The organism is Pasteuria penetrans (genome assembly GCF_900538055.1).
Taxonomy (GTDB): Bacteria; Bacillota; Bacilli; order Thermoactinomycetales; family Thermoactinomycetaceae; genus Pasteuria; species Pasteuria penetrans.
This window is the reverse complement of sequence record NZ_UZAC03000001.1, coordinates 1,268,768-1,326,438: the sequence shown is the minus strand read 5'-3', so window position 1 is coordinate 1,326,438 and position 57,671 is coordinate 1,268,768. Positions and strand designations below refer to the sequence as shown.

Sequence of the window (57,671 nt, the reverse complement as noted above, 5' to 3'; positions counted from 1 at the left end):
TCGTGGTGATCAATTACGGGCCTTTGTTAATATCATGTACGGTTGTGATAAACTTTGCACCTATTGCATTGTGCCTTATACGCGAGGGAAGGAGCGCAGCCGGCCGCCGGGGGCAATCCTGGAAGAGGTGCGGCAGTTGGCTGCCTCCGGGTATTGTGAGGTAACGTTGTTGGGGCAGAATGTGAATGCCTATGGTAAGGATCTATCCGATTCCCCTTACCCATTCGACCGTTTGTTGGACGATCTGCGATCTGTTCCCATTCCAAGGGTTCGTTTCACGACGAGTCACCCACGGGATTGTAATGATGCGCTTATCGATGTGCTTGCCAAACGGGGGAATCTGGTGGAGCATTTCCATCTACCGGTACAATCCGGTGATGATAGGATCCTCAAAAGAATGGGTCGTATCTATAATCGGGTGCAGTATCTTGATTTTGTACGGCGTTTGCGGGTGGCGATTCCGGATATTGCATTGACGACCGATATCATTGTAGGTTTTCCTGGGGAAACGGAGGAGCAGTTTGCGCGTACGTTGTCCCTGCTAGAGGAGGTACGTTTTGATTCTGTTTTTTCCTTCGTTTATTCGCCGCGTGTGGGGACACCGGCCGCTAGTATGCCAGATGATATCTCGCAGACTGCCAAGGCGGAACGTCTACGACGTTTGCATAAGATACAGAATGACATCAGTCGGGATTGCAATTTGGCTCTAGTGGGTCAGGTCCTGGAGGTACTGGTAGAAGGTACGAGCAAGAAGCGTAGGGATCGCCTCACGGGGAGGACTCGTACGAATAAATTGATTCATTTTGAAGGGCCACAGGAGTGGATTGGGAAGTTGCTCTACGTGCAGGTTACGGAGGCGAATTCCTTTTCCTTGCGTGGGATAGTACAGGGAGGGAATTCCCGGTCCATCCCCGCCAGTGTGGTGGGTTGAAATTACCGTGTGTGGGTTTTGTGGAGCCCTCTAGTTTCGCGGGGGACGAACGGATGAGAATCGATGGACCTTTTCTGCATGAGCGGGGGTTCTTTATGGAATATCGTCGGCAAAAATCTTTCTTTGCGAATGTGATATAGGGTCTGGAATGCCTATGTTTCCTGACGTTCGTATGGATTGTTTGCGGAAACGATGCTTCTTCGTCCCAGGAGCCTGGAACGCTAGGCAGATGTCCTGCATACACTCTTAGGGAACGACACTAGGAGGGGGGAGCACGTTGTCGCGTACCGAACGAGCACCAACTTACCGACAAATCATCACACGTGCTGTGGTGGGTAAGGGTCATAAATTTTCTCAATTGGCACATACCTTCCGCCCGCCTGAGAAAATGCACACGATCCTTGGCGCCTGGGTTATCAATCACAGGTATGATTGTCAGCGGCGTGGGGATATGGCAGATGTAGTGGGGAGTTACGATCTCAACATTTGGTACTCCACCGGTGGGAATACGGAAACTGCAGTTTTGAACGAGAGAGTGGATTATAAAGAGAGCATTCCCTTGACTTTTATGGACAACAATGTTCATGAATCCACTATTAGAGTTACAGTTACCGTGGCGCAGGCCCCTAACTGCATAGAAGCAGCCTTCACACCGCATCGGGAGGCCGTACAAGTTCGAGTGGAGAAGGAGTTGTTGGTGGAGCTGATTGGTGAAACAAAAATGTGTGTCGCGGTTCATCCCCTATCCTATGCAGAGGCTGATGACAAGGAACATCATGGCATGGATGACTCACTGGAGACGAGATCCTTTGAGGATCTTGATCCTGATCTCCTTTTGGATGACCTTGATAACAACTGAGATGTGGCGATTCTTCTCCCTCCATATAGGGAATGAATGCGGAAATGGGCTTGTTGTGGGGGTTGTCTAAAAAGGACCGGTTGCGAGGGGGCGTTGTATGGGAACCCTCACTCTTTCCGGCGAGGCACCTTGGTTGGACGAGGAAGTTTTGACAGATCAAATCCTCATTCGTGGTCGATTGCCAGAATCGATTCAATTAGGGATTCCAAAAGGTAATGTGTTATGGCGTACCCTCAACGCACCAGAGCGTTCTACTATGGCACGACCCGAAGTCCAACAAGAGGAGTGGTTGCGGCTCCATGGCGTGGCCACTGCGCCGGAGATGCGGCTGCTGCGCGTATATTGGGTGGGTGTGTTCCAAACCAAAGTACTACGCATATACCGTTCCGTACACGCACCAGCTTGGTTGGCTAAACCACGATCTGTGCAGCGGCCGGAGTTTCGGCGTGTTCCTGACCATGAAACGGATAGGGAATTGCAACGTGTGCGAACACTAGCTGTGCGTTCTCTCTATGCATTGGGACTGGATTATGGTGTGGTACGCTGTGGCGTGGGTACAGGTCGCCGGATTGTGGTTTTGCATGTGCTTTCAAGTCCGCGCTGCCATCGTGATTTGGCACGGATGTTTGCACGGGCTTTGTCGGGATACTATCGGTGGTTGGGGGAAGCTCCCTGGGTTCATCATAGGCTTTCCTTGGGAGCGGATCCGGAATTTGTAATGCAGTCCCCACAGGGACGTTTGTTGGTGGCTTCACATTATTTTCCTATGCAAGGTCGAATCGGTTGTGATGCCATTCGAGTGGGAACGGGTAGGAATAACAAACCGATTGTCGAACTCCGTCCACCCCCACAGGCTACACCCCATGCCCTTTTTTTGGAGTTACGACGTAGTTTGTTGCAGGCTAATCGGCGTATGCAGGGTATTGCCGCGCGCTGGCTAGCTGGTGCTATGCCCCATGCTGGATTGTCGTTGGGGGGGCATGTGCATTTTGGGGGGTTGAAGCCTACGTTTCCCATCCTACGGGCATTGGATAATTATTTGGCTCTTCCGTTGGTACTGGCAGAGGATGAACGTGGTTGTACCCGCCGTCCCAAGTACGGTTTCCTAGGAGATTTTCGTGAGAAAAATCATGGGGGTTTTGAATATCGAACGTTACCCAGCTGGCTGATTTCGCCCATTTTGACAAAGGGTGTGCTAGCGGTTGCCGCGCTTGTGATTCGTTGCGCTCACCTTCTCTCCCTGGAACCCCTGCGCGATCCCGAGATTCAACGCGCCTATTATACCGGCGATAAGAGTCCACTGCGTATGTGGTTGCCAAAGTTATGGGGGGATCTGCAAATTTTGCCAGGTTATGCGCGGCATGCTAAGGATGTGGAGGCCCTCTACGATTTCTTGGATGCAGGGATCTCTTGGGATGAAAAGAGGGATTTTCGTTATGCCTGGCAATTGTCAGTTCCCAAACATGGTGTTGTTGAGCGATAAATCCACGGGATGATTTATGGAATAGTCTGATATATGTGAAGGGGGCATTTTATGGTGGTTGTGTGGGTTTGCCCCTGTTCTTCCATCTGTATCCATTTTCGTGTGTTCGGATAGCCAAAAAACGCTCTGATTATGCCAGAGTGTTTTTTGGCGTTGGCGGGGGTTCCCCGGAATGGGTTAAAGAGGGTGGGGGAGGGCTTAATCTTCCATTGTGTACTCAAATTTGTCCTCCAATTCTTTGAATTCCTTCATGTGTGTGTTCAGTAGGCTTTGTAAGTGGTGTAGTCTTTATCAGTGGCCTGTCGAAACCGGTTGGTTGGGAGGTTACTGAGGTTCCGAACCACCTAATACTGTTGAAGGTAGCAATATCCCGATGGTGAGCAGTTAGGAAAAGATGGGGTTAGATGAATCCCCGTCAGGTGAGGATTAGGGGGCTCAACGGGGGTGAACCGTTTGGTGACGCATCGAAAAGGACAGTTCATGTCGAAACCGAAGTGTGGCTTGATACGTCGGGAGAGGTCACGGAGGACGACCTACCTTTGCTTGGTTCGGGGTGATTCCTATATGAATATTTTTTATAAATAATTTATTCATTATAAAAATATTAATTATTTATATAAAATATTTATTATATTTAAATAATATAAAACCATGCTCTATGTACTCTTTCCCCACCACTTCCTCTTCCCAGTGGACAGATATATCCACTTGACAGGTATATCCACTATTGTTTACGATTTGAGCGTGAGTTTTGAAGTAATCTGGATATTGGGATGTGGGGGAAGGTATGGAATAGTGACAGGGTGTCCGGTCGGGAATGCGGGCCCTGGCCCTTGGCCGAACTTCAGATTTGGAATATCGTCGGGTGGGCTTTTCCTCAATTTTAGATTGTAAGGATCAGTTGGGTGAGGGTCTACTTTTCCCCTATAATTAGTTTGTTTCTTCAGTTCATTGTACACGGGCCCATGCCAAAGAACATCTGTCTCTATTAATTTATAAAATAATATATGAGTTTTTCCTATTACGTATTAGAAATTGCAGTATTCCCTTGAAGGCACCTTGGTGCAGGCAGTTGTTGTTCAGAGTTTTGATAGCTCGTATAGGGGGTTGTATGGGTGATATCCCTTTTTCGGTTGTAATCTCCCCCTGATTGACTTTCTTGGGTTCCCCATCCTTCGGAAATCATATCATCGTAATGAATTATAACCATTGACATACATAATAAAAGTTAAAATTACACAATAATTTAAAAATTATAATAAAACATAAAAAATTACTGTAAATGGCAATTATGTAAAAAAATGGAAGCCATACCCATACTCAGGGTAGGTTGGTTTTCCTGAAAATAAATGTAAGAATATTATTTTTTTAGTGTGAAGATAGGGGATACATGGCAGGGATAGCGAATTCTCCCAGTCCCCATGCGGACACAGAGTGATTATCCATCCCACTAAGTTTCTTTGCCTGCTCTAAGTTGAAATTTTTATACACGGAATCAATCACCCTTTGGAATGAATCAAGGGTAGGATAACAGCTCACTCCATTCGTATAACGTCTGGCCTCCCTGTGATTTCTCTCTAAGGAACCCGTTGTACGATTTTGAACAGCATCCGCTAGGTCGTAATCGAGATACGTTGTCACATCATCAAAGGAAGCCCATAGACCTTCAACGAGCTTGGGCAACTTGGATTGATAGTCATCACTAAAGCGTATCAAGCCATGAAGGGCTTCTTTTTTGTCAAGAACATGAAAAATGTCTTGATAAATCCGGCTTCGGATGGGTTCCCACTTCACTCCTTTTTTTCTCGGTCTATCCTTTCTGAAGGCCTGGTAAAGATTCACCATTTTGTGGAATTGACACCCTTGAAAACCTGCTTCGGGATATACTTGGCTTAGCGCCTTTCTGATTCCCTTATGACCATCAGCAATAAAAAGGGTATCAGGACCCATCCGTAAACCACGGTCGTAAACATTTTGGAGGGCTTCATACCAAGTTTCAGCTGTTTCGGGGGGATTTACCAAACTTGATAAAACCTCATCTGTTTTTATCCCTGATGTATTTTTCCTACTCGCTTTTATGACATAGACAGCTACTTTCCCGAATCCACGAACGGGTTTGTAGTAAGCATCCACCTTTACGGTCCTAATTTCATGCGGGTTTCTTATGGGTTCCTCATTGAATCCTCTATTCTCTTCCTTTAGATGTCCCATAAGTAATCTTGACACAGTGGAGCGTGAGATTTTTGATCGCAGAATATCATTCGACAATTCGGATATTTTTTTTATGGACATACCGGCCTTACGTAAGGAGGAAAGAATATCTATACACGACTTCGTATATTTTTTGTAGGGTTTAGTAACCGCAGATCGGAAATGCCCTTTCCTTGGCTGGGGGTCATAGTAAACCACAATTCCTTTGCTGGTGCGTTTTTTACGTTTTTTATAACCATTTCGGTCTACTTTTGGGAAATCGGGACCCCTTTGGTGTTTCTCCCGGCCACCTAAAATTTGTTTTTTAAACTGATAATTGGCTATAAAAGTATAAGCCCTCCCCATGGGACCAGGAGCCCATTCAGAATCTTCCTCGATCTCTTCCACTACATGGGGGATGGATTCCTGAAGCGATAATCCTTTCTGTTCGTAATGTTGTATACGTTCTTCTATCCTTTTTTCCATTCTGTCTACATCCAAGTCAATTGGAATCATAAAACCAACCTTTCCTATATTAAGTTTTTCATTTCAGAAACCAAGCGGTTGTCCTCTATACATTTCCCCACTCTTGTCTTGTATTTCCCTTTTTTATCTCACCTAACCCTGTTGATCATCATGCATATCGCGGAGGATCCAGAAGGGATCATGGAACAGAGTTTTTGAGTAGAGGATCGACTGTTTCCCAAGGGCAATAGCGGGAATTGCGTATGTAAAAGTGAGAAGGACTATAGGGTCGCATAGGGCTACATAAGGGCAACGACAGTCATAGAAGAACCCCCCTTCCCCACAAGGGAGAGGGATAAAAGAAGGCCATGCAGCAGCGCCATTCTGGAGCCCCCACGATGGAGAAGCCAGGCGCCATTACACAATGGGCCAGGCCAACACAAACAACAATGGTGAGTTGGAGGGAGGAGGGGTAGGGGCGCGAAAACCCCCTGGCCTAGGCCAGGGGGCAAGGGGAAAAGAACAAAAACACAAGGGAATCAAAACAAAAGATCAAGGGACTAAAGGCAAAAACAGAGACCAAAAACAGGGGGAGGGAGAGCTTTAGGTTCTACTGAGATTCCCGTTTCGTGTAGGAGGGACGTTTTGCTGACCTATGGATTCCTCCAGAGGGAACCCCCTGATTAAAATAAAATTATTCTGAAGATATATCTAACCACGATTCCGAGAAAAAGCACCCCTATAACGCCTTTTGTGCTATTTACAATATGATTTAACAATAAATTTCTATCTATTTATTAAAAACATAAAAACAATTGTTAATCGAAAAGACGCAAATAGGGAATTTTTAGGGACCACAGACTACCCGCTCTTGAATCTTACAGCGGAAAGTGGGATATGACCGTTGTATGTCTATGGGATTTCGTAGGTTATTTTCTTCTATTAGTGTGGGGGTTCTTATATCAGGACTCATCATACCCCATGAGCAGGGAAGTGCTATGGATTCTGTGGATGATTTTTCTTCCAATATAGGCAGATCATCCTCAGAAGGACAAGGATCTGGTAATTCATCCTGTAAGAAAGTTGATTGGGAGGGTCTCTTTGAAGAGAAGGAGATATCTCCTGAACAATTGCCGGGTTACGATGAAAATTTTCACAATATTGTATTAGATAGATCCCTGAAGGCAATTCGGGAGTTAGGTGTGTATTCTTACCTGAATGAAAGGAATATCGAAGTTAGTGATAAAATAGAGTATCAAGATATAAAATTTTATAGAACTTTTTTTAAAAATCAAGAGGGTATTCCAAAGGAACTCAAGGAAAAGTTAGACCTTTCTCCCGTGTTCTCCGCTTCTTACTTGCTTCGACATAAGTATACGGGTGAACGTATGGGTTATATGATAAGGCCTTGGATCAAGGATGATAGGGCCATACCGGTAGTGGCTGTGATCCCATCTGAGGGGAAGAAATCCTTTTATATCTTTCGCGAGGGCAGGACGGAGGTGTTTCATCTTGATAGTCATGGGGACATATGGAATGACAAAGGGGAGTTGATCCCGGATAGTTATGTTGATTCAGAATTGACTGGGCAAGTTAGAGGGAGGCGGGGTATCTGGGATAGATTATTTTCTGTTTGTTCCCATTGTAATGCTCTTGTGGGTGCATCCTGTGCTATTCCCGGTGAAAGTAGTTGTGCAGGGGTGTGTATTAAATTTGCTGCAAGGGGGCGTATACCCTGGGTAATGGCTATCCTAGGGACTGGCTGTCTCGGTGTTTGTTCTTATGCGTTCTTCCTTGGGTGTGGGGAAGCACAGTATCAGATCTGTACCAGAACGGGTATTTGTGGTTAATGGGAATTTTTGGCATCATCCCGTTGGGGGTGTGAATTTCTGAACAGGGTTTTTGGGGGGATTTCCCCCCCATTTTGGGTGCTCCCTCCATAAAAATTAAAAATTTTATGGAATAGCGGGTAGGATTATAGATTGATGGAACACAATACTCATACCGCCTTACTGGCTCCTATTTGTGATAAAAAAATGGAGAACGATCTCTCCTCTTCTGTCTCCGTTATCACCAGAAACGGCAAGAAAGAACGGACCAGAAGACAGCATGAATCATAGGGATTGGGAAGAAAATCAGAAAATAGTATGGAATCATGTGTTTCTGCGATTTAGATCGAAAATTTGGTAAAGTAAGAATCGCCCTTTTTCCAATCCCTATAGGATTCATAATAAAAATGGACGAGAGGAGACCAGAGGACAGAAACGAATTTTCTATCTATAACAAATTAGTAAAATAATTATTATTAAAAAATACAGGAAAAGGGCACCCAAAGAGGCAAAAAAGTAGGACTAAAAATCCCCCCAGAAAATGCATACACCCGTTCGGATGCTGCCAGGGCTGTGTGTGAGGGAAGGGGCATCATTTCGAATGATTAGATTCTGGGTACAGAATTATGCAATCTGAAAGCAGATAGAGTCTGGCGTTATGGTGAAGGTAAGGTCTATCACCCCAAGATCGATCGTTCACTGGATCCGCTGGGGAATATTGACTCGGGCAATGGTAATGTGTGAGACTATTATGTATGGTTCTAGAGGGCTTAGTCGCAAGGTTGGGTTTGTACTCATAGTGGTGATGAACCTCTTGTTCATAAGAGGCGTAGTGAATTGTAGGGTTGTACCGGATAACATCAGAATTATGAATAATTGTCAAGGGGCGATGTTGATGGGACAATAGGAGCTGCATAATGCGAGGGTAGTACGTGTGGAGCTGTGGGAGGATCGGCAAAATGTTGGTTCCATTGTAATGGGGGTGTTGGAAATTCATGGTTTCTCTCTCTTCTTACTTTACATAATATTGCCTAGATTGTTATTATTATTCCCGATTGCAGCGTGGATGGGAGTGTATGCCTTTTCCCATGGTGTATCTATTATCACTTTCTGTGCATTTTCCTTTATTTTTTTGTTTCCAGTTCTTTGCATTATAAATCCTAGATTCTTTCTACACTGTATGTCTCATAATACAAGGGCAGAAGGGCAAGGAATGAAGAACAAGGGCAATGTTGGTGGATTTCGGATTGTTATATTCCTGGTAACTATGATAATTTCATTCCTGTTGGTATTTTTTAGAGATAATTTAACATCTATCCCATTTCCGCTTACTATATTTTTTATTGTCTTATATATTTCCCTCTGCATTTTTTGTTCCCTTCCCTGGATTCCATGGTTACGGGAATCGTGGAACGGACGCGAGGGGTTGATGTTATGTTTGAACTACTGGGATAGGGAGTGGAAAAAATATTTTTATTTAAATAAAAAATATAACATTTTAAGAAATATTATATTTTTGTTATGTATCATGTTATATATTGTTTCTACTTCGCTTTTTTATTACTACACGATGATGGAGAAATGGGAAGTCGGGATGATTTTTTTTGTTGGCATTTTTGGTATTTTGGCGTTCTTTGTACATTGGTTTGGGTGTAGTTTCTCCCCTCAACATCCATGGAACACTAAGTATTGGTACCGTTCTTTATTGACAATAGGGTTGGGGATTCCATTGCTCCATGGATTCATGGTTTGGATTTACTTACCTTTGCTGCAGCCCTTATTAAGGGCGAGTGCGCCTTATCTGTTTCTATCCATCCATGGTTCTTCCCTATCCGTTCATGATTTCATTTTGATATTATTTTTAGCAATAATTACGTCGCCTATTCAGGTTTCTATTCGTTTTTTGGAAGAGATGATTCGGATTATGGAAAAGAGGGTACTTATGTGAGGGATTCCCCAGTGGATGGAACGTGATGTTGATTCGTATCGGTTGCATCCCCAATTTGGTCCTGTTTTCCTTTTTTCTCCCAAATATTCATAATCCCAATTTTGCTTGCTAATAATTGATAAAATACTATAATATACAAGAAAATCCTTGTTAAAATAACAAAACCAAAGGGTCCACCCCCATACCGGTAGCCCATTTGAATCATACTAATCGGGCATGGGGGTGACGGGAATATGGGTCAGCGAATTCGGTTGGGAGTAGGATGCATTATAGCGTTATTGCTTTCCTTGTGGGTGGTACCCAGAATGGATGGGGGTTGGTCCAAGGAGGTGATCATCCAGGATTCCCCTATTGACGAACCGGAAGCATTCAAAGAAGCGATTGCTAAAAAACAACTGTACTATCAAGGGGATCGATCGCGGCGTTGGGTGGCACTCACCTTTGACGATGGCCCCGATGAGTACTATACCAAACGGGTCCTTGATATCTTGCGTCGTGAGGGGGTAAAGGCTACCTTTTTTGTAGTTGGTGAACTCATGCAACGCAATCCCCGTCTTTTGCAGCGGATGGTGCGGGAGGGGCATGTGATCGGAAACCACACATGGAGTCACCCCTATTTGCCCTATATTTCGAGGGCCGAGGCCCAAAAGGAAATCTACCGTACTCAGTGGATCATCCAGAATCTTGTAGGCAAACGGCCAAGGTTGATTCGTCCCCCTTTTGGTTCCATGAACAAACGTTTGGTACGCATGCTTTCCGATCATGGGTTCACCGTGGTACACTGGAGCGTGGATACACGGGATTGGTCCGGTCGTTCTGCAAGTTCCATCATCGAGACGATCCAGCAGGGGGTTCACCCGGGGGCCATCATCCTCCAGCATTCAGCAGGTGGAGAGCAACGTCTTCATGGTACATTGGAGGCATTGCCCAAAATCATTCGTTTTCTCAGGCGCTCCGGATATAAAATGGTAACGGTAGATCAACTTTTGCGCATGAAGGCCTACCGATAGAGGAAGGGCACGATTATAATCCTATGCTTTCCAGAAAACAGTGGCTGTTGCTAGGACGAGTTAGCATCCGCTCCCTTTTTGTCATTTTGGGTTCCCTATTGGTGGCCTGTTCCCTACAGTTTTTTATGATCCCCAATCGCATCATCGATGGGGGTGTGACCGGTGTTTCTATTTTGGCGGCTTACCGTACGGCCTTACCCCTCGGTTTTTTCCTTGTAGTTTTCAGTCTTCCATTCTTCGTTTATGGTTACCGGCAAATTGGAAAAACCTTCGCTTTTCTTACGTTGTTGGGTGTAACCAGTTTGGCGTTGGGAACGATCTTTTTGTCCCACATGGGACCAGCGACACGTGACCTCCTCAATGCAGCGGTATTTGGCGGGATCCTTCAGGGTATCGGGGTGGGTCTCGTTCTGCGGTATGGTGGTTCGTTGGATGGGGTCGAGATTTTGGGGATTACGATATCGCGCCATCTCCCCTTTTCCATTGGGCAGATCGTTATGTTTGTCAACTTTTTTATTTTGTGCGCGGCGGGATTTTTCTTTGGCTGGGATCACGCTATGTACTCCCTGATATGCTATTTCATTGCCTTCAAAACCATGGACATTGTGGTGGAGGGTTTGGATGAAACCAAGTCTGTTTGGATTATCAGTGATCATAGTGCCCACATTGCCCAAGTCATTCTCCAGCGTTTGGGGCGGGGTGTTACCTATCTCTATGGTGAGGGTGGTTATACCAGAGAAGGGAAAATGGTAATCTTTTGTATTGTTACCCGCCTTGAGCAGGCCAAGCTCAAAACGATTATCGCCGAGGTGGATCCAAATGCCTTCCTTGCTATCGGTACGATTCATGATGTACAGGGAGGACGTTTCAAAAAAGAGGCTATTCATTGAAGAATTGATGTGAATTTCGGAATGTTTCTTTCATACATACAAACATACAAGAAGGAAAGATGTGGGATGATGAGGGGGGGTTTTTATTTTAGATATTATTTCTCCTATACCACAGCCAGATGCCTGTATCATCGGTTTCGATCCTGGTATTGCACGCCTGGGGTATGGAATTGTATATAAACAGGGTTGTCGCTTTCGGTCCCTAACCCACGGCTGTCTTACGACCGCAAAGGGGCTGGCGTTACCCGAACGATTACTTTCCCTCTCGCAGGGGGTTCAGAAACTGTTGACTCGGTATCGTCTGCAGGGTGTGACCGTGGAGCGTCTTTTCTTTCAGCGTAATGTGACGACCGCTTTTCATGTGGGACAAGTTTGGGGGGTGCTTTCCCTGCATTGCGCGCAGGTTTCCCTACCCGTACGGATTGTTACCCCTTCGCAGGTGAAGATGGCAGTGACAGGTTATGGAAGGGCCGATAAGAAGCAGGTTCAACATATGGTTACTCGTCTTCTGGGTCTTCCCGGTATTCCCCAACCCGATGATACGGCGGATGCTTTAGCCGTGGCGATTTGCGGTCTCCAGGTATGGGATGAGGGGGGCCGATGATTGATTTTCTACGTGGTGTGGTATTCCATGTAACCACACGGGGTGTGGTTGTGGAGACCGGTGGCGGGATCGGTTACGAGATTCTCTTGGTTGGTGGATCTTCGCCCCGTTTGGAAGAGGAAATAATTTTGTATATCCATGAGATGGTACGTGATGAGGTACGTACATGGTATGGATTTCCCACACGTTTGTTACGTGATTGTTTTCGTCAATTGTTGCAGGCGCACGGTGTAGGACCCAAGGCCGCCTGTTTGATATTGGAGAGGAGTACAGTTTCCCAGTTGGCCCAGGCAATTCACGACGGGGATCATGCTTTCTTTGAAAGGGTACCAGGAATTGGTCGTAAAACAGCACAGCGAATCATTTTGGAATTACAAGATCGTAGGTCTGTTTTTACGGAGATAGGGGTATCATCCGAATCCCCTGGGGGTATTTCACCTGAGGGCATTCCACGACAGATGATGGGGGAGGAAGTCATTGCCGCTCTCCAATCCCTTGGCTACAATAAGAGGGAGGCAACGGGGGCTGTCCAGTCCACATCCCTACCTGTCAGTATGTCGGATGAGGGTAGATCGTGGTTGCGGAGGGCTTTGCAATTATTGGGTAGCAAGTAGAATGCAGGGTGTCGAGGGGCAAGGAATAGGGGGGAGGGGCTGTTGCATTCGCAGGTTGAAGGAGAATTGTCTCCGTCATCGCATGAAAACACCGATTCGATAGAGCGTAGTCTACGTCCTCGGACATTGGCGGCGTACATTGGACAAACGCAAGTGAAGGAAAATTTAGAAATTTATATCGCCGCAGCCCGAAAACGGGGAGAGGCCTTGGACCATGTGCTTTTGCATGGTCCTCCTGGATTGGGGAAAACTACGTTGGCGAGGATCATTGCACAGGAGTTGGGTGTGCAGATCAATGTTACATCAGGGCCTGCCATGGATCGGCCAGGGGATCTAGCAGCTATGCTGACGAACCTACAAAACCATGATGTGCTTTTTATTGATGAAATTCATCGTCTTCCCCGGACGTCGACAGAGGTTCTGTATCCAGCTATGGAGGACTTTGCTCTTGATATCGTCCTCGGTAAGGGACCGGGGGCGAGATCTGTACGATTGGATCTCCCATCCTTTACCCTCGTTGGGGCCACAACACGGATGGGATCGTTAACCTCCCCCTTTCGCGACCGTTTTGGTATCGTCCATCGTTTGGAGCCGTATACCCTGACTGATTTGGGGACCATCCTCCATCGTAGTGCAGCTCTTCTCGAGGTTTCTGTGGAATCCTCCGGTGTGGATTTGATTGCCAAAAGGTCAAGGGGTACACCACGGATCGCCAACCGCTTGTTGCGGCGTGTGCGTGATTTTGTGCAGGTACAAGGGCATGCTATGTTGGACGGGGGGGTTGCAGAACAGGCTCTGAACCAGATGCAAGTAGATCCATTGGGTTTGGATACGGTAGATCGGCGCTTGTTGTTGTTACTCCGTGATCGATTTTCCTGTGGGCCAGTAGGTGTGGCTACCGTGGCAGCGGCCATGGGGGAAGAGATCGGAACATTGGAAGAAGTCTATGAACCTTATTTATTGCAAATAGGTCTTCTGGAAAGAACGTTGCGTGGGCGTCGTCTGACGGGTAAGGGGTTGCGTTATCTTGAGGGGGCGGACGATGGTGATCCCTACCCTTCCTAAGGGAATATGCAATTGCTAAGTTATGGATCGTAGGGCATACAGTGGGTTGGTATCGATAGGGTCCATTGATCAGATTCCCATGTGTTTGCCTATGCCAGAGGACAATGGTAGTTGTGTGTCGGTTCATTTGTGTGCATGAAAGCAATTGGGCGAAGGGGGATTAGGGGCGCCTGGGGAAACCCCGATACGTTCCTCCGGGCCCGTTGGGCTCCGGCTTGGGTACGAAGGAAGCTTGGAATGGGTGTTGGGGAACACTGGGGATTTGTACTGCGAGGGGTTTGAGGGGATTCCTTCCGGGTGTCCTTTGTGGTGGTACGGGTAGTAGGCGAGGTAGGTGGTGGGGTGTCCCCCTCTCTTTACATAATACGATGTCCCTATTGGGTTTGATATGAGTCAACTGATGCAGAACTCAGACATTTTTTGTGCAATTCGGGAGTGTAGCCCCCGCTTCCGGATTGCGTGCGATACGGGAATGAATTTTTCTTTTGTGTTCCTGAGGGATGAGGACGGGTTTTTGTCGTCCTGCACATGGGTCTATCCAACGGACAAAGGTGCGTGGGGATTGTGGGTCTGCGGTTCCTGGTTCTGAAGGTGGTTGGCTTTGCGTGGGCTATTTGTGGATGGCAAGTGGATCAACTTTCATTGCCCCTTACATTTTTTTTCAGACCGTGTGTGGGATTGATCGCGGATTTTCATTGGTTGCGTGGGTGGTGTTGTTGATCCCCTGTGGCCTCCCTTATGAATCGGTGGGGGGTTCGCGCGCCAACGTATCACCCTTTTTGGGAAGTTTTCTATCGGTTTGGGTGATGTGATGGTGGCCTTACCTGTTCCACTGAAGGTATGGCTTGTTGCCAGCCAATTTCCTTGATATAGTAGGAGGTAGGTTTCTTGTTTATTCAGTTTGTGTATTCTGCAACTGTTGTGTTGCCAAGATGTCCGATGGGGTTTTCCAATAACAACGTTACGTGATGCTTATGAAGCTCTCTTGTTTATGCTTGCAAGTACCTCAATTGCTGCAAAAACTTTGTCATCCTCATCATTACGATGTATTCTGCCGCTGACCAATACCAATATGTTCCATCTCTATTTGCACCCTGGTATGGGTGTGGTTGTTGGGGGATTGTGTTCCCTTGTGGTCTGAAAAGGTTTTCATATTGTGACGGGATAGCGTAGGTTTCCAGATTTTGTTGCTGTTGTGTCACAGATTCGGGGAAAGGGGATATTGGTTTGTATATCGGCATGGAATTTATCCGGTGTTTGTAATAGGGGTTCTGGTCGTGTTCATTCCGCGTTGTTTGTTGGGGGTAGGGAAATATTGGGATTATATCTGATGTGAGCTATTGTGTTTTTTGCTAGGGTTTACGTGGGAGATTCATGGATTGTTGCGCGGGGGTGATTTTTCCTTTTTCGGAGGAATTTTCTGTCATCGTGTGGTTTTAGTATACAGGAGGTGTGTATTCCCTTGGATGGAATGAATTCAGTATTCTATTTGCTTTTTATGATGGTCATTTTGTTTGGTTCCATATATTTTATGCAGCGTTCCCAAAGGAAGCAGAGGCAGGAAAAGTTGTTGATGCTTAAGAATTTAAAAAAAGGTGATAAGGTTATTACCATTGGGGGTATGCATGGCATAGTGGTTGCTATTGATGAGGACGAAGACGAGGTTGCCTTACGATCAGGGGATATAAGGTTGGTTTTTGAGCGCTCCGCTATCAACGCGGTGGTCAAGCCCAAGGGGGCCAAGGGTCTATCGACCGCCGAATCCTCAGCTGGGGATAGGAAGGGAGAGAAGGGGGAGAGTTCCCCTGATGTACAAGGGGACTAGTTTTTTTATTCCCGTAGTGGGATGCGGGTTGTTCTCCTTCCTGTTTTTGGCCTACCACGGCCAGATACTTGAACCTTGGTTCCGTGGCTAGTGTGGAGCAGGATCGGGCACACCCGTTTCTGTATATTGATTCCCAATTCGCATCCTGTTTCCTTGGCTCTGTGACTGTTTTCTTCGCATGGTTTTCATTCTAAATAGGGTGTAGGCCCCGGAGGAATTCCTTTTTAGATTCTCCTTGTGCCGTTTGATGACCCATCTCAGGGTCTATTTTTTATGAGTATATTTGTTTTTAATAATGATAAATAATCCTCCTTCAATTTCAATAAAAAATAAAATTCGACTTTATGTCGGTTTCCTTGATGTGCGCAAAAGGCTATGAGATAGGAACCAGCTCCTATGATTCCTCGGCGATTTCGGGAGCTCAACAAAAAATAACCGATCGTACTAAATTTTCAGGTGCACTCTTCCAGAAAGAGGTGCCTTTCAACCCCAAAGTACTTACGTCTGAAATATTTACACAGACTGTTTTATACTTATTAATAATATAAACATTTTCTAAATATGTCATTTGATTTAGAAAAATATTCTAATGAGTCTGATACTTTTTTCAGCAGGGGCACCAAGGATAAGATCACCAATAACTACATAGGTTTTAATATATAATAATATTTAAATAAAAAATAAAATTCGACTTTATGTCGGTTTCTTTAGTGTGCGCAAAAGGGGCGAGATAGGAACCGGTTCCTATGATTCCACGGTGATTTCGGTGGTTCAACAAAAAATAACCGATCGCACGAAATTTTCAGGTGCAATCCCCCAGAAAGGGGTACCTTTCCCCCCAAAAGAACTTACGCTGGAAATACCCATAACAATATAAACATTTCCTGAACACATCATTTAATCTACAAAAATATTTTAATAAGTTTGATACCTTTTTTCGCGGTAGCACCAAACAGTAATAACACAAATATTGCCCTGGTACACGATCGTTACAAAAGGGTTTCATCGATACTATGGGACGATCCGACTCCGTGCACTGGGTTTCTTCCGTTGTCTTTGGCTTTTTTTATTACGCCTGGGTCGTTGCCAAGGCGTTTGTGTGGTGCTATGTCGAGTAGACACGGTATTTCGAACCAAGCCTCTCACGTCGAGTAAGGCTGGCATCTCAGTCAACCCTTTCACAGAACCACACGTACTATTCTCGCATTATGTGGCTCCTATGGTCCCATAGAATTTTGCCCATTTAGAACCCCAGTCTGGTGTTACGTTCTCCGTACCTTCCTCTGCCGTGTCCTACCGGGTTTCGATCCAATGTTGCCTGGTCCAACTTGCGATCATCTCCTTATCTCAGATTGTGCGTCCAGTTAGACCCATCGGGTCTAACCCACGATCATTTCTTCGCTTCGGATTGTATGTCCTGTGCACCGCATGCCGCTAGGACAGTAGATAGGTCGTCTTCCTTAGCTTGGCCCCGGGGTAGAGATCTTTACCCTATGGTTTCGACATAAATTGCTCGTTTCGATGCGTCCTCGGCCGGTTCGCTCGCGCTCACCTTCTCAACACTCACCGGACGGAGTCATGCTCCGCCTTTTCCCTAGCCGCTCACGACCTATGCTCTTACCATGAGCCGCGCTAGAGCGGTTTGGAACCTATACCCATCGATCGGTTCGAAAGGGCCTGCTCCTTTATCCTTTCTGCACCTAGCTTGGTGCACGACCTTTCAAGTTCGAGGATATCGATGGTGATAACAAACCGGGATTCACAGACGAGACTCGTACTTTCGTCTATGATGAAAATGTGGGGGTTCAGGGGGGGATATTTATGCTATCATTCGGGTGGGTGTAATTTTCCTCCCCAAGATCGTGATGTCGTGGGATTGGGAGGGAGAAAAGGGTTTTTGATTCCCATCTTCCCCCTCCATTGTGTTCATAAGGTAGTTTTCTTGATCTATAGGGGTTACGTTGCTCCCATAGGGGGGGGAAGATGGAGAAAGTATGGGCGTCCTTGCAGCAGGGTAAGGTGGAACCTGTTTATTTTTTTTATGGCACAGAGGCCTTTTTGTTGCGTAAGACGGTAGAATGGATTATGCGCGTTCTCTCCCAGGGTGGGTCTGTAGATCGAACGGTTTTCGATCTGGAGGAGGAGCCCTTGCAGGCGGCTATACAGGGAGTGTCCACCCCCTCTTTGTTATCAGAACGGCGACTAGTATGGGCCAAACGGGCCCATTGTTTTACTTCCGCCCGTGTCAAGAGGGGTAGTCCGGATCATAAGGTGGAGGCATTAGAGGCCTATTGGAACCATTGCATTCCGGGGAATGTGTTCATTTGCAGTGTTCTTTCCGACGCTTTGGATAAGAGAAAGAAAATAGTGAAAAAGCTCCTTAGTAGTGTTTGTGTGGCTCGTTTTGTCCCCTTTGAAGGGGAAAAGATGCGACGTTGGCTACGAAAACAATTCCGGCAACGCGGGGTAGAAATAGAACCTGGGGCCCTGGATGTTTTGCTACTCCGTGCAGGTTCGGCTATGGAACTCCTGTGTCAGGAATGTCAGAAACTGGTGACCTTTTCCAGGGGGATAGGGCGGGGGATTACCGTTTCCGACGTAGAACTCCTCGTACCTCTTGCATTGTCGGATCAAGTTTTTCAGTTTATGGATCATCTAGTGGGGGGACGGGAAGGCGATGCGTGGAAAACATGGCGATTTATGCGTCAACAGGGGGTAGACGTATTTTTCCTGTTGGCACTTTGGGTACGCCAGGTTCGTTTGCTCCTTCTTGCCAAGCGATTGGGCCAGGTTGCTGTGTTGGCCAGGGAGGCTCGTCTTCCCTTTCATGTTGCTAAACAGACCATTACACATGCGAGGGCGCTTTCAATGGATCAGTTGCATCGGTGGTTGCGGGAAGCCCTGATGACGGAAGAATCGATTAAAACGGGGCGTTTACCGCAAGAAATGGCGATTGAGCGTGCCCTATTGTACGTGGTATTTTCTAGATGAAAATACCCTGAGAAAACGGGGATGGTGATTTAGAATGTATGGTCTACCTCATCAGCACGGTCCTGTTCCCGGGAAATTGAGTCGTTGGTACGGTTTGCAACTCTTGGGGTTTCATGTTGTCGGTGGTGGCCTCGTTCTCATCTTGTGGTTGGGTTGGACTGCACGTGAGGTGTGCAGTTTCTTAGCAGTTCTTTTCCTTCTGGTGGGGTTTCTTCGCCTATGGATTCGCGAACCCTTATGCGTTTACGTACCGGGTTTACGTGATTTGTATCGGTATGAGCGGCAAAGGATGGGGGACGCCTTTCCTCTTTATTACCAGAGTGGGGGGTGGATTTTTCTTTTTCTGGGTTTTTTGTTCGGCTTGCAGGCCTGGTTCCGATCCTCTTCTTCCCCATGGTTGAGAGAAATGCCCGTCGGTTATTGGATTTGTATTGTTGTGTTGGTCCCCATGATTGGAATTGTACATCATCAAATTCATCAACGTTGGGTTCGGCAATGGTCCGTAGAACGTTGGTCCGGGTATAGTCGTGATCGCCAATTATTTTTGAAGATACTGACTTTCCTATTAGTAGGTATTATGCTGGGTGGGGCTATTTCGTACCGATGGTTGGTTCATCTTCAAGTGCGATAATCCGGGATGTTTCTGTGTATGGTAGGGGGGATTTGTTTCTGAAACGGTAGAGAGGGATGCAGGATGTTTGGATTCAGTTTGCTCCCTCAGGGGGATGGATTGGTGCAGATTAGTAGGTATTATGCTGGGTGGGGCTATTTCGTACCGATGGTTGGTTCATCTTCAAGTGCGATAATCCGGGATGTTTCTGTGTATGGTAGGGGGGATTTGTTTCTGAAACGGTAGAGAGGGATGCAGGATGTTTGGATTCAGTTTGCTCCTTCAGGGGGATGGATTGGTGCAGAAAAAACAACCCCGGATGGGGGGTTGCTCTTTTTCAAGGTTTGGATTCCATAGACGGACATTTTTTTACGGAGTTCTGTTGTAATTTACGATAGCTCCTATACAGGGCTAATCTCCAAGGGACAAGCATGCCAAACGCAAGTAGGAACGCCATGCCTCCTGTTTGTGCCCAGCTGAGATACTCCTCCATCCACTCACGGAATAACAGGCGTGCGAGAATGATGAGGATGATGACGGTAAAGGAGGCGGGGGAGGATCGCATACGAACGATGCCCTTATCGTTGATTGTTAGGGATGATGTGAGAATGAGTAGGGGGGCTAACACAAGGCATCCGGTAAGGAGTACGATGAGTCCCCACTGCCACGGCACTTTGAACAGGGGACAGAGGAACATGATCGCCCCTGTGCTCATACCCAGCGGTGGAATCAGTAGGGAACGAGTAGTTACAGGTCGTTTTCTTTCCAGGAACCTCAAATAGAGGATCCCGAGGGCGGCTATAATTCCTAGGGTGGGCACGACCCAGTTCCAGGGTATCATAGAGAACCACTGCATGATCTGTTCCATGACTCGGTACACCCTCCTCCGATCAAGGATTCATCCCCCCGCATTTTATCTCATGTGGGTAAAGGGGTGCAACCGATGTGGGTTGTTGGGGGATGCTTTTCCGTGGGATTTGGGTGGGGATGGGGCTCATTTGCTATGATCTGTTTGAATCTGCTAGAATTGTGAACCAGGATGTAGAACATGTTTTTGGATCGTTCGGCGATCACCCACGGGAGATTTCTGCTGTTTTTTATCGGGGCCTAGGGAATTGTGGACGGGGGGATTGTCTATCATGGCACTCGAGGTGGGGTTGTCCTATGCGAAATCATCAAATAAGCCGACGCGTGCTATAGAAGAAATCGATACGATGTTGATGTTTGTCAAGCCGGATCGAAAGCTGAACTTATATGATTATGTAAGTTTCATTCGTCCCGCCGGTCTTAGCTGGTTTCATAATACAGATACGTTTTTTCTCTGCATACAGGATTGTGAGGCTTTATCTGTAGTTCCCGATCGGGAGCTGGTTCGGGAGTATGCCTATGGATTGGCCGGTGTGTATTTGGCACTTGGGGTGAATCGTGAGGAAAATTTTTTCATGTTCTTAGAGTCCGATGTTCCTGAAGCCATGGAGATAGCGGGTGTTTTGGAATGTTTGATCCAAAAGGGGGACTGGAAATCCCTGCGTACATTGGGGAGGGGGTCAGGATCCCCGGGTTCCGTGTCCAGTAGTGTCATTCCCTTTCCCCGTTATCCCGTTCTTCAGGCTGCGCAATGTCTTGCCTACCCAATGGATGCCATGATATTGCCGAGATCCGAGGTAGCGTTGTCCGAGTGGACATCAGCATTGGGGGAACGTTTCCACGGTTTACATACGGGGGAGTCCGTTTTTAGGATACCGGAAATTCTACACCCCGTGGAGTTGGAACCTCTGCGTGCCCTTGATGATCCGCATCGGGCGATGGGGGATACGGGGCCGGGGGGTTGTATTTACCTGCTGGATCCTCTAGCGTCTACGGCGAGGAAGTTTCGCAAGCTAGCGTTAGAAAGTGGTGGCATTGTTTATGATCCACGTGAAAAGCCCGTGATCAGTAATTTGTTGACACTCTGTCGTTGGGCTACAGGTTTTTCCTATCCTTACATGACAGGTAGACTGTTCTCCGGTATGGACCATGATGATTTTAAGAAGGCGGCGAAGGAGATGGCCTATATTCTATTGCGTCCTGTGCAACGTAACTACAAGGAAGCGGTTACAAAGGGGGCAATTGCCGCTGAATTGAGGAAGGGCGCGCAGAAGGCTCGCTCGTTTGCTGGCCTGACTTGTCAGAAAATGCGTGAGGTGTTAGGCAGGGGATAGTCCATGGAGGGGGTTCTATTGGCGGGTTAGGGAAGGGTGAGTTTGTCGTGTCAGCAATCGTGATAACAGGTATTCAGGCGAGTGGTAGTTTGCATTTAGGGAATTATCTCGGTGCCATCCGCCCTATGCTAGAATGGCAATCCCGTTCTGCTACGATTTTTTTCTTTGTTGCCGATCTCCATGCGTTGACGACGGTGCGGGATCCCGCGGTTCTACGGAGATCTGTGTTAGAGGTGGTCCGCTTGTACCTTGCGGCGGGCTTGGATCCACAGAAGGTAACGATTTTCGTCCAATCGGCTGTTCCTGCCCATAGTGAAGCCGCTTGGCTTTTGCAGTGTGTAGCGCCCATGGGTGAATTGCGGCGTATGACGCAATTCAAACAGAAGCAGGGTACTGCGTACGAAGGCTCTGTTAAAGTAGGTTTGTATACATATCCTGTGTTACAAGCAGCGGATGTTTTACTGTACCAGGCGGATTTTGTTCCGGTGGGTGAGGACCAGCTGCAACATCTAGAGCTGATGCGTACGCTGGCGAACAAATTCCACCATTGGTACGGGGAGGGTATTTTCAAGATACCGAAGTCTTTGGTACATCCGCAGGCGGCGCGTGTGATGTCCCTGGATAATCCGCGGCAGAAGATGAGCAAAAGCGGAGACCCCTCGGGTTGTTTGTATTTGTTGGACTCCCCTGACAAGGTGGCTCGAAAGATTAAGAAGGCGGTTACGGATATGGAGGGTACGGTTCGTTATGATGTGGCTAACAAGCCAGGGATCAGTAACCTGCTAATGATTCATCATCTGTTGAGTGGAGTTTCCATGGATGATCTGGAGAGGTTGTATGCGGACAAGGGATATGGAGTTTTCAAGGGGGAATTGGTTGAGGTTGTTTGTGGGGCTCTCGAACCGATTCGTGAATCCTATGCTGATCTGATAGAGGGGGATGATGTGGTTCGCTACCTACAACGGGGTAGTGCAAAGGCTCGTGAGGTGGCTGGGCAAACTCTGCACCGTATGCAGAGGTCGATGGGAATCGAATCCTTTGGTTCGGTATTACATGAGGGGGATTAGGGAGGGAGAATGGGCATTTTTATAGGGCTGTTATGATATGGTTGGTTTGTTCATCGTCGAAATAAAGGTGTCGGAACCTATCCCTAAAACGAAGCCAAGCTATCCGCTGTCCTGGTGGTATCGGATCGCAACCTGTTAAGGGGTGATATCAGGGCGCAGGAAGTACTGAATGCATAGTTCCAGGTCGAGCGTAATGGTGGAACATATGGGATCGAATAAGGTGTTTATTGCTTAATTCTGAGCTAAGGCAAAACCCATACAAGATGGGAAAAGGTCGGAAATCCCGAAGCCGGATGGGGGAAGAGACCCCTTGGAGTGCTCACAATTAGGGGATAGCCCATACGATAGCCAAGAATCAATGACTCGAACCCCTGCGCTTTGTCCCCGATTCCTTCGGATGTCGCCCGGGAAATCTTCCTCGGATGTGGTAGATCGGCATGGAAAACGATGTTGGAAATACGTTGTTGGAAATACGTTTGGTGGATCGATCTTGATGGCGGGGTAATTCTTTGACAATATACTATATGACTTGTTCATAAGGACATGGAAGCATTGTGGTGGCATAGACCAAGGGATACTCCTTGCTCCGTTTCCTATGGGACAATCAAAAGAGATGAGGAACCAAGGGACCAACCGCAAGGGGGCGTCCTAGGCCCCTACTGACCCCACTGGTTCCTGCACTACTATAGAAGAATTGCAACAGTGGATGGCCCGTTCTCCTGGGGGCTTTTCAGGGATTTTTTGAAGGTCTATCCTATCCAATAGGAGGTTCCTCTTGAGCCCTAATTATCAAAATATAGTTATTTTTTATAAATATGAAGGTTGAAATCAACTTTGAATACTGTTTTTTATTTATACATAATTTTTTGTTTTGTTATTATGTACTTCTGTATCCCTGAAAATGATTCGGTACAGGTAGGGACAGGCAACCGAATCCTATGTATATCATTTCATGTAATTATAAAAAATATGGAATAGAGAGTGGTACTACCAATGATCTGTTCTATACACCCCGCCTTATCTGCTCCCCCTTGTGAAGGAAAATCCAGAAGATATCCTCGTCGGACGTGTGCAGACCCTATGAGGGAAAGGGTCATCAGTGATGGAATCGTTCGTATGATCAAGAAACAGATGAGTGGATGACTTTCCCAATTTGGGTTGCTTCGATTATCAGCAAAGCAATGTAGATGGCCAGCCAACTTTATGAATGCAAACAGGAATTGGAACGGGATCTTTATTTTGATGATTAGAATTTAGAGGGAACCCCCTTTGGGTAGGGTAAATCCTTCAGAAAATACCTGAAGAGACCCCCGGGGAAATGTATGCACGTGATGGAACGCAATCGTGGGGATGGCCCGTAGGACGGCGGAGTACACACGGGAACCTCTGAAATTCGAGTAAGAAGAGGGGCCAAACGGGGAGGAGATAAGGGGAGGTGGGGTTTCGGGAACCCACCCTCCCCCCCGGGTCAATGTCTGGAAAGACTGATTGGGTACCTCATGTAAGGACATGCCCAATCATTCGGGTTTAAGAGGTTCCCCTTTGGATCCGGAAATATCCCCTAAAAGGCTCATTCAGGAATTCACACCCATAGTAGGATTCTGCCGGTCCAGTTCTTGCGGCTCCACTGGTCTTGTTGGTTTCTGTGTTTCCACTGATTCCTGTGGTTTTATAGGTCCCTCCGTTTTTTGTATCCCTACTGGTCCTTCGGGTCTCTGTGTTTCTGGTGTTCCTACCGATTTTGGTGGTCCCATGGATCCTGCTGCTGGTCCCTGTGCCCTCGGCATCTTTGCCGATCCCAGTGGTCCCACTGATTTTGCTGGGCTCTGTGTTCCTAATGTTTTCACTGTTCTTGTTAGTCCTGTAGGACCTGTTAGTCCTGTAGGACTTGTTGGTCCTGTGGGACTCGTTGGACTTGTTGGTCCCGTTGGACTTGTAGGCCCTGTAGGCCCTGTAGGACTTGTAGGACTTGTAGGCCCTGTAGGACTTGTAGGACTTGTAGGCCCTGTAGGACTTGTAGGACTTGTAGGCCCTGTAGGACTTGTAGGACTTGTAGGACTTGTAGGCCCTGTAGGACTTGTAGGACTTGTAGGCCCTGTAGGACTTGTAGGACTTGTAGGCCCTGTAGGACTTGTTGGTCCTGTTGGTCCTGTTGGCCCCGTTGGTCTTGTTGGTCCCGTCGGACATATTATTTTTATTGGTTTTGTTGGTTTTACCGGACCTGTTGATCCTCTCGAACTTGTTGTCTTTTTTGGCCCTGTTGGTTTTGGCGGATTTGTTGGTTTGGTAGAAAATCGTGGTGGATTATAATTCATGATCACGGTGTTGTATCACCCCATTGATGATTATTAGAAAGGAAATCTTGTGATGTTTCTCTTTAATTTTTATTTTATAAATAAAAATGTTTTGGTATATTAGTTATTTTTAACGTATTAACATAATATGACAAAAGTTTTTATTTTGCCACAATATTTTATAATATATAATATATTTTTTATATATACTTATGATTTCATAATTATATATAGAATAAAAAGGCAAAATTCATTAGGAATACTTGTAGGGACATATTTTTATGAAGCTTTATGTTTTTCCCTATCACTCTGTTTCCGAAGATGCTGGTTGTATCGTACAAACATTACGTAATTTTGATAATTCCTTATAATGCCGTAGCTTTGGTATGGACTTCGATTGTACAATCCTCTCCTACTGAGGGATGCGAACAGTTTTTTTCTTCATCATAAAAAAATAGGATCCCTCTAGGCCTTTCCGATTTCGTGTCCATCAGGGTCTGAAGATCCGGTATAGTGGAATGTTATTATTTACTAATTATTTTATTATAAAATATGATATGAAGTAGGACATTCTCCCCACGAAATTGTACGATCACGCCGTTTTGCAATGTCGTGGGGAACCAGATACCCAGCCGTCCTGCAGCTTGCTCTATTGGTATACCGAATTTTTCAAATATTGTAAATAATGCAGGGAATCGTTCCTCATTTTTGCGGAGGGAAAATGAGGGGGGTTGTTCATATCCTTCATATGTAGGCAAAAAAACCTGTGCCTAGAAGGGCACAGGTTTTTTCTATTATGCGATGATTATATTTTTATACACTAACCAGATTTGGACAACTGATCTACACGACGCGCTAATTGCGATTTATAACGTGCTGCTTTGTTGGAGTGAATGATTCTCTTTTTTGCCGCTTTGTCGATCCTACTCACGCTCTCGTGCAACAATTCCTTGGAGGCCTGGACATCTCCAGATTCAATGGCAAGTATGCACTTTTTTATAGCGGTGCGCATGGCTGAACGTTTGGAAACATTACGTTTTCTACGTATTTCTGACGTGCGAACCCTCTTTGTAGCTGATTTTGTATTGGCCATTCTTTCCCCACCTTCCTTTCTCTTTCCCATCTTCCCCGCTTACAATCCAATGCCTATTGTACCCCGTTGTGAAAATGGAATCAATGGATTTTTTTCAAAGGGGGATTTTGGTCGTATCCTGAATTTGGTGTCAGTCCCTGGAGATTCCTTTTTGTCTTTTCTGCGTCATCGGATGGATCGTTTCAGCATTTATTTTTTTACTAGTTAACTAATTACTTATATATAGTAAAATATAAATTACTTCCATTACATATATATTTCCTTCTATTACTATTATTTCTTTCCCGGCACGCAATATACCTGCTTAGGTATCTGTTATTTCCCACCAAGCCCCCTAGGGACCCCCTTGAGTCCACACTGAACCCGCCTTCCCTTCGTTGGAAGCTGCATGCTAATCTCTTTGTTGGGTTTATAATTTAGTTCTTCCGCCCCGCTTGAAATATTTTGCAAGGAGGGGTCCAGGTTCGTATACCTCCTATTGGGTACTCCCCCCGTGGAGGTCCCTCTCCCCCGGATGGTTCCTCTCGTTTTCCATCCCACATGGGATCTTCTCGTATGATCTGATCCGAAAAAACCTGGAGGACAGTTCATGGGCAGTTTGGGGAATCTAAAATTACCTAATTCCCGGAAGTAACACCGCATTCGGGATGCGATCTTTTCAATCCCCCTATGGGGAGAGGAAGGGGTTCGAAATTCTGTCGTGGGGACATTCCTAGATCAATGGTCCGTAGTTGTTCAACGTAGATGGAATACCAAAGTAGAAACATGAGCACGGTCCATATCGCCCTGCTATGGTTTTTTCTACCACGGAAATGCTCATCCAATAGCTTGAGAGCATAACCCGTATCGATGATAGGGTTGGATTTCGAATTGGTTAATAGGTCCAGTGCCCACTCGTGCAAATCATTCTTTAGCCAGGGATTCAGTGGGACAGGAAATCCGAGTTTTGGGCGTTGTATGACATCCTTAGGTAAATAGGAGCGCATTGCCTCGCGCAAAATCCATTTCGTTGTTGCATTACGAATTCGGTACTGGGTGGGAATACGTTTTGCAGCGGCAAACACGGCACTGTCAAGAAAGGGGACCCGTGTTTCTAGGGAGTGAGCCATAGACATTTTGTCCGATTTTACGAGGATATCACCACGTAGCCACGTATGTATGTCGATAAATTGCATACGCGTTACGTCGTCTAGCTTATGGGTGCTAGCATAGAGGGGTTTTGTTATGTCCTGTGGCCCTCCGTATTCCTCGGGGGGGAGGAAATCTGTACGGAAAATTTCATTTTTCATGGATTCAGAGAAAATACGGGCATTTCCAATGAAACGTTGTTCCAGCGGTGTGCTCCCCCGTAGGAGGTAGCCGCGGCCATATAAGCCCTCGGGTAGTCGATTGGCGTATGTGGCTAGGGTGCGTCGAAAACGTTTCGGCATAGATGTAATAACCCGTAGCATGTGCGGCTCCCGATAGATTCCGTAGCCACCGAATAGTTCGTCAGCTCCCTCACCGGAGAGTGTTACCTTGACGTAACGTCGGGCCATTTGCGCGACAAAATACAGGGGTATAGCGGCGGGATCAGCCACGGGTTCATCAAAGTACCACGATAGACGAGATAAATTTTCCATAAAATCTTGGGAGGTGATGATCATTTCATGATGCTCTGTTCCTAGAAAATTTGCGATTTGTCTAGCAGGCTCCAATTCATTAGCTGTTGGTACCGAAAAACCCACCGAAAAGGTGTGTAGGGGTCCATAACATCGTAATAATGCTGCAATGCAGGCGGAATCAATGCCGCTAGATAAAAAACTCCCGTAAGACACATCGCACTGGCGATGTACCTTCACTGAGTCAAATAGAGCCGATCGGACGGAGGTGATATGTTCCTCGAGCGGGATGCTTTCGTCCGGAGTCAGCTCCAGGGAGGTGTAGGATTCGATAACTGGGGTATGATTCTGTAGACCGTCACAGCGGACAACGAAGGTGCAGCCCGCGGGGACCTTGTGAATATGTGTGAACATGGTGGCTGGTTCGGGGACATATTGGAAGGTAAAGTAGTGATAGGCGGAGAGGGGATTGATGTCTCTGGGTACATGGGGGTACATCAATAGGCTTTTAGTCTCTGAGGAAAGGGCCACACCCCTTGAGTTGTGGGTGTAGCAGAGGGGCTTGATACCAAAGGGATCACGGGCACCGAATAACCGATTATGTAATCCATCCCACAGAACAAAGGCAAACATACCGCGCAGATAGCGTGGGGCTTTTTGTCCCACGGCTTCGTAAAGACGTAGGATAACCTCCGTATCGGAACGGGTGGTACAGTTATACCCTTGATCCCCTAACCACCTGCGTAGACTCGCATGATTATAGATTTCGCCGTTGAAGACAATCCACAGATCCCTTGTTTTATTCACCATGGGTTGTCGCCCACCCTGTTGATCTAGGATGCTCAGCCGTTGGAAGCCGAACCCTGTACGTCGATCAATAAGAAAACCCTGATCATCAGGACCCCGGTGTGCGATAGCCTCCGTCATGAGCCGCAGCTCATCTTCTTTCACGTATTCCTCCCACTGATGAATCGCCACAAAACCGCACATAATGCCTCCTGTTCAACTCCTTTCCTTTGACTCAGCAAGAATCCCGAGGAAGGAAAGGATATCTAGCTCTTTGTTGTATTCATACATAATCCGGGGACGACCCAATCTTTCTGTACGGAGGGTGGCTGCCCCCGAGTTCGTATGTAAATTTTCCGAACATAATTTTGGGGAAATATTCTAACGTTTGCAAGGTATTTTTCGTGACAATGCTTACATGAATATTGATAATGTCTTGCATTTAGTATTACGGTACTAGCGAAAATAGCGGTGACGGAGGCAGTTGCTATCCTAACCGCGTTGTCTTTCACCCCCTACTATCCATTGAACAAATATTTTTAAAAACAAAATAATTTGTTTAGGTAGGTACGGATCGAAGGGGTGGTTCTGCTTTTGCCTCAGTCCTGTATTACATAAAAACAAAACCGTGTGTTTACTGCACTTTTTTGTCCAGTCCCTTGTTCATTTCTCCCATATAAAAATTTTATAAAAATTCAGAAGGAAACAGGCCATGAGTTTTCCTGTTCACTCTTTCGTGAAGAACAGAAAGCTTCAATTCAGAGAGAATATGTTAGGACCGAGGTCCTATTGTACACATTCTATCCTACAATTTCCATTCTGTGAAGAATCTATCAGAAAATTTCTTTATAGGGTACGTATGAACCCTATGGAAGCAGGGGCTATCCGCAATGAAAACAGTTTTGGCCATCAACCAACGGGTGATCAGGAAAACTCGGATTCGGGACCTAAACAGTGTCAGGACCGTTATGAATAGCTAGTGAACTACGAGTGTGGTGGGGTTGAGTTAGGGCGAAATTGTTTTCAGAGTGACCCAAACGCCCGTTGTGGGGGGTTCTGCAGGATGGGTCATAAAACAACCCGGTATCTGGGGATGAGATGGGGCCATATTCCTGAATTTTTGTTTCACAATCAGGGGGGGTTGTTTCTAAATCTCCATTTCTGGAGGATCCGGTTCGTCTTAGGGTATGCAATATGTCTTTGGAGGATTTTTCCCGAAATCCCACTCATAGCAGAACCGTAGAGTTTTGTGGGCAATCCCTCCCTGGTCATTTGATATACCAATAGGATTCTTTTCTGAGTTCCCGGATGGAAACAACTGCCCTCTGAATAATGGAGGAATACAGGGGGACAAGGAGGGCAAGGAGGGCAAGCATAGGGAATATTTTTTTCTTCCTTTCCTCTGTAGGTCCCCCATTTGTTGATTTTCATCCCCCAACTTAGGGTTCTACTGGACGCCATGTTTATTGTGTAGGAGGCTTTTGCACCATAGCGGGTCTTTTGTTCTATGATTCTCTGTTCCCCCTGTATCTTTCTTACAAGGGGGGGCCCCTGGCATGGATAGGGAGGGGGTGTTCAGCTATGGAAACCGACCGCGTAGATAGCAGAACCACCCGGCTTGTTCCAAGTTATAGAGGAATCGATTAGTAAAGCGGGATTTCTTTTACTAGACAGGCCCATCCGGGCCCGAATGAAACGGGGGATGTGTGAGATCCATTGGGTGGATGGTTCGGATTAGGGCGTGGGTTCCCTCTTCGGAATCCCATGTTACTTATGTATGGGGACGTTGAGATCCTTTTCGATGTTCTCTTTCCCTTATAATTCCCCGCTATTTCTAGGCTTTGATAGCCCTGTTGTTTCCAAACATAACAATGGAGATGGATGAAAGATGGATTTTTTATGTTCAATGAAAATAATAAATGATAATATCTAAATAAATATAAAAAAGATTTCATGGGGATATGATACGACAAACTCTGTACTGTTTGAGTTAGGAACCAGAACCTCACAAGTAGATTGATATTGCAAATTTATCCTTTTGTGTATGAAATTTTACAATTTATATTAAGCAATAAATCAAGGGAATGAACTTCGATCGAACTACTTGTGAAGGACAAAAATCGAGTGTTCTTCCTTAGCCTGGGAAGAAGAACCGGAATAAAAAATTTTCGCAGGGTTTCTTCTACCAGAACCTTTTCGATCTCTGGCTGAACATGAAATAACCTCCGCCATTTCGTAGTATATTTGTTATGAACATAATACTTGATTTTAATCAATGGATAAGAATTAGTTTGTCTCTAAATTACTATTTTCATCCAAATTAGAACTTTCTATATTTTTTCTCTTCCCGGTAGTCCTTTGTTTTGGATTTGGACGCACACAATGGTGGACGAAACGGTCATCGTCCCGATCCTTCCGTTTTTTCCCCTCTAGTATCTATGGGACAACCTTCTTAAAATAAAACTATTCGTCAGGCATGCATAACTAGGAGAATATTTTTACTTCAGCACTATCTGGGGATTCAGATAAGGAATAGGTTTCTCCTACTGGGCCCACACAGAGGGTCTAGTAGGGAGGATGACGGGCTTATACCGACTCTCTTTGTGTTTGCTCGAAAACCCTTTTGCCTATGGAACTCTTCTTCCTTCAGACCCTCCACTCTGGTCGTATTTTCGATACTTGCCATGGGGGAAATTTCCTATTCCCTTTTCGGGGAAATCGACTCGTTTTGTCCCGCACATGGACGCTCTTTCCGGCGGGGTATTCCTACCTATTTTGTTGTTGTCGGGTAGGGGGTACCCCGGCCAATTTTTTCATGAGAACCGTACACAATAGCCTTCTATGATACAGCTCTTCCCATGCCATCCCAATCCCCAAACCATTCAAGTTCTACTTCGATTATGGAGATCTGAGGTTTTCGTGATCCCCCAAGTGGGTTGCCCACTAAGGTCCTCTTTTGTATACGGAGTTGTTCTCAATTGTTCTGGCTTTTATTGCGCCTGGCAACGGCCAGGCGTCCGTACGACGGCGACGTCTCAAGTTCTGTACAAAGACCGCCTAGATTAGGTTTTTTCCATCTTGTACACTGCATGCAACTCGGATCGTAAGTGGTCGTCTTTTGCGACTTCCCCCGATGTGCCGGCCCATACCTCGGTTTCGACATGAATGGTTCCGTTCGATGCATTCTCGAATGGTTTCTCCACTCCCATTGGGCTCTCTGATCCCTACACCCGATGGGGATTCTAACCCAAAACCAGTATCGTTGGGTGGTTTGGAGCCTGTTGCATCCACCAACCAGCCATGAAGAACCGATTGCAACTTTCATTGCTTATACAGCTTATGGGACACACCCCCGACGAAATTCCTTCGTGGGGGTTTCCTCCCCCATATGTCCCATTGTTTATTCGGTTTCACGAGGCTCCATGTCCTTATTGCGAGTTTCCCGCCCCATTGGGCTTTGTGGGTTCTTCGCTTTACATTCGGACCCGTCTTCCTACTGGATCTCGTGAGTACCGTTTTCCCAAGCCCCCTGCTATGAAAATTTTTCAGGGGATTGCAATGGATCATGAACCCACACCTCTGCCATGATTTGAACAGTGGATTCCGGGTATGGGGATTCAGTATTTCACCAGGAAGGGTCTTCAATCCTAGGTACACTTGGGTATTTTGGACCAATGACGGTTGGGTTTCATATTCCGGAGCACAGTAGGGGGAACCAATACGGATGACTGGTTCTAGTGCAGGAACGAAATCGCTTCCCATCTCATGTCTATTCATTGGATGATGGTATTTTTTACAAACATTATTATATCATGAAACTACGGAAAAATAGGGAAAATAATGTGGGACAGTGACCGTCCTCATCACCATCGCCTGTGCTAATACCACAGATACTAGATAGGTACACTACAATATCAACAGGTGTGGAAAACAATGTTTATATATAAATAATAATTTAATATTTACTATAGAAACAATGATATGAGCAGCAAGGATTATTCTCATGAAAAAGAAGGCCATGAGAGATCCTTCTTCGTACTCATGGAGGCCTCAGAACATGAGGAGGAACCAACTCAATTTATCATAGTGCAACGAGGGGATCAAGTGAATGTTCATGAGGGTGATCCTCGTGGTTGGCATGTATTTCCATTCGATACTCTGTGCAAACTGGGTAGCATGGGAACAGGATAGAGGAAAAAAGATGGGGGAATAAATTATTATGGCAGATGAAACTATGATACGTACTGATCTAGCACGTGAGGCTTATGAGGATATGTTGCTCCAGCAGAAGCAAGCCGAACTATTGGAAGGGGATTTGGACGGGGTTCGTGTACAGGTAGATGAAGTGGATGACATTAGCATGCATTGGTTGTGGATCGACAGGGATAGGGCGGCTAAGTTGATGGGTCGCGAGTCTGGTGTGTACTTTACGTTGGAGGCCCCTTCTTTACGAAACCCGAATCCGGAGATAGAACGTAGGGTAACGGAAATTTTTGTGGAACAATTTGATAAATTTTTATCCGAATTGAATGTGGAGCCCAATGCAAGTTGCTTATTGGTGGGTTTGGGGAATCATCACGTGACCCCTGATTCCTTTGGTCCTCATGTAGTGCGCCATGCCATTGTTACTCGTCACCTCTTCCAGCTTTCTCCTGACGACGTTGCGGAGGGTTATCGGCCCGTCAGTGCCTTGTCTCCTGGGGTTATGGGTATTACCGGGGTAGAGACCAGTGAGATTGTGCAGGGTGTTGTGGAGCGTGTTCAGCCCGATTTGGTCATTGTATTTGACGCCCTGGCCGCCCGCGCGTTGGGCCGTGTTCATACGACAGTTCAGGTGACGAGTACGGGTATCCATCCCGGGAGTGGGGTGGGCAATCGTCGTAAGGCACTCAATGAGGAGGTTCTAGGTGTACCCGTTATGGCAGTGGGCGTACCTACGGTGGTCGATGCCGCTACGATTGCTTATGATTCTATGACGGCTGTTCTGGGTCATCTCCAACAGCAGGTCCCCGGCGGAAAGGATTCCAATAGGGAGAAATGGATGGGATTACTGGGCCAACTCTCCAGTGTGGAGCAGCGCCAGCTCATTCAGGAGGTGCTGTCTCCTTTGGGTCATAATTTGTGGGTGACACCAAAGGAAACGGATGCTTTCATTGGCACCATGGCGCGTATTGTGGCTAATAGCCTCAACTGCACCCTCCATGCCGCAGTCCATTTGGACAATCTCGCCTCGCATACGATTTGTTAGTTGGTTGGGTAGAGAATCCCCCGTCCCGTTTTCGCATTTCTTCCATTCTATTCCTGTGGGATATCACATAGGGTGGAATGGGAGATCACCGTGAAGTGGGGGATCAGAACGTTGGCCAAGCCGGCTCATTTTTGTCAAGGATCACGGACGTGGAAATGTTTTTTTTCTAAAAAATGGGTTGCACTGATCGGGGGGCTGTGTGCCCTATTGTTGCTTGGTACCTGTTTCCCTCTTCTTATGGGAAGAAAGGATGGGTTCAAGTTTTCCTGGCTTGATAGTGTAGTCAAACGTATATCGAATGAGACCATTCTCTGGGGTATGGGTCATGCCCTAGCTCAGTGTGGGTGGGGGGATCGTTCCCTACAGGCAGCATTTTCTATGGTGGCTGGGCTGGATCTGCACGACCCGCGTACGTTTCTCGGGAAGGGATTGCCTATGTTCTCTCTATTTGACAGTGAAATTGATGTAGCTAGTGAGGATGTTGATTATGGTTCCCTTCCTATCGAAGAGTTCCCTCCTGAGGAGGTAGAAAGGGAGATTTCAAAGGAAATGGAGAGAAATCCGGGGCCCATCGTCAGCAATCCCCATCCACAGCAGGGATTGGGTAAACAGGTATTGATTTATCATACACATTTTTGGGAGTCCTATTTACCAGAGTTACAGAAAACAGATCCTCGGGGGGCTAGTCATGTACATAAAAATATAACACGGGTGGGGCAATATTTGGCGGGTCAATTGGAAAAGATAGGGGTAGGGGCGTTTACTACCTATCGTACTTATGGTGTAAGGGATGCTTACGATTCTTCACGCAGACTCGTTAAGGGGATTTTGATGCAATACGGTGATATCCCTTATTTGGTTGATATCCATCGCGATTCCCAGCGAAGGGATAAGACGACCATCGAATGCGGTAGTGATACGTATGCCCGTTTGTTGTTCATTGTGGGAGGGGATAGTAAATATTACCATCAAAATATCCGCCTGGCAGAGGGATTGCACCGGAGTATCAATCAAGTGTGTAAGGGTTTGTCGAGAGGAGTTCTTGTGAAGAGGAAAAGTATGGTTGCCAATGGGGAATACAACCAGTCCATGTCTCCGCATAGTATCCTCGTAGAAGTGGGGGGAGTGGATAACAATTTCAGGGAGGCCTATCGATCCATGGATGTATTGGCCGATGTTTTGCGGAATCATGTTCAATTTACTAAGGTAGAGTCGTATTCAGGGAGGTAGAGTTACAATGGCACGCTATTTGTCCCAGGTGATAGCCTTGCTTGTTTTACTCGGGATTGGTACCGCATGGGGAATGCAAGTGACGGAGAAAAATATACAAGCATCCAGGGGACTGGAGGGTACATCACAACTTATGAATTTGCCAATAGAGGGGGGTATTAGGAAATATCTACCTAGGCATGAAGGGGATCGTTTACGGGAACCCATTGAGGAATTTTCTAGGGCAGGGGATCCTCCCCCAGTGGAAATGGGTTTAGGAAATCAAATTGGCCAGTGGTTGCAATCCTCTACGGGGTTTGTTTTGGATGGAATCGTAGGGGTGATTCAGTGGGCTATTGGATAGAGGTTTATGGATTCCGATGGGGATGGGGGGCCAAATGTACCGTGTTCTTCCCCTCGACTTCTGTGATGAATTGAGTCGTGGGCGTACCTAACTTTGCGGCTAAAATCGTTCCCATGATCCCTTTTCGGACTGGAGAGTGGAATCGTGACTTCATAAAGTACCGGGTCTTGGATTCCGAAGTACCGGGTCTTGGATTCCGAAAATATCTGGTTGTTTCCAGGTTTGCCTCTGGGTTCGTATGTAGATTTTCTAGGGGGGTTTCCGGGGGTACCTCTCGGCATCCCCAAGGTGCAATTTTTGAATATGTTTTACATAATATTATAATTATCCGGGTACACAGGGCGTGTACATAAGGCCTAAAGAGAACCCCCATTCATCCCTATTTTTTATGTTGGAAAGCCATTGTCCCAGCTGGCTGAACCACGTCCAAGCCTCTGAAATTCCCCTGTTTTCATCGTACAGGACTAGATACCCAACGGTTTGGACAGCCTGTTGGGTTTGATATTCCCAATTTTTGTAACTAGGGTAAATGCTCTGGGGGATCGTTCCTCATTTTTTTCCTGCGAATAGGGGACGATAGAGAGGTGCAAGTATCGTGGAGCATGAGTTTACATCCTCCCGTTGTACTATTTCGTATATTTTTTTTGTTTTTATGGATATGGAATAGTATAATGGGAGGATGGGTGAAAGAGGATAGGAGTTTGTTACCATGTTCAGAACTTTACATTTCAAGCGGGATGCTGCCATGAACAGAAGACTTTTGGCGTGGAGTTCCTGCAGGAATCAGGCGAGTGGGTGACCACGAAGCAACGAGTATAGAAAAATGGATCGGTTGCTTGCTCGGGGGGTGTCCCCTGGCTGCTGTAGAATCGAAGATCATAGACCATTGGTTTGGTAGTTATGGAAAAAGGAACAGAAAATTAGGCCATCAGTTTTTCTTCTGCTATAATGAGGGTGACTGACGAGGGGGACACTCCAAGAGGGATTTTCTCCCCTAATCTCCCGTACCCGAAAATTATTACTATGTAATTTTATGCGGGGGAGGTCCAAGATTCGCTTATATCAACCGCGCCAGCCATGGGACTGGAGGAAGAAACGCTTTTACACGTAAATTCATATTGTATGTATAAGGAAACGAGCAATATGAGTAAAAATAGCATTATGTGCAATATATTATATAAACATTATGTAAATAAAAATGTATTCCCCTGTTGTTAGACACCCTCTGTTCTGTTTTTCCTGTGGGGTAAGGGGGGGTTATACAATAAGGACGGAGGAATTTTCCACTATTCCTTACCAGTTTTTTCATCAACAGGATGTAAGGGTCATGGATTGATGCGTAATAATTCTGAATAAAATGTTTATTTATGAAATGTCGTGCTGATCTATTTCTTGGGGAGGCATTGAATGAGGGAGCAGGTACTATCAAATTAACCTTACTATATCTGTTGAACTCATGATGTGTTGAATTCATTTGAGGTCAAGGGGGAGAATCAAATTCTAGAAACGGGTGTTCAGGGTGGGAATTGTCGGATGGGTTCCTCCCACGGTAGCACCATCCATAGGAGGGGAACACGGGGGTATGCAAAGTTTTCGGGGATCTAACGTTCCTGAATAGGATGGGATATGATAGGATGGGTAAGGTTTCCTATGGTTTGCTCACTTATATTCCACTCTTGACAGTAGGTAGAAGAACTGTTAAAAGGGTTGGGTGGGGGGATATCTTATGGAGAAAATGGTCAAACTGATGGTCCTGCATCATTCACCTGACGACCTAGAGGAATTCGATCAGCATTATTTTGGGACCTTTTTGCCCTCTGTGCATAATGTACCTGGGGTAGTAGGCGGCGAGGTTATGAAATTCAGGGCCATGCCGAAAGGGGATCCCCCTCCTTACCATTCACAATTGATGATACTGTTTCCCGATGAGGGGACTCTTCAGAAGTCCCTTCTCTCTGCGGAGTGGGCAACTGTCATAGAGAATCTGGAAACAAGGGTTCCCGCTGTGTTCACCCTATTTTTAGGTGAACTAGTTTGGTAGTGATTTTTTGCCCCCCCTCTGTTCCTTGTGCGAATCGACAGAGGGATAGACACCTCTTGGGATGGATGGGAACGGGTTGTCGTTTTACACATTTTTTCAGGTATATAACGGGGGCAGGGGGGCACAGGTAATTTTTGTGGAATCATTCCATAGAAATAATTGGGTGGGGAAGACGGAGGATTAAGAAAGAGATAATGGTCTAAAAAAACCACCATGGGATTTTTCCGCCATGACGGTTTCCCAAGCGGTAGTTCCTATGTATGGAAAGCAGCTCTTTCCATTGGTTTGTACAATGGATGAAACGCGAGGGTGTGGGTGATTGTTGCCTATTTTTAGATCGTGGTCGTCTAGGGTTCCGAGTTTCCTTGGCAATTCATACCCTTCCAGAGCTGAGATATTTCCTGATCCCTCTTTAGAGTTAAAGAGAACCCCTTGGTACCATGGTGTGCTGTTGTTCCCTGGGGCGGGATTGTACTATACGTTGTGTAGCGCGGGGTTCTTTTTTTCTTGGCTTTATATCATAGAGGCCTTTGCAGATGAATCGATGGGTCCCGGTTGGATCTATGATTTCCCCTTCCACACATCCCGGAAGTCCTCCTGTGATCAAGTGGGGAATGGGAGTCGTGTAGGGTGAACGTAGGCGCCAGAACAATGTCGATGTTGGTCGGCAGTGGATGGCGAATCTTCCTCTCGGATAAACCCTGCATTGGGCTGAACCCGTTATCTCCTATGCGGAATGCAAAGGACAAGGAACTTCCCGTTGGGTTTTTCATTCCGTTGTGTTTGTTGTGGTATGGGGGACAGGTGCGTAGATTCATGTTGGATTCATGGACCAGGAATGTCATTGCATCGGTTATGAGGGCTTTCTGTAATAGGGAAAAAATCATGGAGATTGACAATTTTTTTCCTTTTGATCTATGGTAGCCAGTAAGAGTTCCACAGCTTGTCGGAGTCGGTAAGCTTCGTTAGGGTCCACACGATGTACCAGCAGTTGGCGATAGAAGGTGTCAGCTGGGGGTATTTTACCAAATTTTTTGAAAATTTCTTCTAATATGGTGCGATGTTGTTGAGCCAAGTTGGCATAAGCTCCGTCCAGCAGGGAAAATGTCCAGGCAGCAAAGGTTTGCGCGAGAGCCTGGGCGATGTCGGGTGGTGGTGCGGGGGAATTGTGATTTTCGGCAGATTGAGTAGGTGGTGGTGTGACGGGGGTATGGACGTGGAAGGGGGAAACTGGCGAGAGGATAGTGGTAAACAACAGGATGAGTAGACTGAGACACTGCCGAATCATATCTCCGCGGGACAGGTTAGTCATCTTTTTTCACCTCCGGCGCCATTCTATCATAAATTTACATTCAATTCAAACAAATACTTTATGTACATATTACTCCGTATTCTGCATACAATGGGTACAATGCCCTATTTTGTATATGCATTACCTTTTGTATTTTTTAATTTATAAAATAAATCAATGTAAAGGGCCGACACGTTTTGGGGATGTTGGGAACCCAGCAAATCTGGTGTAGGAATTACAGGGGAATTTGCGATTGTTGTGTTGTTGTCCGTCACCACACATGGGGATTGCTTTGTTATGAGTGGAAATGGATGGGTATGATTATGGGATTCATTTTTTTAGTTCTTTTTTAGTCCCTAACTCCAGGTTCATATATCGTTACCCCACTGTATAGTTGTAGGGGTGGAGGGATCGTGGATGGGGCCCGGGGTAGGATCCAGAAGGAATTTCAGGAAGTGGGGGTTGGGATAAAAATACGTTTAGGGTGGTTGACAGTCATCGCTCCTTACTGTTATAATAGATGCTATCGGAGTGAGCCGGAGTGGCGGAATCGGCAGACGCGCACGACTCAAAATCGTGTTCCCTTGTGGAGTGTGGGTTCGACTCCCACCTTCGGCATCGGGTTTTGCATGGTCGGTGGGGGATGCGGAGGGAAGGTTCATCAGCGGGATGTGGCTCAGCTTGGTAGAGCACCTGGTTTGGGACCAGGGGGTCGCAGGTTCAAATCCTGTCATCCCGATTGTTGTGACAAGGAGAGGGGCACCCTTCGTGGTGTCTTTTTTGTGTTCTTCCACGATTCAATCAAGGGAATAGTTGGAATATCTAGGGAGTTAGAGATTGTGGATCTTAAGAGTTTGCATACGAAATATCACAACTGTACATGTTGTCGTCTCTCTACCCATCGTCAGCGTGTGGTTCTGGGGGAAGGTAATTCATCTGCAAAGCTTATGTTGATAGGAGAAGGGCCAGGGGCGGGGGAGGATCGTCAGGGTCGTCCCTTTGTGGGACGGGCGGGACAATTGTTGAATGAGATGTTGACCACCGCAGGTATTTCGCGTTCCGATATTTACATTACCAACGTGATCAAGTGTCGCCCGCCCGATAACCGTACACCCTTTCCCGATGAGGTATCGGCTTGCTTACCCATCCTTTGGCAACAGTTTTCCATCATTCAACCGCGACTTGTTGTTTTGTTGGGGGCGGTGGCGACGCAGGTATTTTTCAAAACGAAAATTCGTATTAGTGCGGTTCGCGGACATGGGTTTGAGCTCAAGGGAATATATTTTTTACCGACCTATCACCCCGCTTACCTGTTGCGTAGCCCAGCGCGTTTGAAGGAAGCCGAACAAGATTGGGGGAGTGTTGCAGGGACTTTGCGCAGCTTATGGAAGGAAGGATCAGGGAAAAGGGGGCAGGAAACGATAGGAAAAGCGGAGGTTGTAGATATTTATACGGATGGCGCCTGTTCTGGTAATCCTGGTCCCGGTGGTTGGGCCGCTGTTCTTTTGCTGGCTACAGGCCCGGAGGAGTTATCAGGAGGAGAACGCCATACGACAAACAATCGGATGGAAATGATGGCCGTGATTGAGGCTCTACGCAAATTGCCGCCCAGCGTTGGGGTGCATGTCCATTCTGATAGTGCTTACTTGGTCAACTGTTTTAAACAGCGCTGGTACGTTCGTTGGCGGGAAAATGGTTGGCGGACCTCCACGGGCAAGGCGGTAGAAAACAAGGATTTGTGGGTTCAGTTACTGGATTTATTTCATTCCAGATCTCATATCGATTTTATTAAGGTTAAAGGACATAGCAGTGTGAAGTGGAACAATCGTTGTGATTTTTTGGCCAGAGGGGCTTTGCTCCGTTTCCGTTAGGATGTACTCTTCCCCTCCTCCAGTGGGGGATCATTGCAGGGTAGTAAATTTCCTTGCGGCGGAATCTGCGTGGGGGCATAAGACCTGATCTGCCGGGAAAACCGTATGACGGACGGATGATGCCGGAGCATTCTGCCGGGGAAACTTGTCGGATCCGGACCCCCTTGCTGAAGATACAGTATTTGCGTTGTGCGTGGGGACGGAATTGTCCGGCTTTTGGTACCAGACAAACAACCTATCGGGGGGTTTGTACGTGAAGGAAGCGGGGTTGTTCCAAAGTAGATCCAGGTACAGAGGTACGCAATTCTGAAGGGAATGGAGCCCGGCGTCATGGAAAGAGTAGGGTTTTCACCAGCCAAGGTTGTTCGTTCACTGGCTCGCTACTAGGAAGAATGGACTTGAGTAATGGGGAATCCATACAATGGAGGCTTTTACGTACACATGGTTCTAGGAGAGACCCAGTCGTGAGGTTGGGTCTATTCACTTGTTGTAGTAGTGGGGGATTTCTGTAATGGGATGGAGTCAGAGGACAAGAGTAGTCTAGCTTTTTAGTAACAGGCAATAAGCCCACGGGGGTTCGCATGGGAAGAAAGCGGAGTCATTAGTACAGAATCACACGGTTTGAGGTGGAGTAAAGGTCCCAGCAGTACGTCAGGGGTAGGCTCATCCCGGGATCGTTCGTTCACTGGACTTGCCGAGATCTTGGATAGGACACCCCAGTTGCGGGGTTGGATCCACTAGTTCATAGTGGGTTCCCTTGGCAATGGGATGGGGAAGTGGCAATAAAGACCGACCGGATCCTAATTTGGGAACCTTACCCCCATAGAAGATTTCCTGCGAGTATAGTCCGAGTAAGCTGCTGGTGCATGATGTGCCACATCTGGCTCGTAAACGACGCCGTAAATACGGATGGGGGGTATATTTCGTGAGCTTCTTTGATGAAACCCCATATCCCCTTGTCCTGGAGATACTCAGGCGTTTCGGGGCGGATAGGGTCTTCATCCCATATCCTGATCTACGGCTACGGTCCCTGTGCGGGGTATGGGGATGATGTTACGGCTGGAAAGAGGGGCCCAAAAGGTCCAAAATCCCCCCTCGGGGGAGATTACGACAGGGAGGGGTTGTCCTGGGTGTGGACTTTGTATTGCAAGGACAGCAGACGAAAGGGTGAATACGACGTAACCTTGTTGGACCGCTTTTAGGTGCACATTCGAGTCTTGTGGAATGGTTTGGAACGTTGGGTTTTCCTGACAGGATGGGGTCCACGGCCCCCGTGGTGTATTTCATTGCGCTGTGTGTGGTTTTCTGTTTCTGACCGGAATTCTAGTTCCCTGTGGTTGTGAGATACCGGACCCGCCCTGGGGGTGGAAGTCGGGATGGTTGCAGGTTTTATTGGGTGGCATATTATAGAACATTGGCTTGTAAGAATTCAACAAACCTGGTTGATAGGTATACCGTTGGTGAATGCCTTGCCCGCTCTCCCAACTGCCCAAAGGTCCTTGTGGCGGGAGGAGATGCGAATTTATAGAATGCATAGGCTATGGCGTAAGCGCGGTATTCAAATTCTTAAGCGGAGTTTGCGAATACATAATGTGGGTGGGCGGCAATTTCCATCGCATTCGGAATTCTTGATTCTTTTCACCGTACAATCTCTCTATGAGGTCTTAGGTGATTGCTGGGAAGAAGAGAGAGAAGGATGCCAGGGATTTATATTTCGGAGATCGATCCATGGGGTGGTACTGGGGGATTTTCGTACGAATGATCCGCTGTCCACCTTCCAAGGAGGGATGTGGTTCAAGTCTTTTTCCTTTTCTACTCCGCCCGAGATGGAGATGGGTGCAGAGGGAATTACCTATAGTCCATCCCGGGCCGTGGCTTATGCAGAAGTTCATTGGAACCAACCGAATATCGATTTTTGGGTGCCGGGGGATAATCAATGTACCAATTTTGTTTCCCAGTGTTTGCATGCAGGGGGATTGAAAATGGAATATTGCAATTTTTCCCCTCGGTGTGGTTGGTGGTATGCTAGTCAGGGGGGAGATCCCCGATGGAGTTTGACATGGACGGTAGCCCATTCCCTCTACCGGTATCTTTGTACTCTTCATGTACGGAGGCCGGAGGGTGGTCTGCGGGTGGATCCGGTGGAGGATGTACGGGCATTGGCACCGGGGGATATTGTTTGCTATGATTGGAAGGGTGCGGGTATTTGGGGCCATAATACGATTGTGACAGCGATAGATCCATTAGGGGAGCCCCTTGTTCACGCCCAAACAGTGGCGAGTCGTTATAGGGATTGGCGGTATCTCGATTCCCCTTCCTGGACCCCTAAGACGAGATACGCATTTTTAAAGTTTTCGAAAAATTGATGAATGAGGTGCAGGACGGTTGTCAGGCGATGTTCCAGTGGTTTCTTGCGCGATTATTGGTGGTTCTAGTACATTTTCCATGGATTTTCCGTCCGATCTTTCCCATTCAGAGATTGAAATGTTGGAAACGGGGTTGGTTGTGGATACACCTTACGGCGCGAGTCCGGATTTGGACGTTTGGTCCTTTCGGGATCGTAAGGTGTTATCGTGCCGTATGCATGGTTGGCGACCGGGGGTTGTCAGTCGTTCTACGGCCTCCCAACAGTTATTTTGGGTTTTTAAAGAGGCTGGTGTACGGCAGATTCTGGCGGAGGGGGGCGTGGGATGCATCCATCAATCCCTCTCACTGCGGGATTTTGTGATTGTCGATGACTACATTGATCATTCACAGCGGTCCGATGTATCTCTCGATCTCCCCTATCTCCTGGTTATGCGTGATCCCTTTTGTCCGTCCTTGCGTGCATGTCTATTCGAGGCAGCTGCTGGAAATTTGTCGGGTAGTAGGCGTCGTGTTCATAAGCACGGTGTTTACCTTACTACGGATGGCCGTCATTTTGAAAGCCGGGCAGAGGTACGAGCTTATCGGCAATGGGGTGCAGATGTCATTGGGCAGAGTGTAGTCCCGGAGGTGTACCTGGCGCGCGAGATTGGTGCCTGTTATGCGGGGATTTACATGATCGTGAATGCGGCAGAGGGTGTAGGGGGCGATTGGGATCACGGGGATTTGACATCTCTATTCTATGGGGAGGCGACAACCATGGGGAAGATCTTGTTGGATGCCTTGTCGTCGCTCCCTGAGCCGTCGGTATCTGAATGTCGTTGTCGTTGGTTGCGTAAGCCTACATTGTTAGACCAGCAATCCTCACCCTAGGGGTATCCTCGGGGGGAGGGATGGAGCCTTTGTTTGTTTTCGAGTTCTGTAGATTCAATAGATTCATATGTAGTAAGCTTGGGAGGAAACGTTTTGATCCAGGCATCGTTCCTACAACAGTTGGTGGACCGACACCGCGTTCGATGTAGTCAGGGGGAGATTGTAACCTATATTCCATTGCTGAAAGAGCAGGATCCGGGTGCCCTGGGGATTGCTGTACTTACAGCCGATGGGTGTTGTTGGGAGGCGGGTGCGTCCAGAACACCTTTCACCCTACAGAGTATTTCCAAGGTGGCCTCCCTCATTCTCGCTTTGTCTGATAGGGGTGAAGACGAGGTTTTTTCTAAGGTGGGGATGGAGCCTACAGGGGATCCTTTCAATTCCATTTATAAAATGGAGGTTTTTTCCTCCCGCAAGCCGCTCAATCCAATGATCAATGCCGGTGCAATGGTTGTGTGTAGCCTGATCAAAGGAAATACGGTGTCGGAGTGTTTGGAGAGATTCCTATCGTTGGTTCGTTCTATGGCCGGTAATGATAAAATAGATTCTATAGAAGCCGTGTACCAGTCGGAGCAGGCCCACGCTCATCGAAATCGGGCGCTGGCTCACCTGTTGAAGGAGTTGAATCTCATTGATGATGTGGATGCGACGTTGGAGTTGTATCTGCGTCAATGTTCTGTTCAGGTAGATTGTGTAGATCTTGCCAATATGGGATTTTGTTTGGCGCAGTATGGGTCCGATAGGCACGGAAATCTCCTATTTTCGGAATCCCTAGCTCGTTTGGTGAAAACCTTTATGGTAACATGTGGTATGTACAATGCCTCAGGGGAATTTGCTATTAAGGTTGGTATTCCTGCTAAGAGCGGTGTTTCGGGCGGGATTTTGGCCTCTGTGCCCAGCCGGATGGGTGTTGGTGTATTTGGCCCCTCCTTGGATGAAAAGGGTAATAGTGTGGGTGGATGTGCTGTTCTTCGGGAGCTCTCCTGCGAGTGGGGTCTGAGTATTTTCTAAATGTGGGTTGTGTACACAAAGGGATCGAATGGGGTGCGGAAGGGGGGTGGGTTTGTGACGACAATGGTGGATAAGGAGACAAAGGCCTTGCGGGTTTTACGGGAGGATGCTGAGAAGATCAATCGTTTGATTGAGGTGCAAATGAAACATCTCACCTTACCTAAGTGCCCACTTTACGAGGAGGTTTTAGATACCCAGATGTTTGGTTTCTCCCGCCAGATTCATTTTGCTATCCGTGTGGGTCTGATTACGCGGGAACAGGGGCAGCGTTTATTGGGGGATTTGGAGCGACGTCTGGCAGATCTGTGTACGAGTCTTCCCCCTGATAGGATCTGAGACGGGGGTCATCATTCTCCCCCTTGGCCCTTTGTTGAATTCAATGCGGTGGTGGATTGTAAGGGGTAACTTTCTCGCGGATCGTTTTGTGTGTTTTTCCCCTTAGGGGCGGGTTTGGACAGGAGGGGGATGGCGGATGATCTTTCTGAATACGGCGGTTGAGGGCGTACAAAGGAGTTTTTCTGATCTAGAGAGGGCTATGTTCAGCATTGGTTTTGTGAGGGAGAGTTGGGATTATCATCAGGTTGTGTACGACCATGAGTTTGTGGACGATAGGGTGCGTTACTATCTTCGTTTGCATGGTGATGTGATTGGGAAACGCAGGCTTGAGAACCCCCGTGCGGAGTTAGTCCTACGGGCTCCCGTACTGGCTCGACACTATTTTCCTCATGGTCTTGATACAGAGGCTGTTGTTCCTGCTGGTCTGAGGGAAGTTATCTCGGTCAAGATGCAGGAGATGGAAAGGGCCGTGGCGGGGGTTGATCGGACAGGGTAGGGGGATTTTCCTTCATGTGGCCCCCATTGGGATGTTGGGTGGGATGGGTGTCAATTGATAGAGAGGGCACTGGAACGGGAAGGGTCACTCTGGGGTCGTGCTGGGTTTTATATATTTAATTTTTATTTTCATGAAACATCTTTATTAGGAATCGGTTTGTGGTTTTTACATAAAATACAATGTGTCAATAGGTTCTGTAATGAACCAATTTCTGGGGGTCCCGGACGGGACTTGATGGAGTCCCGTGGATTGTTGTTTGGTTTTGGTGATTTTGGGGTGTTCCCTAAGAACATATTTGTGTTGCATTTTTGGGGTAACGGTGTAGGTGAGGGGTTCGTATGAGGCTTTCATTGGATTGTTTCCTTCGCGGGTCAATATTCATTTTTCTATAGTTTTTGTAAATTATTCAAAACTATTATAGAAAGATCGTGGGTTGGGTAGGTTGGGAATGTGTTTGTATATCTCCTGTTTTTGGATTTGTATCAGGAGAAGAGATATCGCCAGTGCGAGAATTTTTCCCTGATAGGGTAAGGGATGAACTGAACTATGAATGACGGATTGCATTCAAAACGGGTGGTCAAGTTTTTTGTGCTATCGTCCCCATGATCCGAGTGGATTGCAATTGATATAATCTACTAAATTTTACTTTATTAAATTTTAAATTTTGGTATACATTCTATGTTAATTAGCTATCGTTCCTTGTTATAACCAACGGTATTTTGTTTTTCACCGGAATTGCTATAGTACCCACTTGGCTTGGGAGAAGGGGTTCTGAAGGGCATCCCATCTGGGTTTTCTGGATTTTATCTCAAAAGTATTTTGGGTGTACATATCATGGTTATCCAGTTGGTTATTTGGTATTCTAGGGCCCGCGATTTTTACATTATGGTTGGGGCCTGTTTTGCGAATCCAGGAGTGCGTAGCTTTTTGTGGTGCGGGAGAATAGGTTCGTGCCCATGAAGGTCCTCTGATTAGGATGGAAACTGCTTTAGTATTTGGAGAGTGATTATTTTCCATAAAAATTATATGGAAAATAGATGGGGTTCAGACCTGCAAGGCCTTATGGTATGGGTTCTGCCAGGAAGTAGGATGTGGTGAGTCATGAATTGGGTAGAGGGGAATGAAGTTATGGTTCCTTCCGTCAATGCCCACAGTGGGTGGCGCCGCACAATGTACATTTTGATGGTGACGTCTTGTATTGTCCATGTGTCCATCACGATGGTTCCTGTGTTTCTCCCTCAATACCTACAGGCGATGGGTGTCGAGGGTCCGGAAAATTTGACCATGTGGATGGGGATTATTGAGGGGTCAACGTATCTCACCATGTTTTTAGTTTTGCCGATTTGGGGTAGGCTTTCTGATCGTCTAGGGTATAGGTGGATGGTGGTCCGTTCCGTATTGGGTACCACTGTAGTGATTTTCTTGATGTCTTTAGCGGATTCCCCATGGGAATTGTTATTGTTGCGCTTGGCCGAGGGGGTCGTTGCTGGTTTTCTCCCTACTGCAGTGACGATGGTGGGTGCATCCGCGCCCACGCGGCGTTTGCAATATTCAGTGAGCATGTTGCAGGTTGGGACCTCGATTGGTATTGTGACGGGACCCCTATTCGGGGGGTGGCTCACCAGTATTTTACGGGATAAGGGGAATGTGTTTTCACCCTATCAGAATACCTTTCTGATCGTTGCGGGTATGTTGGCCTTGATGACCTTTGTCATCGTTTTTGCTCTTGATGATGTGGAGAAGGAAAGGCGAGCGGGTCCGCGGGGGAATCTTTTTTGGCAGTGTATACAGTGGTTTCGCCATCGTTTATTACGGAAGTTACTGGTGATTTCCTTTTTGGTGCCGATCGCTGTGGGCAGTTATCTAACGCTCTTATCCTATCTTCTGCAGTTGTTGTTATCCCCCGGGGATGACCGGATCTATTGGGCGAGCATTCTATTTTCTGTTACAGCAATTGCTACTGCTGTTGCTTCCCCATGGATGGGGAAATGGGGCGATCGGTGGGGCTCCTATAGGGTGTTTTTCGTTTGTTCGTTCGGTGCAGCGCTTTTTTTGATGGGTTTTGCTTTTGCCGCTAATCAATGGATGATTATTGCCTTGAGTTTTCCTTTAGGGGTGTGTATGGCCGGTATTTCACCTTCAATCGCCGCACTGTTGGCCGTAGCCGCCCCTAGAGGGGAGATAGGGAGTGTTTATGGTTTTCAATTTTCCCTTGATTCGTTGGGTCGATGTGTGGGACCGTTACTCCTTGGGTCCGTGGTGGTTAGGGTTGTTGGCGGGATGGATGGGTTGCGTAGTGTTTTTATTGTGGCCGGAATTTTTTCCTTGTGTACCTGTTTGATGGTTCTTCCTAACTTGTTCTCCGATGGGAATATAGGAAGCGGGCATAGGGATCGGAGTGGTTGATGATAGCATGGCGTTTTGGGTTTCTATAGTTCAGGGGAGGGATTAATCTTCCATATCTTTTATGCTATTTCATATTATTTTTTTGTTTTATCTGTGGATACCATGTGGTCCAACGTTTGTTTCACGGACGTAGGGCCAGAAGTACCCAAGAGGAGTTCTATCCACATACAGAATATGTTGCAAACAGCTTGCGGGCATAATTATATTTTTACTATTTAATAATTTTAATTTTATATAAATTAAATTGATAAACAAAATAAAGTTATGAATATATGATAGGATTGTATACGAAATTCTGCCTATGATTTTCATAAAATTTGGGGCAACACATTTCGGAAGGAAGGGGAGGGCGGGTTGGACCATCGGACGAACTGCAACCCAAATAACCAAGAAAATCAACACATTGCGGTTCAGGTTCCTGATACAGCAGGATATGGATCTATCCGATTAAAACATGGTTTCATATCCATGATTTCCATCAAAAATTTGGGTGAAATCGGAGTAGACCTGATCCTTGTGACCTCATTAGTCTGTGGCTTCTTCATAGGCATTGAGGTGATTTCGACTCTCATATAGTGTCCTTTCGCTCATAAGTGGTCTACTCTTTTTTACCACCCAATGCTTCCCTCAAAGGACCCTCATAGGGGAGCTGATTGATCAGTATACGATCGCTATATTTCAGAAACTTCTCAATCGTGTCCATAATCAATGGGATGAGTACATGTTTGTATGGACTACCCATGGTATTGTGTCGTATCTTCCCATTTCAGTGGGGAACAAGCCAAGGAGGGTGTAAACCAATTTCGCATTGGAATGGTTATCAAGACCCACCGTGGATAACAGACGATTTTGAAAAGTTTTCTTTATTTTCTATTTTTCTCTGTTTCGTAGTTATTCGGTATTGTGTTACAATACTGGGAAGCCATCGGTCCTCTAGTTTCCTTATATTTTTTGTCTACAGTAAGGAAGATAATACAACAAGGACGGATGGATTTTCTATTATCCCTTTATTTCACACATAATCAACTGGGGGGTTCCAAAGGAGCAAAATCCTATGGGACCATAGGGGTCACATAATGCGGAGTAGTACGTGTAGTTCTGTAAGAGGGTTGGCTGAGACGCCAGACCTACCCGACAGGTAGTAATACTTATAGATGTAGGTGGGAGGGGTTTGTTCGCATCTCTCAGCTGTTTGCATCCCCCAGTTATGGAAGTCCCCGTGGTAGAAGTGGAGTGAAAGGGATTGGAGGGTTCATTGGATTCTAGCAGCATTGGATTGAAAACCGGACCGATGCAGCACACAGCGGAGGTAGGTACTGGGAACGTGGATGGCATCGAACTTGGTACCCAAATAGGGCAGGATCCTATGGGCAAGTCAATGGGGGGTTCGCTGGGGGGGACCCTTTACCTCGGTATTGGGGGAAGAGGGCGATACCCATTTTTGTATGATCGATTCCAGTGCTTTTCTTTCTTCCCCCGACAGTGACCATTCTAGAGCACCCTGCAGTGCGGATAGTTGTTTGGGGCGATGAATTCCCCAGAGGGCAATGGCGACACCAGGCTCATCAAGTACATAGCGCACGGCCAGCTGGGGCAGGGTTTTATCGCGTTGCTCCGCCCAGTCTGCCAGATCACGGCATGCTTTTCGATAGGTAGGGAGTAGTTGATCTCGGAACCAGGGTTGCCAACTACGGAAGAGGGGTGTGGTAGAAATTTTTTGGGTAGGATCATATGCTAGTAGTCCTTGGGCTAGTGTGCCATAGGCAATGATGGGTATGTTCATGTTTCGGCTGGTGGTCATTATGGTAGTTCGTAGACTCGTATCCAGTAGGCTAAAGGGGAGTTCATGACTATGGATGCGAATCCATTGGCTGAATTCCCGTAGTATGGAGGGGGAACTATTACAAATTCCGATATGTCGGAGAACCCCTTCCTCTTGTAACCCGCGCAGGGTAGTGGCCGTTTCTTCTACTGGGGTGGCTGCATCGGGCCAATGCAGTTGGTATATATCAATAGTATCCGTTTTCAAACGTCGTAGGCTTCCCTCGATATCCTGTAGTAATGCGGTTCGTGATGCATTGCGGATGGGTCGATTTGTGTGACGATCGCGACGCAGGCCTCCTTTGGTGATGATAGTAACCTCGTTGCGCAGACCACTTGATGATAATACCTCCCCGCATAATACTTCTGCCTTTCCCATCCCATAAAAGGCAGCGGTATCCCAGATTCGTATTCCCATTTCCAAGGATTGTTCCAGAATGGAATGTGCCACCTTTTCTTCCATGGGTCCGCAAAGATCCCCTCCTAGGGACATGGTACCCAAACCGATGCGGGGTGCATTTTTATCAGCAAAAGGGATTACATCTCGTTTTTGTGGGTTCATAAGTAGATCCTTCATCCTTCCTTTGAATGGTATTGGTGAGCATCACGGCCATTGTACCATACTCGTTGATTACCTATGACGTTCACGCGTGTTTTTTGAGTGGTAGTTTGTCCTTGAATGTAGGCCAAGTTTCCTTCTTCTGGGATTTTTAAGAATGTCATTTTCCCCCCTTTTCTTTCATTTTGAAAACTATGGTACAATGGATGGGTATTACAAAAAAATTATATGAATTTTTCTTGCTCCTTCGTGGGGATCATAGGGGCAGGCGGGAACGTTGGAGGGATGGAGAAATCGGTATAGGTCAAAGGACCTCCTATAGTGAATGGCATCGCAATATGTACATTCTGATGGTCTCGTTGGGCCTCGTTTATGTATCCATGATGATGGTGATGCCTTTTCTCCCCGTGTACCTACAGGAAATAGGTGTTGACAACCTGGGCCATCTGCCGGTTTGGCTGGGTGTCATCAACGGTGCGCCTTTTTTGACTACATGCCTAGTATCGCCACTCTGGGGGAGGCTTTCCGACCGGTGGGGTCGTAAAGTAATGATCATTCGTTCGGGTCTTGGCATGGCAATATCCACTGCTCTTATGTCACTGGCCCGTTCGCCGTGGGAGCTTCTTCTGTTTCGTTTGGCGGACGGACTCTTTTCAGGTTTCATGCCTGCATCCGTTGCCCTCATGGCTGTATCCGCACCGTCGGGGAGGACCCAGTATGCGTTGGGGATGTTGCAGACAGGTCTTGTGATAGGGGTGACAGCGGGTCCCCTCCTTGGCGGATGGTTATCCGGCATTGTGGGTCATCGGGCTACCTTTCGGATTGTCGCGGTTGCCCTGTTGATGGTCACATTGGTTGTCGTGTTTGCTGTGCGGGAAACGAGGGGGGGGTATTCAACCGACGAGAAGCAACAATATGACAGGGAGGGAATTTTTTCCCAAAGTTTGCGTTTTTTTCGCCATCGGGCATTGAGAAATCTTCTGTTCATCTCGTTCCTTATACCTATAGCCCTATATGGATCCATGTCCTTTGTGACTATTTTTGTGAAACAGCATGTGGCCTCCCCCGCGGAAACAGTATCCTGGACCGGTATCATTCTATCCACAGCGGCACTTGCCGCAGGGATTGCTTCTCCTATTGCGGGTAGGTTTGGGGATCGATGGGGGTCCCACAAGGTTCTCTCCGTTGGTTTGGCGGGTGCAACTGTTTTTTTGCTTTTGCACGCGATGGCCACTGGGGTTGTATTCCTGTGGATGCTGCGTATTCCATTGGGTCTCTTCATGGCAGGTATTCAACCCTCTTTGGGTGCTCTGCTGGCCAGGGTTTCACCCCAACGTGAGTTCGGCGCCATCTATGGGGTTCAATCGTCCGCTACCTCATTGGGGCAGGGATTGGGTCCTGTTTTGTTGGGTCTGCTCGCGGGCTTGATTGGGGGTGTGGGGGGCATACAGAGTGTTTTCATTGCTTCAGGGTTGATGGCTCTTTTCACGCTGATTTTTTTCCATTTTTGCGTCCCCAAGACGGTGTTTACGGGAGAAAAGGGAGAGGGAATTGTTTTCAAATTAAAAAGATTCCCACCTTCTTGATGGATTCGACCTGTGGACTAGGGGGGTGACCTGGCGGGGACTTGTAAGTTATACCCCGAGGGAAGGTGGTTTGGAGAATCGTAACCTGCATATGGAAGTCCTGGGACCTCCAACTACTTGTAGATAATTTTATGTATAAAATCTTTTCGATTAAGATATTTGGAAAATAGAAAGTGAATAGGATAGAAAGTGAATAGGAACGAAGCAGTAATCGATTCTTTTCGTGTTATTTTATTCAATAACGTAAAATATTTTTATTTTGTACCAACAAAGGAGGAGAGGGATTCCGGGTATAGGGTGGTTAGGGTACGTTCCCTCCTCTTTGGGGGATTGAGGGATATAGTTTGTTTTGTGTGACATCGTGTTTATGTGATATCACGACAGATTCCTTTCGTAGGTGAATGGGTAGGGGGATGAATTGAAAATATCTATAGGATCGTGGTTCGTGACATGGGAGTAGTTTTTATGTTTTTCTCTATTTTATGTATCCTATGAGGAAGGATGGATTCTCTATGTCTTTTCCATTGATACCCCATACTTCTGATAGGGAAAGGAAATTTAAAGATTATAAAAGTATGGTTGAAAAATTCGTTCCCAAGGAGAAGGTGGTCATCCGTATTCTCCGCGCCTTTTTTGTCGGGGGGGGTGTCGCACTACTATCGCATGGGGTAACCCAGTTCAGTGTGTTTTTGGGTTTTTCCACGGGGATGGCCCGTAATATTGCTCTATTATTTCTCATAGGTTTGAGTTGTTTACTTACCGGTTTGGGGAAATTCGATGATTTCTCCCAATGGGCGGGAGCTGGGTTGGCGGTTCCCATCACTGGATTTGCTAACTCTGTTGCCTCGTCCGCACTTGAGCATCGCACGGAAGGGTGGGTTCTTGGAGTAGCCGGCAACATGTTTCGCCTGGCGGGAGCTATTGTTGTTTTTGGTGTGGTGGCTGCTTGCACCATTGGGATCATTCACTGGGTTCTATGGCAGATTTACTAAAAATGAACCTCCTGGGGGGTTCCCTGGGGGGTGGATGTTCTCTTCCCCTATGGGTAAATGTTCATCGTTGTTTCCGCACAATCATTGTGGTTTATGGTAGAATGGTGGGGAGTTGTTTTGGGTTAGGGGGGTAGGTGTCATTTGTGACCTCCGATCCTGCTCTACGTTATAGGGTGACTGATGGTATATGGAAGAGAGTGGTTTCCATTGGGGCTTTTGTCCGGGTGGCATACACCTTGCATTTCCCCATAACGGTTCAGTTGTTCTCCCATACTATTGCGTGGGTTTGTTTCAGGTTGTATGCTCCTTTTGCTACGGTATAAAAGTGGCGGGTTTCATTCGCATGTTTCTTCGTACCCGAGGCAAAATCATGTCATACGGGATGGGTTATGTGTTGTTTTTCCCCGTGCCGGATGGCTTGGGAATCTACCTCTAGGTCTTTCTGTCTACTTGTTCTTACTGTTCTACGCGTGGTAGCTACGGTAGGCGGGGGAGTGTGTTGTTGTTTTTTTGATTGCGTACTTTTGTTGATTTTGATGGTCCGTTTTTTTCCGCGTTCCTATGGGGTTTTCATTACGGCATGATGACGGGGCATGGGTTCCCCGTTTGATGTTTGGATTCCCCTGTCTGTCACAATTCATATGATTTTCCATTCTTGGGTTGATGGTTTCCTGTGGAGTTGTTATGATCGTGTTCCCCCTAGAGATCTGCCTTTTGTCTTACCTAGGGGGTTCAATTTTATAATATATAAAGTTTTATTACTTAATAAATTTATGTTTTCTGTTTTTTTCCTAATTTTTATAGGTTCGTTGTGTATCCGTTTGGGTTGCGTAGTTCTTGTAGTAGGACGGAGTAACGAACCCCTCTGTATAGGGATTTCGTAAGGGTAAGAGAAGGATGTTCTGAAGTAGGAGGAAGGTTACTTTTCTAAAGACTGGCTACCAACGGGATGGACCCTGTAGGTGGATCATGAGGTTGTCCCCCCGTGTAGGCGGCGGGGGGAGGGGGGTAAGGCTCACGAGGGATGAAGGGGGGATCTGATGGATGCATAGGTCTACTGTCGTTATCACTATAACCAGTGGCAAGGGTGGCGTTGGGAAATCGACCACGGTTGCTTCCCTCGGGATCGGTTTGGCCCGGCTCGGGTATAGGGTATGTATGATTGATACAGATATCGGTCTGAGGAAATTGGATTTGATGCTAGGTCTGGAAAATCGGATTGTATATGATCTCATTGATGCAGTTGAGGGTTCCTGTCGTTTGCGTCAGGCCCTGGTTTGTCACAAGACCTATCCAAAGCTAGCTCTTCTTCCTGCTGCACAAACTCGTTACAAGGAGGAGATTGAACCCCAGCAAATGAAGGAGCTTGTGGGTGCATTACGTGGATCCTTTGATTATATACTGATTGACTCACCTGCAGGTATTGAAGGGGGATTTCGCAATGCCATTTCTCCCGCTGATCGTTCTATTTTGGTGGTCAATCCGGAGATTCCCTCGGTACGCGATGCGGATCGTGTGGTTGGGTTGCTTGAGTCGACGGGGATTTATGAAACCGATTTGATCGTCAACCGGGTTCAACCACGTATGGTGCGTGGTGGCGATATGTTGAGTGTAGATCGGGTGCGGGATCATTTGGCTATTCCTTTGCTGGGGATTGTTCCGGAGGATGCGCGTATGATTCGATCATCCAATACGGGGGAACCGGCAATTCTGGATCGTCGTTCGTTGGCTGGGAAGGCTTTTTCTAATATTGCTAGGCGATTGCGTGGCGATGATATACCCATTGTAGAACTGGATATGTCGGATAATTTCATCTCCCGAATCAAGCGATTGTTCCATATTGCGTGAATCATGGTATCTCCTTACATGGAGCAGTGTATGATGAGGTTTAGCAACAGAAGGGGGACTTACTGGCTATGTATGTCTATTTGCAGCAGGCCTGGGATCGATTTCGATCCCATAAGCCCACAGCAGTTTGCGCGGACGATCGGCTCTCCCTTGTGTTAGGTTGCCAACGATTGGAGACGAGAGGGCAGCGGTTGCGTGACTTTCGCGGGCGGCTCAGACAATTGTGTGATGATTTTGATTACGATATAGGGGGTCAAATTGAGGTCGTTCCACGGTCTGGGGCACGTAATAAAGTAACGGTCCTTACAGTGCATATTCCCGTTCGTTCCTGCCAGCATGATATTGCGGAGCATGTAAGATTGCAAGATCCTTCCTCTTCCGTGCTGGATGCGGGGATCCAAGCGATTCCACTGGTTCCCTTGGGGGATGAGAGTGGGGAGGATGATAAGGGGATCGAAGGGGGTATCAGTGCCTCCTCCCCCGATCCCCTATCGAAGTCGGAGGGTGTCCCTAAGGGGTTGGTGGATGAAGGGGTTGTTGTGAAAGACATCATCCACACGAGGTCCGTGTCTGATATGATTCGTGGGCAAGGGGATTGATCGGGGATGGGGGATTTTTGACTGTTTGGGAAATCAATCGATAGGGGGAAAATTGGGTCGTATCTGTCGTGCTGTCGTGGTTCTGGGGATTAGCGTGAGCAAATGGGTAAAGAGGGATCTCCCATAGGGAAAGCATGCAAAATCTTTTTACCTCGGGGATCCCATAAATGTGTTCTGAATATATTATTGTATTTTATCGGGGTGGACCCCAGGGTTGCTTTTGAGGTTGGAAGCCTTTTTTTCTTCAGGGCTTCCGTTGGACCAGTTTATTTTTTTATGAAGCCAAATTTGCACCGCGGATCTCACTTGCTGTTTTTGATCTTCAGACAATTGTAGATTTTCATTGTTGTTCAAATCCGGATTTTCTCCCCTATCAAAAATGAGAGGTTCCATCAAATTTTTGCCCTCTCTCTTGTGTTCCAAACCAAAGTCGTGACCCATTTCGTGAAGCACGGTCCAGATACTTTCGAGATCCATGTCCCCGTTCTTTTCTGAGGGGTGATCTGCATAAAGGGAGGTGACCGAAGGCAGGGGTAGGTCCGGGTGTTTTAGGACCCAAAAGTTGGAAAATGCTATTGGCCCTGTGTTCTTTTTTCGATCGGTAAAACCTATTTTTATATGCGCGGGTGAGGGGGAACTATGAGGCGCACTCCTGACTTTATTATTTGCATCTACGTCCATATTTCCTATGTCTTGATCTAGGACTTGGGGGGTGTCGATCTCCAATTCAACCCCCACTCTGCGGTAGTATTCCTTTGCGGCATTCATATATTTATTTATATCCTCTTCCCATCCTGCATGGTTGCGGTAGGAGGGATCGGCGTAGGGAACAACATGGACAGATTGCGAGTTGGATGTTGTTGGATTACGGTTTTGTAGGTCTCTTTTATCCCTGCTACCCTCTCTCCCTTCTAAAACGGTCTTACTGGGATTGGATTCTGTGGACTTTCCTTTTTCATGTTCTCCGTTCCTAAGGGTATTTTCCTTCATGTTCCCATTGATAGATGGACTCTCCCCGGAATTTATAGTATTGGGTAGAACTTTTTTGGGATCTCTATTATTGGATAGGTCTTCTTTAGGATCCTTAAAGGTGGGCTCATTAGGGTTATTTACTGTCTCCCCCTTGTTTTCCTGTGCCATTATTGGGGGGAGGGCTGCTATGAAAAACAAAAGGTTTGCGGTTAAGGCAATAATAAAGTGTTGTCGTTTGCAATTCATAGTAAAGAACCCCCTCTTGTCTCATCTGTTTTTATCTCCATAGGCTTATGAAATAATAAATTTATTTTCAATTACGAAATTTCTTAATTGAACACACTCAATTTACTAAATAAGGGTCTCCATCGCATGTATTTAGTAAATAGGATTTCATTGATGATAAGGGAATCGAAGGGGGTATCAGTGCTTCCTCCTCCGATCCCCTATCGAAGTCGGAGGGTGTCCCTAAGGGGTTGGTGGATGAAGGGGTTGTTGTGAAAGACATCATCCACACAAGGTCCGTGTCTGATATGATTCGTGGGCAAGGGGATTGATCGGGGATGGGGGATTTTTGACTGTTTGGGAAATCAATCGATAGGGGGAAAATTGGGTCGTATCTGTCGTGGTTCTGGGGATTAGCGTGAGCAAATGGGTAAAGAGGGATCTCCCATAGGGAAAGCATGCAAAATCTTTTTACCTCGGGGATCCCATAAATGTGTTCTGAATATATTATTGTATTTTATCGGGGTGGACCCCAGGGTTGCTTTTGAGGTTGGAAGCCTTTTTTTCTTCAGGGCTTCCGTTGGACCAGTTTATTTTTTTATGAAGCCAAATTTGCACCGCGGATCTCACTTGCTGTTTTTGATCTTCAGACAATTGTAGATTTTCATTGTTGTTCAAATCCGGATTTTTTTCCTCATCAACAATGGTAGATTCCATCAAATTTTTGCCCCCTTCCTTGTGATCCAAACCAAAGTCGTGACCCATTTCGTGAAGCACGGTCCAGATACTTCTGAGATCCATGTCCCCGTTCTTTTCTGAGGGGTGATCTGCATGAAGGGAAGTGACCGAAGGCAGGGGTATATCCGGGTGCTTTTTGACCCAATAGTTGGAAGTTCCTAATGTCCGTATCTTTTCTCTATCGGTAAAACCTATTTTTATATATGCGGGTGAGGGGGAACTATGAGGCGCATTTTTGACCTTATTATTTGCATCTACGTCCATATTTCCTATGTCTTGATCTAGGACTTGGGGGGTGTCGATCTCCAATTCAACCCCCACTCTGCGGTAGTATTCCTTTGCGGCATTCATATATTTATTTATATCCTCTTTCCATCCTGCATGGTTGTGGTAGGAGGAATCGGCGTAGGGAACAACATGGACAGATTGCGAGTTGGATGTTGTTGGATTATGGTTTTGTAGGTC

Annotated in this window: 51 protein-coding genes and 2 tRNA genes (2 of these 53 running past the window's edge); 41 read left to right on the top strand and 12 right to left on the bottom strand. The window is 46.7% G+C overall.

The features are described 5' to 3' along the window. From miaB to PPRES148_RS11235, 4 genes are all read left to right on the top strand, one after another. On the top strand, positions 1-931 hold the 3' portion of the coding sequence (miaB, locus tag PPRES148_RS05455) for a tRNA (N6-isopentenyl adenosine(37)-C2)-methylthiotransferase MiaB (RefSeq protein ID WP_149453582.1). Its footprint begins 536 nt before the window's first position; 931 of the gene's 1,467 nt are visible here — the last part of the coding sequence; its start codon lies beyond the left edge, outside the window; the stop codon is at positions 929-931. Positions 932-1,208: 277 nt separating this feature from the next. After that, positions 1,209-1,790 (top strand): outer spore coat protein CotE, encoded by a 582-nt coding sequence (cotE, locus tag PPRES148_RS05450; protein WP_149453581.1) that lies wholly within the window; start codon positions 1,209-1,211, stop codon positions 1,788-1,790. 97 nt (positions 1,791-1,887) lie between these two features. Continuing rightward, complete coding sequence (locus tag PPRES148_RS05445) at positions 1,888-3,273, top strand: putative amidoligase domain-containing protein (protein WP_149453580.1); 1,386 nt, start codon at positions 1,888-1,890, stop codon at positions 3,271-3,273. A 404-nt stretch (positions 3,274-3,677) separates the two neighbouring features. Next, positions 3,678-3,830 (top strand): hypothetical protein, encoded by a 153-nt coding sequence (locus PPRES148_RS11235; RefSeq protein WP_187820662.1) that lies wholly within the window; start codon positions 3,678-3,680, stop codon positions 3,828-3,830. Between the two features lie 811 nt (positions 3,831-4,641). Here the strand turns inward: PPRES148_RS11235 and PPRES148_RS05440 are convergent. Continuing rightward, on the bottom strand, positions 4,642-5,979 hold the full coding sequence (locus tag PPRES148_RS05440; protein WP_149453264.1) for an IS256 family transposase: 1,338 nt from the start codon (positions 5,977-5,979) through the stop codon (positions 4,642-4,644). Positions 5,980-6,836: 857 nt separating this feature from the next. On the opposite strand from PPRES148_RS05440, the gene PPRES148_RS05435 reads away from it, so the two are divergent. The 13 genes from PPRES148_RS05435 to PPRES148_RS05380 all read left to right on the top strand — a co-directional run bounded on the left by PPRES148_RS05435 (position 6,837) and on the right by PPRES148_RS05380 (position 19,335). Beyond that, positions 6,837-7,778, top strand: a complete 942-nt coding sequence (locus tag PPRES148_RS05435) for a halocin C8-like domain-containing protein (protein WP_149453579.1) — start codon at positions 6,837-6,839, stop codon at positions 7,776-7,778. Positions 7,779-8,487: 709 nt separating this feature from the next. Beyond that, a complete protein-coding gene (locus tag PPRES148_RS11230; protein WP_187820660.1) occupies positions 8,488-8,664 on the top strand; it encodes a hypothetical protein in 177 nt (58 codons plus the stop codon). 531 nt (positions 8,665-9,195) lie between these two features. After that, positions 9,196-9,705: a hypothetical protein gene (locus PPRES148_RS05430; RefSeq protein ID WP_149453578.1), complete on the top strand. Its 510-nt coding sequence runs from the start codon at positions 9,196-9,198 to the stop codon at positions 9,703-9,705. 233 nt (positions 9,706-9,938) lie between these two features. Further along, entirely contained in the window at positions 9,939-10,715 is a 777-nt protein-coding gene (locus PPRES148_RS05425; RefSeq protein ID WP_149453577.1) for a polysaccharide deacetylase family protein, read from the top strand. A 23-nt stretch (positions 10,716-10,738) separates the two neighbouring features. Beyond that, the gene (locus PPRES148_RS05420; RefSeq protein ID WP_149453576.1) at positions 10,739-11,605 is read left to right on the top strand and encodes a YitT family protein; all 867 of its coding nucleotides are present in this window, start codon (positions 10,739-10,741) and stop codon (positions 11,603-11,605) included. 85 nt (positions 11,606-11,690) lie between these two features. Then, positions 11,691-12,209: a crossover junction endodeoxyribonuclease RuvC gene (gene ruvC / locus PPRES148_RS05415; protein WP_342779848.1), complete on the top strand. Its 519-nt coding sequence runs from the start codon at positions 11,691-11,693 to the stop codon at positions 12,207-12,209. Beyond that, positions 12,206-12,823: a Holliday junction branch migration protein RuvA gene (gene ruvA, locus PPRES148_RS05410; protein WP_149453574.1), complete on the top strand. Its 618-nt coding sequence runs from the start codon at positions 12,206-12,208 to the stop codon at positions 12,821-12,823. The genes ruvC and ruvA overlap by 4 nt, the downstream gene beginning before the upstream one ends. Before the next feature lie 42 nt (positions 12,824-12,865). After that, the gene (ruvB, locus tag PPRES148_RS05405) at positions 12,866-13,888 is read left to right on the top strand and encodes a Holliday junction branch migration DNA helicase RuvB (protein ID WP_246142908.1); all 1,023 of its coding nucleotides are present in this window, start codon (positions 12,866-12,868) and stop codon (positions 13,886-13,888) included. Between the two features lie 500 nt (positions 13,889-14,388). Next, positions 14,389-14,700, top strand: a complete 312-nt coding sequence (locus tag PPRES148_RS05400; protein ID WP_149453573.1) for a hypothetical protein — start codon at positions 14,389-14,391, stop codon at positions 14,698-14,700. A gap of 89 nt (positions 14,701-14,789) precedes the next feature. Then, complete coding sequence (locus PPRES148_RS05395) at positions 14,790-15,029, top strand: hypothetical protein (RefSeq protein WP_149453572.1); 240 nt, start codon at positions 14,790-14,792, stop codon at positions 15,027-15,029. Between the two features lie 330 nt (positions 15,030-15,359). Continuing rightward, complete coding sequence (gene yajC / locus PPRES148_RS05390; RefSeq protein WP_149454249.1) at positions 15,360-15,713, top strand: preprotein translocase subunit YajC; 354 nt, start codon at positions 15,360-15,362, stop codon at positions 15,711-15,713. 1,983 nt (positions 15,714-17,696) lie between these two features. Continuing rightward, the gene (holA, locus tag PPRES148_RS05385; RefSeq protein ID WP_149453571.1) at positions 17,697-18,704 is read left to right on the top strand and encodes a DNA polymerase III subunit delta; all 1,008 of its coding nucleotides are present in this window, start codon (positions 17,697-17,699) and stop codon (positions 18,702-18,704) included. Positions 18,705-18,738: 34 nt separating this feature from the next. Beyond that, a complete protein-coding gene (locus tag PPRES148_RS05380) occupies positions 18,739-19,335 on the top strand; it encodes a hypothetical protein (protein WP_149453570.1) in 597 nt (198 codons plus the stop codon). 316 nt (positions 19,336-19,651) lie between these two features. Here PPRES148_RS05380 and PPRES148_RS05375 read toward each other — a convergent pair whose 3' ends face one another. Beyond that, on the bottom strand, positions 19,652-20,182 hold the full coding sequence (locus PPRES148_RS05375; RefSeq protein ID WP_149453569.1) for a CcdC family protein: 531 nt from the start codon (positions 20,180-20,182) through the stop codon (positions 19,652-19,654). 271 nt (positions 20,183-20,453) lie between these two features. On the opposite strand from PPRES148_RS05375, the gene PPRES148_RS05370 reads away from it, so the two are divergent. The 3 genes from PPRES148_RS05370 to PPRES148_RS12905 all read left to right on the top strand — a co-directional run bounded on the left by PPRES148_RS05370 (position 20,454) and on the right by PPRES148_RS12905 (position 24,892). Next, positions 20,454-21,515, top strand: coding sequence for a tryptophan--tRNA ligase (locus PPRES148_RS05370; RefSeq protein WP_149453568.1), 1,062 nt, complete (start codon positions 20,454-20,456; stop codon positions 21,513-21,515). A 47-nt stretch (positions 21,516-21,562) separates the two neighbouring features. Continuing rightward, entirely contained in the window at positions 21,563-22,582 is a 1,020-nt protein-coding gene (trpS, locus tag PPRES148_RS05365) for a tryptophan--tRNA ligase (protein WP_149453567.1), read from the top strand. Between the two features lie 1,542 nt (positions 22,583-24,124). Beyond that, positions 24,125-24,892: a hypothetical protein gene (locus PPRES148_RS12905; protein ID WP_281289930.1), complete on the top strand. Its 768-nt coding sequence runs from the start codon at positions 24,125-24,127 to the stop codon at positions 24,890-24,892. Positions 24,893-25,696: 804 nt separating this feature from the next. Here the strand turns inward: PPRES148_RS12905 and rpsT are convergent. The 4 genes from rpsT to PPRES148_RS11200 form a co-directional block, all read right to left on the bottom strand. After that, complete coding sequence (gene rpsT / locus PPRES148_RS05355) at positions 25,697-25,999, bottom strand: 30S ribosomal protein S20 (protein ID WP_342779835.1); 303 nt, start codon at positions 25,997-25,999, stop codon at positions 25,697-25,699. A 587-nt stretch (positions 26,000-26,586) separates the two neighbouring features. Next, positions 26,587-28,560: an asparagine synthase (glutamine-hydrolyzing) gene (asnB, locus tag PPRES148_RS05350; protein ID WP_149453566.1), complete on the bottom strand. Its 1,974-nt coding sequence runs from the start codon at positions 28,558-28,560 to the stop codon at positions 26,587-26,589. A 2,317-nt stretch (positions 28,561-30,877) separates the two neighbouring features. After that, positions 30,878-31,042, bottom strand: a complete 165-nt coding sequence (locus PPRES148_RS11205) for a hypothetical protein (protein WP_187820655.1) — start codon at positions 31,040-31,042, stop codon at positions 30,878-30,880. Positions 31,043-31,418: 376 nt separating this feature from the next. Continuing rightward, positions 31,419-31,559: a hypothetical protein gene (locus PPRES148_RS11200; RefSeq protein WP_187820654.1), complete on the bottom strand. Its 141-nt coding sequence runs from the start codon at positions 31,557-31,559 to the stop codon at positions 31,419-31,421. 1,016 nt (positions 31,560-32,575) lie between these two features. On the opposite strand from PPRES148_RS11200, the gene gpr reads away from it, so the two are divergent. The 6 genes from gpr (at position 32,576) to PPRES148_RS11180 (ending at position 38,142) form a co-directional block, all read left to right on the top strand. Next, positions 32,576-33,604 (top strand): GPR endopeptidase, encoded by a 1,029-nt coding sequence (gene gpr / locus PPRES148_RS05345; protein ID WP_149453565.1) that lies wholly within the window; start codon positions 32,576-32,578, stop codon positions 33,602-33,604. Positions 33,605-33,715: 111 nt separating this feature from the next. Next, positions 33,716-34,834, top strand: a complete 1,119-nt coding sequence (locus PPRES148_RS05340) for a stage II sporulation protein P (protein ID WP_149453564.1) — start codon at positions 33,716-33,718, stop codon at positions 34,832-34,834. A gap of 7 nt (positions 34,835-34,841) precedes the next feature. Beyond that, a complete protein-coding gene (locus tag PPRES148_RS05335) occupies positions 34,842-35,177 on the top strand; it encodes a hypothetical protein (protein WP_149453563.1) in 336 nt (111 codons plus the stop codon). A 791-nt stretch (positions 35,178-35,968) separates the two neighbouring features. Further along, positions 35,969-36,139, top strand: a complete 171-nt coding sequence (locus PPRES148_RS11190; RefSeq protein WP_187820651.1) for a hypothetical protein — start codon at positions 35,969-35,971, stop codon at positions 36,137-36,139. Between the two features lie 764 nt (positions 36,140-36,903). Continuing rightward, the gene (locus PPRES148_RS05330) at positions 36,904-37,218 is read left to right on the top strand and encodes an EthD family reductase (protein WP_149453562.1); all 315 of its coding nucleotides are present in this window, start codon (positions 36,904-36,906) and stop codon (positions 37,216-37,218) included. 630 nt (positions 37,219-37,848) lie between these two features. Beyond that, positions 37,849-38,142 (top strand): hypothetical protein, encoded by a 294-nt coding sequence (locus tag PPRES148_RS11180; RefSeq protein WP_223127967.1) that lies wholly within the window; start codon positions 37,849-37,851, stop codon positions 38,140-38,142. Here the strand turns inward: PPRES148_RS11180 and PPRES148_RS05325 are convergent. Further along, the gene (locus PPRES148_RS05325; RefSeq protein ID WP_149453561.1) at positions 38,102-38,530 is read right to left on the bottom strand and encodes a hypothetical protein; all 429 of its coding nucleotides are present in this window, start codon (positions 38,528-38,530) and stop codon (positions 38,102-38,104) included. The genes PPRES148_RS11180 and PPRES148_RS05325 overlap by 41 nt on opposite strands. A 514-nt stretch (positions 38,531-39,044) precedes the next feature. Here PPRES148_RS05325 and PPRES148_RS05320 point away from each other — a divergent pair. From PPRES148_RS05320 to rnhA, 3 genes are all read left to right on the top strand, one after another. Continuing rightward, positions 39,045-39,127: transfer RNA gene (locus tag PPRES148_RS05320), tRNA-Leu, on the top strand. A 47-nt stretch (positions 39,128-39,174) separates the two neighbouring features. Beyond that, positions 39,175-39,248: transfer RNA gene (locus tag PPRES148_RS05315), tRNA-Pro, on the top strand. A gap of 100 nt (positions 39,249-39,348) precedes the next feature. Continuing rightward, positions 39,349-40,380: a ribonuclease HI gene (gene rnhA, locus PPRES148_RS11175; RefSeq protein WP_223127966.1), complete on the top strand. Its 1,032-nt coding sequence runs from the start codon at positions 39,349-39,351 to the stop codon at positions 40,378-40,380. Between the two features lie 663 nt (positions 40,381-41,043). Here the strand turns inward: rnhA and PPRES148_RS05305 are convergent. Beyond that, positions 41,044-41,382, bottom strand: a complete 339-nt coding sequence (locus PPRES148_RS05305; protein ID WP_149453560.1) for a hypothetical protein — start codon at positions 41,380-41,382, stop codon at positions 41,044-41,046. A gap of 374 nt (positions 41,383-41,756) precedes the next feature. On the opposite strand from PPRES148_RS05305, the gene PPRES148_RS05300 reads away from it, so the two are divergent. The 6 genes from PPRES148_RS05300 to PPRES148_RS05275 all read left to right on the top strand — a co-directional run bounded on the left by PPRES148_RS05300 (position 41,757) and on the right by PPRES148_RS05275 (position 47,866). Further along, positions 41,757-42,746 carry an amidase domain-containing protein gene (locus PPRES148_RS05300; RefSeq protein WP_149453559.1) on the top strand — a complete coding sequence of 330 codons (990 nt, stop codon included), beginning with the start codon at positions 41,757-41,759 and terminating at the stop codon, positions 42,744-42,746. A gap of 19 nt (positions 42,747-42,765) precedes the next feature. Continuing rightward, on the top strand, positions 42,766-43,617 hold the full coding sequence (locus PPRES148_RS05295; RefSeq protein WP_246142907.1) for an MTAP family purine nucleoside phosphorylase: 852 nt from the start codon (positions 42,766-42,768) through the stop codon (positions 43,615-43,617). A gap of 93 nt (positions 43,618-43,710) precedes the next feature. After that, positions 43,711-44,628 carry a glutaminase A gene (glsA, locus tag PPRES148_RS05290; RefSeq protein ID WP_149453558.1) on the top strand — a complete coding sequence of 306 codons (918 nt, stop codon included), beginning with the start codon at positions 43,711-43,713 and terminating at the stop codon, positions 44,626-44,628. A gap of 63 nt (positions 44,629-44,691) precedes the next feature. Then, complete coding sequence (locus tag PPRES148_RS05285; protein ID WP_246142954.1) at positions 44,692-44,964, top strand: Fpa/YlaN family protein; 273 nt, start codon at positions 44,692-44,694, stop codon at positions 44,962-44,964. 136 nt (positions 44,965-45,100) lie between these two features. Beyond that, positions 45,101-45,460, top strand: a complete 360-nt coding sequence (locus PPRES148_RS05280) for a YugN family protein (RefSeq protein WP_149453556.1) — start codon at positions 45,101-45,103, stop codon at positions 45,458-45,460. A gap of 1,101 nt (positions 45,461-46,561) precedes the next feature. Beyond that, positions 46,562-47,866 (top strand): MFS transporter, encoded by a 1,305-nt coding sequence (locus PPRES148_RS05275; RefSeq protein ID WP_149453555.1) that lies wholly within the window; start codon positions 46,562-46,564, stop codon positions 47,864-47,866. Between the two features lie 598 nt (positions 47,867-48,464). On the opposite strand, the gene PPRES148_RS12300 is transcribed toward PPRES148_RS05275, so the two are convergent. Both PPRES148_RS12300 and PPRES148_RS05265 read right to left on the bottom strand, forming a co-directional pair. Further along, the gene (locus tag PPRES148_RS12300) at positions 48,465-48,608 is read right to left on the bottom strand and encodes a hypothetical protein (protein ID WP_223127965.1); all 144 of its coding nucleotides are present in this window, start codon (positions 48,606-48,608) and stop codon (positions 48,465-48,467) included. Positions 48,609-49,241: 633 nt separating this feature from the next. Further along, positions 49,242-50,264: an aldo/keto reductase gene (locus PPRES148_RS05265; RefSeq protein WP_149453553.1), complete on the bottom strand. Its 1,023-nt coding sequence runs from the start codon at positions 50,262-50,264 to the stop codon at positions 49,242-49,244. Between the two features lie 188 nt (positions 50,265-50,452). Here PPRES148_RS05265 and PPRES148_RS05260 point away from each other — a divergent pair, with 188 nt between their 5' ends. The 6 genes from PPRES148_RS05260 to PPRES148_RS05235 all read left to right on the top strand — a co-directional run bounded on the left by PPRES148_RS05260 (position 50,453) and on the right by PPRES148_RS05235 (position 55,271). After that, a complete protein-coding gene (locus tag PPRES148_RS05260; RefSeq protein ID WP_223127964.1) occupies positions 50,453-51,832 on the top strand; it encodes an MFS transporter in 1,380 nt (459 codons plus the stop codon). A gap of 512 nt (positions 51,833-52,344) precedes the next feature. After that, complete coding sequence (locus PPRES148_RS05255) at positions 52,345-52,824, top strand: SpoVA/SpoVAEb family sporulation membrane protein (RefSeq protein WP_246142906.1); 480 nt, start codon at positions 52,345-52,347, stop codon at positions 52,822-52,824. A 143-nt stretch (positions 52,825-52,967) separates the two neighbouring features. Continuing rightward, a complete protein-coding gene (locus PPRES148_RS05250) occupies positions 52,968-53,147 on the top strand; it encodes a hypothetical protein (protein ID WP_149453551.1) in 180 nt (59 codons plus the stop codon). 66 nt (positions 53,148-53,213) lie between these two features. Beyond that, complete coding sequence (locus PPRES148_RS05245) at positions 53,214-53,408, top strand: hypothetical protein (protein ID WP_149453550.1); 195 nt, start codon at positions 53,214-53,216, stop codon at positions 53,406-53,408. Positions 53,409-53,868: 460 nt separating this feature from the next. Beyond that, positions 53,869-54,672, top strand: a complete 804-nt coding sequence (gene minD / locus PPRES148_RS05240) for a septum site-determining protein MinD (protein WP_149453549.1) — start codon at positions 53,869-53,871, stop codon at positions 54,670-54,672. A gap of 68 nt (positions 54,673-54,740) precedes the next feature. Then, entirely contained in the window at positions 54,741-55,271 is a 531-nt protein-coding gene (locus PPRES148_RS05235) for a hypothetical protein (RefSeq protein WP_149453548.1), read from the top strand. A gap of 183 nt (positions 55,272-55,454) precedes the next feature. Here the strand turns inward: PPRES148_RS05235 and PPRES148_RS05230 are convergent, their stop codons facing one another. After that, complete coding sequence (locus PPRES148_RS05230) at positions 55,455-56,489, bottom strand: zinc-dependent metalloprotease family protein (protein WP_149453547.1); 1,035 nt, start codon at positions 56,487-56,489, stop codon at positions 55,455-55,457. Between the two features lie 486 nt (positions 56,490-56,975). Beyond that, positions 56,976-57,671, bottom strand: the 3' portion of a protein-coding gene (locus PPRES148_RS05225; protein WP_149453546.1) for a hypothetical protein. The gene runs 753 nt beyond the window's last position; only the last 696 of its 1,449 coding nucleotides appear in the window; its start codon lies beyond the right edge, outside the window; its stop codon occupies positions 56,976-56,978.

Bases quoted from the DNA above. Each gene is read 5' to 3' on its own strand.
- PPRES148_RS05445 (WP_149453580.1), top strand. From the start codon at position 1,888: ATGGGAACCCTCACTCTTTCCGGCGAGGCACCTTGGTTGGACGAGGAA.
- PPRES148_RS11230 (WP_187820660.1), top strand. From the start codon at position 8,488: ATGGTAATGTGTGAGACTATTATGTATGGTTCTAGAGGGCTTAGTCGC.
- PPRES148_RS05435 (WP_149453579.1), top strand. From the start codon at position 6,837: ATGTCTATGGGATTTCGTAGGTTATTTTCTTCTATTAGTGTGGGGGTT.
- PPRES148_RS12300 (WP_223127965.1), bottom strand. From the start codon at position 48,608: ATGGGTAGTCCATACAAACATGTACTCATCCCATTGATTATGGACACG.
- asnB (WP_149453566.1), bottom strand. From the start codon at position 28,560: ATGTGCGGTTTTGTGGCGATTCATCAGTGGGAGGAATACGTGAAAGAA.
- gpr (WP_149453565.1), top strand. From the start codon at position 32,576: ATGGCAGATGAAACTATGATACGTACTGATCTAGCACGTGAGGCTTAT.
- holA (WP_149453571.1), top strand. From the start codon at position 17,697: ATGGAGAAAGTATGGGCGTCCTTGCAGCAGGGTAAGGTGGAACCTGTT.
- PPRES148_RS05285 (WP_246142954.1), top strand. From the start codon at position 44,692: ATGGTGGATAAGGAGACAAAGGCCTTGCGGGTTTTACGGGAGGATGCT.
- PPRES148_RS05275 (WP_149453555.1), top strand. From the start codon at position 46,562: ATGAATTGGGTAGAGGGGAATGAAGTTATGGTTCCTTCCGTCAATGCC.
- PPRES148_RS11235 (WP_187820662.1), top strand. From the start codon at position 3,678: ATGAATCCCCGTCAGGTGAGGATTAGGGGGCTCAACGGGGGTGAACCG.
- PPRES148_RS05255 (WP_246142906.1), top strand. From the start codon at position 52,345: ATGTCTTTTCCATTGATACCCCATACTTCTGATAGGGAAAGGAAATTT.
- PPRES148_RS05370 (WP_149453568.1), top strand. From the start codon at position 20,454: ATGGCACTCGAGGTGGGGTTGTCCTATGCGAAATCATCAAATAAGCCG.
- PPRES148_RS05440 (WP_149453264.1), bottom strand. From the start codon at position 5,979: ATGATTCCAATTGACTTGGATGTAGACAGAATGGAAAAAAGGATAGAA.
- PPRES148_RS05400 (WP_149453573.1), top strand. From the start codon at position 14,389: ATGAGGACGGGTTTTTGTCGTCCTGCACATGGGTCTATCCAACGGACA.
- rpsT (WP_342779835.1), bottom strand. From the start codon at position 25,999: ATGGGAAAGAGAAAGGAAGGTGGGGAAAGAATGGCCAATACAAAATCA.
- PPRES148_RS05330 (WP_149453562.1), top strand. From the start codon at position 36,904: ATGGAGAAAATGGTCAAACTGATGGTCCTGCATCATTCACCTGACGAC.
- PPRES148_RS05230 (WP_149453547.1), bottom strand. From the start codon at position 56,489: ATGAATTGCAAACGACAACACTTTATTATTGCCTTAACCGCAAACCTT.
- PPRES148_RS05265 (WP_149453553.1), bottom strand. From the start codon at position 50,264: ATGAAGGATCTACTTATGAACCCACAAAAACGAGATGTAATCCCTTTT.
- PPRES148_RS05375 (WP_149453569.1), bottom strand. From the start codon at position 20,182: ATGGAACAGATCATGCAGTGGTTCTCTATGATACCCTGGAACTGGGTC.
- yajC (WP_149454249.1), top strand. From the start codon at position 15,360: ATGAATTCAGTATTCTATTTGCTTTTTATGATGGTCATTTTGTTTGGT.
- PPRES148_RS05245 (WP_149453550.1), top strand. From the start codon at position 53,214: ATGTGTTGTTTTTCCCCGTGCCGGATGGCTTGGGAATCTACCTCTAGG.
- PPRES148_RS05305 (WP_149453560.1), bottom strand. From the start codon at position 41,382: ATGAAGACCCTATCCGCCCCGAAACGCCTGAGTATCTCCAGGACAAGG.
- PPRES148_RS05325 (WP_149453561.1), bottom strand. From the start codon at position 38,530: ATGACTAACCTGTCCCGCGGAGATATGATTCGGCAGTGTCTCAGTCTA.
- PPRES148_RS05260 (WP_223127964.1), top strand. From the start codon at position 50,453: ATGGGTATTACAAAAAAATTATATGAATTTTTCTTGCTCCTTCGTGGG.
- PPRES148_RS05420 (WP_149453576.1), top strand. From the start codon at position 10,739: ATGCTTTCCAGAAAACAGTGGCTGTTGCTAGGACGAGTTAGCATCCGC.
- PPRES148_RS05380 (WP_149453570.1), top strand. From the start codon at position 18,739: ATGTATGGTCTACCTCATCAGCACGGTCCTGTTCCCGGGAAATTGAGT.
- PPRES148_RS11205 (WP_187820655.1), bottom strand. From the start codon at position 31,042: ATGGCAAGTATCGAAAATACGACCAGAGTGGAGGGTCTGAAGGAAGAA.
- minD (WP_149453549.1), top strand. From the start codon at position 53,869: ATGCATAGGTCTACTGTCGTTATCACTATAACCAGTGGCAAGGGTGGC.
- PPRES148_RS05235 (WP_149453548.1), top strand. From the start codon at position 54,741: ATGTATGTCTATTTGCAGCAGGCCTGGGATCGATTTCGATCCCATAAG.
- PPRES148_RS05300 (WP_149453559.1), top strand. From the start codon at position 41,757: ATGGTTGCAGGTTTTATTGGGTGGCATATTATAGAACATTGGCTTGTA.
- PPRES148_RS05425 (WP_149453577.1), top strand. From the start codon at position 9,939: ATGGGTCAGCGAATTCGGTTGGGAGTAGGATGCATTATAGCGTTATTG.
- PPRES148_RS05280 (WP_149453556.1), top strand. From the start codon at position 45,101: ATGATCTTTCTGAATACGGCGGTTGAGGGCGTACAAAGGAGTTTTTCT.
- PPRES148_RS05335 (WP_149453563.1), top strand. From the start codon at position 34,842: ATGGCACGCTATTTGTCCCAGGTGATAGCCTTGCTTGTTTTACTCGGG.
- ruvA (WP_149453574.1), top strand. From the start codon at position 12,206: ATGATTGATTTTCTACGTGGTGTGGTATTCCATGTAACCACACGGGGT.